Origin of the sequence: Parabacteroides sp. AM08-6 (assembly GCF_003473295.1) — a bacterium.
Taxonomy (GTDB): Bacteria; Bacteroidota; Bacteroidia; order Bacteroidales; family Tannerellaceae; genus Parabacteroides.
Map to the genome: position 1 here is coordinate 124,989 of NZ_QRMP01000004.1, position 57,671 is coordinate 182,659.

General features: G+C 43.4%; 45 protein-coding genes and 1 pseudogene (2 of these 46 cut by a window edge). 29 read left to right on the forward strand and 17 right to left on the reverse strand.

Features of this window, described 5'->3' with window-relative positions; all coding sequences use genetic code 11:
- Positions 1-373, forward strand: the 3' portion of a protein-coding gene (locus DW103_RS05200; RefSeq protein WP_122274610.1) for a nucleotide sugar dehydrogenase. 917 nt of this gene lie to the left of the window's left edge; only the last 373 of its 1,290 coding nucleotides appear in the window; its start codon lies beyond the left edge, outside the window; the stop codon is at positions 371-373.
- Between the two features lie 5 nt (positions 374-378).
- Positions 379-1,146 (forward strand): lipopolysaccharide kinase InaA family protein, encoded by a 768-nt coding sequence (locus DW103_RS05205; protein WP_122274611.1) that lies wholly within the window; start codon positions 379-381, stop codon positions 1,144-1,146.
- Here the strand turns inward: DW103_RS05205 and DW103_RS05210 are convergent.
- From DW103_RS05210 to DW103_RS18620, 6 genes are all read right to left on the reverse strand, one after another.
- Positions 1,124-2,107 (reverse strand): glycosyltransferase family 4 protein, encoded by a 984-nt coding sequence (locus tag DW103_RS05210; protein WP_122274612.1) that lies wholly within the window; start codon positions 2,105-2,107, stop codon positions 1,124-1,126. The two genes, DW103_RS05205 and DW103_RS05210, sit on opposite strands and share 23 nt — an antisense overlap.
- 19 nt (positions 2,108-2,126) lie before the next feature.
- On the reverse strand, positions 2,127-3,023 hold the full coding sequence (locus DW103_RS05215) for a glycosyltransferase family 2 protein (protein WP_122274613.1): 897 nt from the start codon (positions 3,021-3,023) through the stop codon (positions 2,127-2,129).
- Positions 3,024-3,121: 98 nt separating this feature from the next.
- Complete coding sequence (locus DW103_RS05220) at positions 3,122-3,400, reverse strand: Txe/YoeB family addiction module toxin (protein ID WP_122274614.1); 279 nt, start codon at positions 3,398-3,400, stop codon at positions 3,122-3,124.
- A complete protein-coding gene (locus DW103_RS18390) occupies positions 3,400-3,672 on the reverse strand; it encodes a prevent-host-death protein (RefSeq protein WP_233545612.1) in 273 nt (90 codons plus the stop codon). Before DW103_RS18390 ends, DW103_RS05220 begins: the two co-directional genes overlap by 1 nt.
- Before the next feature lie 195 nt (positions 3,673-3,867).
- Positions 3,868-4,506 (reverse strand): viroplasmin family protein, encoded by a 639-nt coding sequence (locus tag DW103_RS05230; protein ID WP_122274615.1) that lies wholly within the window; start codon positions 4,504-4,506, stop codon positions 3,868-3,870.
- Positions 4,507-4,594: 88 nt separating this feature from the next.
- Entirely contained in the window at positions 4,595-4,792 is a 198-nt protein-coding gene (locus DW103_RS18620) for a hypothetical protein (protein ID WP_370453460.1), read from the reverse strand.
- A gap of 1,807 nt (positions 4,793-6,599) precedes the next feature.
- Between DW103_RS18620 and DW103_RS05240 the strand changes: the two genes are divergently transcribed.
- The 12 genes and pseudogenes from DW103_RS05240 to DW103_RS05295 all read left to right on the forward strand — a co-directional run bounded on the left by DW103_RS05240 (position 6,600) and on the right by DW103_RS05295 (position 19,658).
- Positions 6,600-6,989: a hypothetical protein gene (locus DW103_RS05240; RefSeq protein WP_122274617.1), complete on the forward strand. Its 390-nt coding sequence runs from the start codon at positions 6,600-6,602 to the stop codon at positions 6,987-6,989.
- A 184-nt stretch (positions 6,990-7,173) separates the two neighbouring features.
- Positions 7,174-8,298 carry a 6-bladed beta-propeller gene (locus tag DW103_RS05245; RefSeq protein WP_158576672.1) on the forward strand — a complete coding sequence of 375 codons (1,125 nt, stop codon included), beginning with the start codon at positions 7,174-7,176 and terminating at the stop codon, positions 8,296-8,298.
- A gap of 4 nt (positions 8,299-8,302) precedes the next feature.
- Entirely contained in the window at positions 8,303-9,214 is a 912-nt protein-coding gene (locus tag DW103_RS05250) for a DUF1573 domain-containing protein (protein ID WP_122274619.1), read from the forward strand.
- Positions 9,215-9,407: 193 nt separating this feature from the next.
- Positions 9,408-9,929: a shikimate kinase gene (locus DW103_RS05255; protein WP_122274620.1), complete on the forward strand. Its 522-nt coding sequence runs from the start codon at positions 9,408-9,410 to the stop codon at positions 9,927-9,929.
- A 56-nt stretch (positions 9,930-9,985) separates the two neighbouring features.
- Complete coding sequence (locus tag DW103_RS05260) at positions 9,986-11,197, forward strand: alanine dehydrogenase (protein ID WP_122274621.1); 1,212 nt, start codon at positions 9,986-9,988, stop codon at positions 11,195-11,197.
- Positions 11,198-11,283: 86 nt separating this feature from the next.
- A complete protein-coding gene (locus DW103_RS05265; RefSeq protein WP_122274622.1) occupies positions 11,284-13,140 on the forward strand; it encodes a 2-oxoacid:acceptor oxidoreductase subunit alpha in 1,857 nt (618 codons plus the stop codon).
- Between the two features lie 2 nt (positions 13,141-13,142).
- Entirely contained in the window at positions 13,143-14,159 is a 1,017-nt protein-coding gene (locus DW103_RS05270) for a 2-oxoacid:ferredoxin oxidoreductase subunit beta (RefSeq protein ID WP_122274623.1), read from the forward strand.
- A gap of 109 nt (positions 14,160-14,268) precedes the next feature.
- Complete coding sequence (locus tag DW103_RS05275) at positions 14,269-14,562, forward strand: nucleotidyltransferase family protein (protein ID WP_199652970.1); 294 nt, start codon at positions 14,269-14,271, stop codon at positions 14,560-14,562.
- Between the two features lie 235 nt (positions 14,563-14,797).
- Positions 14,798-14,959 (forward strand): annotated as a pseudogene (locus DW103_RS18395) (HepT-like ribonuclease domain-containing protein); the annotation flags it as partial.
- 235 nt (positions 14,960-15,194) lie between these two features.
- Entirely contained in the window at positions 15,195-16,802 is a 1,608-nt protein-coding gene (gene pckA, locus DW103_RS05285) for a phosphoenolpyruvate carboxykinase (ATP) (RefSeq protein ID WP_122274625.1), read from the forward strand.
- Between the two features lie 147 nt (positions 16,803-16,949).
- Complete coding sequence (locus DW103_RS05290; protein WP_122274626.1) at positions 16,950-18,059, forward strand: TlpA disulfide reductase family protein; 1,110 nt, start codon at positions 16,950-16,952, stop codon at positions 18,057-18,059.
- 60 nt (positions 18,060-18,119) lie between these two features.
- Entirely contained in the window at positions 18,120-19,658 is a 1,539-nt protein-coding gene (locus DW103_RS05295; RefSeq protein ID WP_122274627.1) for a YifB family Mg chelatase-like AAA ATPase, read from the forward strand.
- Positions 19,659-19,731: 73 nt separating this feature from the next.
- Here the strand turns inward: DW103_RS05295 and DW103_RS05300 are convergent, their stop codons facing one another.
- From DW103_RS05300 to DW103_RS05310, 3 genes are all read right to left on the reverse strand, one after another.
- Positions 19,732-20,529, reverse strand: a complete 798-nt coding sequence (locus tag DW103_RS05300; protein WP_122274628.1) for a phosphatase PAP2 family protein — start codon at positions 20,527-20,529, stop codon at positions 19,732-19,734.
- The gene (locus DW103_RS05305) at positions 20,526-22,397 is read right to left on the reverse strand and encodes a GH116 family glycosyl hydrolase (protein WP_122274629.1); all 1,872 of its coding nucleotides are present in this window, start codon (positions 22,395-22,397) and stop codon (positions 20,526-20,528) included. The genes DW103_RS05300 and DW103_RS05305 overlap by 4 nt, the downstream gene beginning before the upstream one ends.
- 89 nt (positions 22,398-22,486) lie before the next feature.
- Complete coding sequence (locus DW103_RS05310; RefSeq protein WP_122274630.1) at positions 22,487-24,295, reverse strand: alpha-1,3-galactosidase B; 1,809 nt, start codon at positions 24,293-24,295, stop codon at positions 22,487-22,489.
- A gap of 169 nt (positions 24,296-24,464) precedes the next feature.
- Here DW103_RS05310 and cysS point away from each other — a divergent pair, with 169 nt between their 5' ends.
- Together cysS and DW103_RS05320 are read left to right on the forward strand one after the other, a co-directional pair.
- Complete coding sequence (cysS, locus tag DW103_RS05315) at positions 24,465-25,943, forward strand: cysteine--tRNA ligase (protein ID WP_122274631.1); 1,479 nt, start codon at positions 24,465-24,467, stop codon at positions 25,941-25,943.
- A gap of 1 nt (position 25,944) precedes the next feature.
- Positions 25,945-26,352, forward strand: a complete 408-nt coding sequence (locus tag DW103_RS05320; RefSeq protein WP_122274632.1) for a PaaI family thioesterase — start codon at positions 25,945-25,947, stop codon at positions 26,350-26,352.
- A 284-nt stretch (positions 26,353-26,636) separates the two neighbouring features.
- Here DW103_RS05320 and DW103_RS05325 read toward each other — a convergent pair whose 3' ends face one another.
- From DW103_RS05325 to DW103_RS05335, 3 genes are all read right to left on the reverse strand, one after another.
- Positions 26,637-27,521, reverse strand: coding sequence for a DUF3108 domain-containing protein (locus tag DW103_RS05325; protein WP_122274633.1), 885 nt, complete (start codon positions 27,519-27,521; stop codon positions 26,637-26,639).
- A complete protein-coding gene (locus DW103_RS05330) occupies positions 27,463-29,382 on the reverse strand; it encodes an Ig-like domain-containing protein (protein WP_122274634.1) in 1,920 nt (639 codons plus the stop codon). Before DW103_RS05330 ends, DW103_RS05325 begins: the two co-directional genes overlap by 59 nt.
- Positions 29,383-29,539: 157 nt before the next feature.
- On the reverse strand, positions 29,540-30,817 hold the full coding sequence (locus DW103_RS05335; protein WP_122274635.1) for a DUF2851 family protein: 1,278 nt from the start codon (positions 30,815-30,817) through the stop codon (positions 29,540-29,542).
- A 109-nt stretch (positions 30,818-30,926) separates the two neighbouring features.
- Here DW103_RS05335 and dapB point away from each other — a divergent pair, with 109 nt between their 5' ends.
- The 4 genes from dapB to DW103_RS05355 are packed head-to-tail and all read left to right on the forward strand — an operon-like array spanning position 30,927 to position 34,591.
- Positions 30,927-31,643, forward strand: coding sequence for a 4-hydroxy-tetrahydrodipicolinate reductase (gene dapB / locus DW103_RS05340; RefSeq protein WP_122274636.1), 717 nt, complete (start codon positions 30,927-30,929; stop codon positions 31,641-31,643).
- Between the two features lie 23 nt (positions 31,644-31,666).
- Positions 31,667-33,064 (forward strand): signal peptidase I, encoded by a 1,398-nt coding sequence (gene lepB / locus DW103_RS05345; protein ID WP_122274637.1) that lies wholly within the window; start codon positions 31,667-31,669, stop codon positions 33,062-33,064.
- An 8-nt stretch (positions 33,065-33,072) separates the two neighbouring features.
- Complete coding sequence (gene lepB, locus DW103_RS05350) at positions 33,073-33,963, forward strand: signal peptidase I (protein WP_122274638.1); 891 nt, start codon at positions 33,073-33,075, stop codon at positions 33,961-33,963.
- A gap of 1 nt (position 33,964) precedes the next feature.
- Positions 33,965-34,591: a WbqC family protein gene (locus DW103_RS05355; protein WP_122274639.1), complete on the forward strand. Its 627-nt coding sequence runs from the start codon at positions 33,965-33,967 to the stop codon at positions 34,589-34,591.
- A 19-nt stretch (positions 34,592-34,610) separates the two neighbouring features.
- Here the strand turns inward: DW103_RS05355 and DW103_RS05360 are convergent, their stop codons facing one another.
- Positions 34,611-36,866: an inorganic phosphate transporter gene (locus DW103_RS05360; RefSeq protein ID WP_122274640.1), complete on the reverse strand. Its 2,256-nt coding sequence runs from the start codon at positions 36,864-36,866 to the stop codon at positions 34,611-34,613.
- Between the two features lie 206 nt (positions 36,867-37,072).
- Here DW103_RS05360 and DW103_RS05365 point away from each other — a divergent pair, with 206 nt between their 5' ends.
- Positions 37,073-38,929 carry a glycoside hydrolase family 127 protein gene (locus DW103_RS05365; protein WP_122274641.1) on the forward strand — a complete coding sequence of 619 codons (1,857 nt, stop codon included), beginning with the start codon at positions 37,073-37,075 and terminating at the stop codon, positions 38,927-38,929.
- Here DW103_RS05365 and DW103_RS05370 read toward each other — a convergent pair.
- The gene (locus DW103_RS05370) at positions 38,917-40,884 is read right to left on the reverse strand and encodes a family 20 glycosylhydrolase (RefSeq protein ID WP_122274642.1); all 1,968 of its coding nucleotides are present in this window, start codon (positions 40,882-40,884) and stop codon (positions 38,917-38,919) included. The genes DW103_RS05365 and DW103_RS05370 overlap by 13 nt on opposite strands.
- Positions 40,885-41,038: 154 nt before the next feature.
- Between DW103_RS05370 and DW103_RS05375 the strand changes: the two genes are divergently transcribed.
- The 7 genes from DW103_RS05375 to DW103_RS05400 all read left to right on the forward strand — a co-directional run bounded on the left by DW103_RS05375 (position 41,039) and on the right by DW103_RS05400 (position 46,141).
- A complete protein-coding gene (locus tag DW103_RS05375) occupies positions 41,039-41,764 on the forward strand; it encodes a ThiF family adenylyltransferase (protein WP_122274643.1) in 726 nt (241 codons plus the stop codon).
- A 1-nt stretch (position 41,765) separates the two neighbouring features.
- A complete protein-coding gene (locus tag DW103_RS05380; protein ID WP_122274644.1) occupies positions 41,766-42,419 on the forward strand; it encodes an ABC transporter ATP-binding protein in 654 nt (217 codons plus the stop codon).
- A gap of 50 nt (positions 42,420-42,469) precedes the next feature.
- On the forward strand, positions 42,470-43,840 hold the full coding sequence (locus tag DW103_RS05385; protein WP_122274645.1) for a sodium-dependent transporter: 1,371 nt from the start codon (positions 42,470-42,472) through the stop codon (positions 43,838-43,840).
- An 85-nt stretch (positions 43,841-43,925) separates the two neighbouring features.
- Positions 43,926-44,093, forward strand: a complete 168-nt coding sequence (locus tag DW103_RS18095) for a hypothetical protein (RefSeq protein WP_158576673.1) — start codon at positions 43,926-43,928, stop codon at positions 44,091-44,093.
- The gene (locus DW103_RS05390; protein ID WP_122274646.1) at positions 44,066-44,401 is read left to right on the forward strand and encodes a type II toxin-antitoxin system RelE/ParE family toxin; all 336 of its coding nucleotides are present in this window, start codon (positions 44,066-44,068) and stop codon (positions 44,399-44,401) included. The genes DW103_RS18095 and DW103_RS05390 overlap by 28 nt, the downstream gene beginning before the upstream one ends.
- A gap of 17 nt (positions 44,402-44,418) precedes the next feature.
- Positions 44,419-45,168: a helix-hairpin-helix domain-containing protein gene (locus DW103_RS05395; RefSeq protein ID WP_122274647.1), complete on the forward strand. Its 750-nt coding sequence runs from the start codon at positions 44,419-44,421 to the stop codon at positions 45,166-45,168.
- A 208-nt stretch (positions 45,169-45,376) separates the two neighbouring features.
- Entirely contained in the window at positions 45,377-46,141 is a 765-nt protein-coding gene (locus tag DW103_RS05400; RefSeq protein ID WP_122274648.1) for an AAA family ATPase, read from the forward strand.
- Positions 46,142-46,153: 12 nt separating this feature from the next.
- Here DW103_RS05400 and DW103_RS05405 read toward each other — a convergent pair whose 3' ends face one another.
- On the reverse strand, positions 46,154-46,660 hold the full coding sequence (locus tag DW103_RS05405; protein ID WP_122274649.1) for a flavin reductase family protein: 507 nt from the start codon (positions 46,658-46,660) through the stop codon (positions 46,154-46,156).
- Positions 46,661-46,840: 180 nt separating this feature from the next.
- Between DW103_RS05405 and DW103_RS05410 the strand changes: the two genes are divergently transcribed.
- A complete protein-coding gene (locus DW103_RS05410; RefSeq protein WP_122274650.1) occupies positions 46,841-48,238 on the forward strand; it encodes a sodium:alanine symporter family protein in 1,398 nt (465 codons plus the stop codon).
- Between the two features lie 76 nt (positions 48,239-48,314).
- Here the strand turns inward: DW103_RS05410 and DW103_RS05415 are convergent, their stop codons facing one another.
- Positions 48,315-49,115, reverse strand: a complete 801-nt coding sequence (locus DW103_RS05415; RefSeq protein WP_122274651.1) for a hypothetical protein — start codon at positions 49,113-49,115, stop codon at positions 48,315-48,317.
- Positions 49,116-49,133: 18 nt separating this feature from the next.
- Positions 49,134-57,671, reverse strand: partial view of a LamG-like jellyroll fold domain-containing protein gene (locus DW103_RS05420; protein WP_233545614.1) — the 3' portion only. It continues 1,161 nt past the right edge of the window; only the last 8,538 of its 9,699 coding nucleotides appear in the window; its start codon lies beyond the right edge, outside the window; it ends in the stop codon at positions 49,134-49,136.

Below are 57,671 nucleotides of genomic sequence, written 5' to 3' on the forward strand. Positions count from 1 at the left end.
CCGGGTCGTTAAATGTATGATAAAGAAAGACATTCCGGTACGCAATGCCAAAGTCTTAGTCATGGGCTTTACTTTCAAGGAGAATTGCCCGGACGTACGGAACACCAAAGTCTACAATGTAGTAACAGCTTTGGAGGATTACGGTATCCAAGTGACAATTTATGACCCTTGGGCTAAACCGGAAGATGTCCGGAAAGAATATGGCCTGGAACTGACCCATGAATGTCCGGAAGAAACGTTCGATTCAATCATTCTGGCTGTCGCCCACCAAGAATTTGCGAAATTCGACATTCGTTCCCTGGCAAAGGAAAAACATGTTATTTATGATGTGAAAGGTTGTCTAAACCCGGCTTGGGTAGATGCCCGCCTGTAAAATATATGCAGTACAAGATTACCTCCAAATATCTGTATCTGAAAGATTATCTTTTATCCCTTCCCGACCGTTTTGACCGGGAAGGTAAAGTGATTTATTCCGGCCGCAATACCCTGAAGGTTTTTGAACACGAAGGGTTGCAGTTTTGTGTAAAATCATTTAAGGTGCCTCATCCGGTAAATAAGATTGCTTACACCTATTTCCGCAAATCAAAAGCCGAACGCTCCTTTCTTTACGCAACCCGTTTTATGGAGCTGGGAATCGGCACTCCCGAACCGGTAGCATATATCGTATTTTGCGACAAAATCGGCGTGACCCGCAGTTATTATATTTCCTTATGGCAAACCTGCGACTTTACTTTCCGGGGAATTGCCACTTTGCCGGAAGTCGAACAAGACGATGTTTACAGAGCCTTTACCCGTTTCACATACGATTTTCATCGGAAAAATGTCTATTTCACAGACCATTCTCCCGGTAATACCTTGTTGAGAAAAGAAAAAGACGGCCATTGGAATTTCTGGTTAGTCGACTTAAACCGGACTGAGTTCAAACCCGTTTCACCGGACAAAGGCTTGAGAAACCTATGTATGCTGGAGCTTCCTGATGAAAAACTAAAAGTAATCGCTACCGAATATGCCCGGTTAACCAATCGCAATCCGGAACAAATGACCCGTACATTAACAAAACTCACCTGCAAGCATAATGAACTTGTAAAACGGAAAAGCTGGATACGTAATACCCGCCGGGCTATCAAGCGCCGGTTGTTTCATTAAAATGAACCAGTATCTTTCTCGCCAAATTATGCCAATCAAACTGTTCGACATGTCTGCGAGCATTGCGGCCTAAGCGTTCCCGCAAAGCTTCATCCTCAATCATACGTTTGATTTTCCGGCGGAACAGGAATGTGAAACGACGAGTCAACAAGCCCGTTTCTTCATCTATCAATAAATCTTTTGTTCCGGCTCGGGTTGCAATTACGGGCAAGGCACACGACATAGCCTCACATACCGTATTCGACCAACCGGCATGCCGTTCGGCTGCAACAAACAAATCCGCCCGGTTAAACAGTTCGCTATTCTTGTCAAACGGATGATTCTGTACAAAATCGAATGGCACGATTGTCGCAAAATTGTCTATCAGACTCTGAGCCTTCTCATTGACAGCCGTATCAAAAAGCAGCAGACGAATATTATATCCCTTTTTATATAGCTTTTCGCAAGCACGGATTACATATTTGGTTCCTTTTACCCGTTCAACCAAACGACCGTAAGCCATCACAACAAAAGGACGGTCTTTTACAAGATAGTCTGTTTTAGGCTGATAATTAGCAGTATTTACACCTCCCAATGCTTTAAAAGCTTCAATGCCATATTTCTTTTTATCGTGCAGATAAATATTGGTAGAACAAGCGAATATTTCAATATTTTTGTGTTTCAGGAAAGGACGCAGGTTTTCTGTAATGCGCACATGGTAAAGTATCCGGCGTTTTGCATTGGCATTCACCAATTCATCAATAAACTTTGTTTCGGTAGTGAATAAAGCGTCTGTCTCATCCTCTTTCAGTTTATCGAACGTTTTGGTTTCCCCTTTGAAATCAAACCAGTCCGGCGCAATTCCTTCTACAGTATATACAGTAAAACGATGCCCCAGCTCAATAAAAACATTCCCCAATTCGAGGAAACGCTTTACGCCCCCGTATAACTTGGTATGAGGTAAAATAACTCCTAAATTCATAATCTCCGATTTTATTGATTTATTCCCATAGCATTTTAGCCTGCCCGCTCTTTTTAAACATCGAAAGCATTTTTTTCAGGCGGCTACGGGTGATATCCTTTTGCAACGCCAATTCGTGCACTTTTTCTATTTCATCTTCCCGGAAAGGTTCCCCTCTTTTCAACACATTACGCATGAAAGAGGCGGAAGTAATACCCCATTTCATCAAAAATTGAAGACTACCGTTATTCTTCTTCACCCGACCGGTCGATACCGACTCAAAATGATATACTCTGCTATCCGAAAGGCCTTTAAACAAACGAATACCAACCATCCATAATTTGGCGGAAAAATCCGGATCACTATACATTCCCGGTGAAAATTCGAGACTGTATCCCCCCACCAAATCCCATATTTCCTTGTGTACGACATTGGGTGGCCAAGTAGACCCGAACCAATCGTAGTGAGGCAATGAGCGGTAGTTCTCCAGCAAATCCTGCTCTCTGAACGATTCCACACTTTCTCCGAAGTTGGCAGGAGCAATCACACTTTTGCAAAAAAACGGACGAGGTTGTATCAGGGTAGCAGACAAGAAAAACTTATTATCCGGCAATCGCTGTATCTCTTCCCACAGCACTTTGTCCCATTCCGGGCAAACATACATATCGTCATTCATGTACAAGATATAGTCGGTCGTCACCTTTGTACGCAACGCATTCAAGGCCTGGCATACACCGACATTCTCTTTATTGCTGATATACTCGTATCCCTGTTCCTCCAGCCACTCAGCCGTCCCGTCCGAACTTTCATTCACATAAACAAGCACCTGATGATTGAACGTTGAATTTTTACGAATACTTTTCAGACATAATTTCAGATAATCCAAATTGTTCCAAGTAGGAATAAGGATAGAGAATATTTGTTTGTCCTGCACCATCTGATTATTTTATTTAGGAGCAAAGATAAGGATAAAAATGAGAATGAGAGCAAGTGGTCATAAACAAAGGGTTTAACAAATCTGCAACCAGAAAGTGCCTATCTATCGTCATAGTGCGCATATGTCCTTAGAATTATAACTTTTATGGTATCTTCGTGAATTTCGTAAATTAGACGATGTTTGTCCGTTATCCTACGTGACCACTTGCCGGAGAGATTACCCCGCAGCTGTTCGGGTTTTCCTGTTCCGGTGGTAGGATGTTCTTCCAATTCGGAAAGCAAAGAGTTCAATTTCTTTAACGCCTGTAATTCTCCCGCTTTCTTTAGCTGTTTGATGCCTTTTAACGCATCTTCAGTCAGCTCAATTTTGTACTTCATTACTTTTCAAACAGTTCTTTGCGCAGGTCGGCAGTTAGTTTCACCGTTTGTCCATTTTGAGCTTGTTCGCTTGCTTTTATAATATCCTCAATATTGCGGGGATCGTCAAAATAGACATCATTTGAGGGGCTTACACTTTCGGGGATAAATTCACCTCTCGGCACAAGTTCCAAAAATTGATTTTTGCGCTTGATGATAACCCTTTGCACTTCAGCAAGGTCAAAGAACTTCTTTTGGTTCTCCCTAAATTCTCTTGTTGTAATCACTATCATATAATCGCATTTTTGTGTACACAATTATGTACCATTTTACACACACAAAGGTAAAGCATACTTTCGTGATTTCCAAAAGCAAGAATATTATTTAACACGCAATCGAAACTCACTCATGAAATCATATTGAAAATCATACTATATAAAAACATTCGATTTTTATATAGTATGTTCTACACCTGTCGCATCCGCTCTTTATTTCCTTCCGAAATCGGCTGGTATTTCTCCCCACTCCGATGTTTCCCATTTTAGGATAGTAGTCGTATAAGTATTGGTGTTCAGCCATTTTTCAGCCCGTTCAATCAGGTCGAAAATCGGCTCATTTTCGGGGAGTCGTTCCAGCAAAGTCTTGCATTTCTTCTTCTTCACCCAGCCAATAGCATTCCGGCTGTCCGAATAAATCGGCAAGTTACTTCCTTTCTGCTTAAGCAAAGCCAAACCATGCACTAAAGCCAGAAATTCCCCCACATTGTTGGTCCCTTTTTTCAACGGTCCGATATGAAAAATCTCCTGACCGGTAGCCGTATAAACCCCCCGGTATTCCATATCCCCCGGATTTCCGCTACAAGCAGCATCCACAGCCAGACTCTCGTTAAGAGGCTTCCCTACCGGTATTTTCGGCGTAGTAAGAGTGGAAGCCGCTTTTGCAGAAGATGCCGATTTCAAATATTGCGCATATCCCTTATCAAAAGCCTCAACCGCCTCTTCACGGGTTTCGAAGGATTTGTATTTCGCACCATCCTGCCCTTCCACCTGCATCTTACACTCGGCCCAATTATCGTAAATACCTGGGTTCAAGCCTTTCCAAACTACGTAATATTTATTTTTAGCCATTCAATATCTTTTCTGTTGCAGGAGCAAAGATAACGAACTCTCCCGATTCCACATCAAAAAAACTTTATTCGCATTATTTATCCTGATTTCAGATAGGACTTTTTCCCCATGATGAAGGAGCAGGTCCGAGCTTAACCATTCTGCAAGGGGTACACACACCGGGAAAAACATTCCCGTCTCCTTCAGTTCCGATATACGGGTCTACATATTGTGCATACTCGTTTTCAACTCCGTAACAACTATGTATTACTACAGGGAGAATCGTTAAAAAAATGACATTATATATTTTTTCACCCGAACAGGCATTAAATTCAAGAAATCACATTAGCCTAAACCTCAATATGGACAATGAAAACATCTCTTATCCATATACAAATATAAACATACTCTAAATAAGAACTTTCCGATAACACGTTTTTTGAGGTTCTATTTATTTTTTACATCAAAAAAAACCTTTGTAAAGATATACATAAAAATTGGGGGCTGTTATTTTTTTACAATTATCAAAATGTCACTACTACAGCGACTAAATGGGATTAGTATGGCGGGTAAAATAAATTACCCGCACATGTAACCCTTTTTAACGTATCAAACAGATTGCAAAATACAAAAACAATGAGCATTTTGTCATTTACTCTTGAAGCATAAAAATAGGAAAAACAAGACATCCCTTCTTTTATCAAAGTACCAAAAGCCAATAAAGTATAAAAATATAGCAAAAAAGTATTTTGCACAAAAACATTTATTATGTTTGTAAAAAATAGACAAAACTAAATCTACGTTATGAGAAACCTCTCTCTTAAATATACATATTATAATAGTACATATATAGCACTATTTCTCATAGTACTTTTAACAGTCCTAATTTATTCTCCTATACTATCGAACGATTTTTTATACTATTGGGATGATCAATGGCAGGTCTTCAACCAGTATACAGAAGGGGGCATCAATATTAAAAACCTACACAACATTTTAACTCAATCATACGGAGGCCAGTATTCACCGGTCAATGAAATAATGTACTTATTACTATATAGCATAAACAAATACGACCCCTTCTATTTTCATCTGGCATCTTTAATTATACATAGTTTGAATGTTCTGCTCGTATATTTAGTCTTTTCGAAATTATTCGATTCTCCCAAATTTAAGATGAAATACTCACCTAAGTATATTATATTACTAATAACCCTTATATACGCTATTCATCCTCTAAATGTAGAAACTGTTGCATGGATTAGTGCTTCAAAAGTAGTATTGTATACCTTTTTCTATTTATTAGCAAGCTATACATATTGCATCTTTCTATCAACACAGCACTGGAAATACTACATTTACTCAATCATATTATTCATTTTATCATTTGGTTCCAAAGAACAAGCTATCACTTTTCCAATATGGATATTATTCATCACCTGGCTCCTAGGATACGATATCAAAAAGGAGAAAAAAGAATACTTAAAAGTTATCCCCATAATACTTATATCTATAATATTCTTCTATATAACAGTAAATGTACAAAACACGGCAGAAGGTGATAATTACTTCGACAGAGAGTTCTATCCATTATGGCAACGCATTGTTTTTTGTTGTTACTCCATAATTGAGTACCTATCTAAATTCATACTTCCGTACAATCTAAATTATTTATACCCATTTCCGGTTAAAACAGGTGAATCATTACCATACTGGTTACTCTTGTATCCTTTATTCACCTCTATCATCATTGTTTCATTATGGAAATATATCATTCGTTGGCCTATTTTAGTCGGATTACTTATATTTCTTATACATATTAGTACAGTAGCACATATTGTTCCAATAGCCAGGCATGCAATAGTTGCAGACCGGTATATGTACATACCCATTTTAGGCTTTTGTTTTATTTTTGCTTTCTATTTTTGCAAATCATACTTTACCTCTAATATGAGCAAAAAATATCTAATATCAATATTAGCTATTATAATCGTCTTGTTATCAGCAAGTAGTTATTCAAGATGCAAAGCATGGAAGAATTCCGAAAAAATACGGTCCGAACATATATCATTATAACATTTTCCAAATATTTATCAATTAATAAAAAAAACAACATGAAAAATTCAAAACTTACATTAGTAGGTATTTTTACCCTACTATTAACAATGGGACTAAACTTTAATCATTCTCTAAATGATTATAGTATTAAAGCGACCAAGCTGTTTGCAGCAGGAACATCCTCATCTACTACATCTACAACAGCAACTAACATTAACATTAAACAATGCAGGCCTAATGTCCTGTGTAATGGCGTATGGAAAGGCACAGCAAACCTTGAAGGGTGTATAGAAATTTTTCATAATTTTAAAAAGTGTGGTTTTGCAATTAAAGGAGATATAACCTATCAATATGTCGGGATTAAAGAACATTGTACAGGTGGAAATACATGGCATGACTGTGAAGCATGTCAGTCTGATTGTGTTCCTACAGAAACTTCTAACTAATCATGACAAGGATGTGTCAAAAGATTACACATATAGTTTTATTAACCAAGTAACTATTTAACTTTTGACACATCTTATCTCATAATAATATCTAATACAATCTTTAATAACAATAATCATGAAATTATATATATATATTCTTATACCAATATTATTCGCCATTACATCTTGTAACAAAGCATATATGAAAGAGGACATAATACTTTCTGAAGATAAGATTGTTACAATAACACCAATTTATGAAGGGGACTCTATATATTCACCTTTTTCATTAAATGAATATATAGATTCCATAAAATACATAAAATTAGATTTATCAGACGAATCATTAATCGGAGAAATTGCAGAAATAGATATCCATAAAGATCATATATATATAATGGACATTCAAACTTCATCTATATTCATTTACACATTAAATGGAGAATTTGTATCAAAAATACATAGTATAGGAAATGGTCCTCAAGAATATATACAATTAGACTACTTTTCTATAGACAAAAACAGCGATCAGTTAATTGCAACAGATTTAACAGGTTATTGGGTATTACGTTATGACTTAGAGGGTAATTTCATAAAAAAACAAAAAATACCTTTTTGGATAGATGGCCTATACCCTACAGAGGAAAAAGGTTATGCATTGTTTGCTAATAAAAGAAATAATAAACAATATTTCAATCAAGAGTTTTCTTTATACATAGTAGATTCATTAATGAAAGTAAAAAAACAATATTTCCCATATAATTCCGAAAATTACGGAAATTTACAAGTTCCAGCACCTGGTAACGGAGGGTTCTATACCGCAAACAGTAAAAGTCATTATTATAGTATGTACACAGATACAGTATATAAAATTGATACCGATGTGCTAAAGAAAAAATACATATTTGACTTGGGGAAATTTGCTTTTAATACTGCTTTAGAAAAACAAAGTAAAGAAGAATTTCAAGAATATTTTAAGAAAAAAGCATATGCAGGAGTTCACAATGTTTTAGAAAATGATAATTTCATATATTTCCAAACTTATTTTTTCAATGATATTTTTGGATGGTTTGGATTTTACGACAAAAAAAGCGGGAATATATTAAATAGAATCACATACTATTTGGATAATAATTTATTTTTCTTAAGTTGCCCTAACACTTATGATGATTTTTTCATTACAGCTATTCCAAATGATGTATTTTCCGATTATCAATTACCATCTGGAAAAATCAATAGTAGACAAGAACAAGTAAAAAAAATCTTAGAAAATTATACAGAAGAGGACAATCCTATCATTGCACTTTACAAACTGAAAAACTTTTAAAGACATGAAAAAAACACCTGTATTTATTATACTATTTGCAGTTGCTATTACAATAGTATTTATAATACTAAACAAAGATATGAAAACAAGAAATATCAATACTGATAAAATGTTTTCTATCAGGAGAAATATTGAATTTATTTACAAGAATAACTCTACACATATTGATACATCAAGCATTCAAAAATATAGAGACTCCACATACAATTCCCTTTCAGAACGTATAAAGTCAAATACGCAATTTGTTTTCTATGTTCCAGAAAATTATTGTAATGATTGTTTTATACAAGAGTATAATAAGCTAATGAAAATGCCTACAAAAATGCAAAGAAACACTATAATCCTCACTTCTTTTGAGAAAAATAGAGATGTAAGACTATGGGTTAAAGATAAAGAGATAAAGTATCCTATTTATAATTGTTCGGATAAGAGCTTTTTGCAAGAGATTGCATCAAGAGGAAAAATATCTTTTTTCACAGTAGATACAACCTATACATTGAAACACCTTTATATTCCAATTATATTTATACCTGAACAATCAGAAGAGTATTACAACTTTATCAAAAACAATATTTTTAATATCAACATAGAAGAATTATCTATTAATAACACGAAAGCTGATATAGTAAAAAAGAAACATGATTTCGGGAATATTTCATTGGGAGATACGGTCTTCACGGAATTCTCTATCAAAAATATAGGGGACGAACCTCTTGTTATAAAAAGAGTAGATTCCTCTTGTGATTGTACGATTACAGAATGGGAAAGAAAACCGGTAGCTCCCAATACGGAAACAATCATCAAAGTCAAATATGCAGCCTATAAAATCGGTTCCTTTTCGAAAAGAATAAGTGTATCGACTAACACAGAGAATGGTATAATACAATTTACCATCTATGGGAATGTTACAAACTGAACATTGTACAACAGAACACATGATTGACATGATTGTGCTGCACCCAATTCGATTATATTTATTCCAAAACTGAATTCGAAGGATGAATCCTAAGTTTTCACCGGATACAATCGCCTCTTTTTACTTTTTTCTAACAGATTACAGATGTTGTTGACAGAAAAAGTATACTTTTGCAGGAAACAATCATATTGATATGAAGCGTATATTTCTGATTGGTTACATGGGAGCAGGAAAAACCACTGTGGGAAAATATTTATCGAAACAGTTGGGTCTCTCATTCATAGATTTGGACCATTATATCGAAGGTCGCTACCATAAAACCGTCGGTCAGCTTTTTGCCGAAAAAGGAGAGGATGCCTTTCGCGATATGGAGCGTAGAATGCTTCGGGAAGTGGCAATGTTTGAGGATGTGCTTGTTTCCACAGGAGGAGGCGCACCTTGCTTTTTTGACAATATGGAATTTATGAATGAGACCGGGACTACCGTTTACCTGAAAGTATCAGTTGACGAACTATCCAAACGATTGGAAATATGCAAAACTACGCGTCCGGTACTGCAAGGCCGTTCCGGTGAAGAATTAAAAGCTTTTATTGCGGAAAATCTGAAAAAAAGAGAACCTTTCTACAACAAAGCTTCAATCATCTTCGACTCGGAAGTTATGCTGACCGAACAGGATGTACATCAAATATCAAATGCATTAGCAAAGCTGTTATAACACGGTTAAGGGCAATTCTTGTAATTGCCTGTCATCATATACATTATATATATGTTATGGAAGCAACAGGAGGCAAACAAATTCAGGGAGCTTACATCCCGCAGGAATTATTAAAAGAACTCAGTAAAGTAAATAATCGTCTACTGATAGGTATTCCCTGTGAGCGGGTTGAAGGAGAGCGCCGTTTGGCACTGACCCCCGAAGCTGTCGATATGCTGACCGACCGCGGGCATCATGTCCTTGTTGAAAGTGGAGCCGGATTGGGTATCAACTATTCCGACAATCATTATTCGGAAGCGGGAGCCGAAATTGTTGAAACTCCGGCCGAAGTATTCCAAGCGGATATTATATTGAAGATATTACCGCCATTGGTAACCGAAGTGGCTTTGATGAAATCGCGTTCCACTGTTTTTTCGACCGTACAATTCAACCTCTTTTCCCAAAACGCATTCGAATTGATGGTAGCCAAGCGCATAACGGCCTTTGCCTATGAGTTGCTGGCAGATGATATGCACCGCTGTCCGGTGTTGAATGTCATTTCAGAAATAGAAGGGACCGCATCCATTACAATCGCATCCGAAATGTTGAGTAATACACAAGGAGGAAAAGGTATCCTGCTGGGAGGTATTCCGGGCGTATCACCGACGGAAGTCGTGATTATCGGAGCCGGAAACGCAGGAACTGTAGCCGCACGGGCAGCTATGGCACTGGGAGCATCCGTGAAAGTATTCGATGACGACATCAATAAGTTGCGGACTATCCAACAGGTGCTCGGACAAGGCTTATTCACTTCCACCTTCCACCCGAATGTTCTTCAGAACGCTTTCCGTAGCGCCGATGTAGTAATCGGGGCCATGCGATATATCAACACTCGCCGGCGTTATGTCATAGCCGAAGACATGATTCGCATCATGAAACGTGGTGCGCTGGTTATCGATTTGAGAATCAATCAAGGAGGATGCTTCGAAACGACCTGTTGCCTCAAACCGGCCGATCCGGCTATTTTCGAACAATACGGCGTATTGCATTATTGCCGGCAAAACATCAGTAATTATGTAGCCCGAACAACATCGATGGCCTTAAGTAATATTTTCGTACCGATGCTTTTCCAGTTGGGAGATGCCGGGTCCGTACCGGGGATGCTGAAAAGTGATTCCGGTTTTCGAAGCGGGGTATATATGTATTGTGGGAAACCGGTTAACAGCTACGTTTCCAATCAATTCAACCTATCATCCAATAATCTGGATTTATACCTTTCTGCGTTTTAAGCGTTAAAAGTTTTGAACTCGCAAAGTTTATGTGTTACTTTGCGAAAATCTTAAAATAAATAAGCGATTCGCTAACAAATTATATTATGGCAGAACAAACAAAAGTAACAACTCTGGAAAAGGTTGTCATCCGTTTCTCCGGTGATTCCGGTGATGGTATGCAGTTGACCGGAACAATCTTTTCAAATCTGTCGGCTATCTTCGGGAATGAAATTTCGACGTTTCCCGACTATCCGGCAGAAGTACGTGCTCCTCAAGGAACACTTAGTGGTGTATCAGGTTTTCAGGTTCATCTGGGTTCTCGTAAGATTTTTACACCCGGTGACAAGGCTGACGTATTGGTAGCAATGAACCCGGCCGCATTGAAAGTAAATGTAAAACACCTGAAACCCAACGCAATTGTAGTTATCGATACTGATTCGTTCCAGAAAAGTGATTTGGATAAGGCCCTGTTTACAACAGACGACCCATTTAAAGAATTGGGACTGGGCAGTGTACAAGTTGTTGCCGCACCTATTTCAAGCATGGTAAAAGACGGGTTGACAGAGTTTGGACTGGACAATAAGTCAGCCCTGCGCTGCAAGAATATGTTTGCACTGGGTCTGGTTTGCTGGTTGTTTGAACGGCCTCTCGAAGAAGCCATGCACATGCTTCAGAATAAGTTTGCAAAAAAACCGGCTATCGCACAAGCTAATATCAAGGCGCTGACAGACGGATACAACTACGGGAACAACATTCACGCTTCCGTTTCCACTTACCGCATTGAAAGCAAGAAAGCAGAACCGGGTTATTATACGGACGTAAACGGGAATAAGGCCACTTCATACGGCTTGATTGCTGCTGCTGAAAAAGCAGGCTTACAGTTATTCCTGGGCAGCTATCCTATCACTCCGGCTACAGATATTTTACATGAATTATCAAAACGCAAAGATTTAGGTGTAATCACCGTTCAGGCGGAAGATGAAATAGCCGGTATTTGTACCTCTATCGGTGCAAGTTTTGCCGGTTGTCTAGCTGCCACTTCCACTTCCGGACCGGGTCTGGCCCTGAAAAGTGAAGCTATCGGCTTGGCTGTTATTGCAGAATTGCCACTGGTTATTATAGATGTACAGCGTGGTGGCCCCTCTACCGGTATGCCGACCAAAAGTGAACAAACCGACCTGATGCAGGCTCTTTACGGACGTAACGGAGAAAGCCCGCTGGTTGTGATTGCCGCTTCCACGCCGACCGACTGTTTCGATGCTGCTTACTGGGCCGGCAAACTGTCTGTTGAGCACATGACTCCGGTCATCTTGCTGACAGATGCATTTATCGCAAACGGTTCGTCTGCTTGGAAATTGCCGGACTTAGACAAATATCCGGAAATCGTCCCCAATTACGTATCCAACTATCAAGATACTGAAAAGGTATGGAAAGCTTATCGTCGCGATAAAGAAAGCCTGGTTCGCTACTGGGCAATTCCCGGTACGGAAGGTTTCACCCACCGGTTGGGTGGTCTGGAAAAAGACTATGAGACAAGTGCAATTTCAACCGATCCGGTCAATCACCAGAAAATGGTTTCTACCCGTCAGGCCAAAATTGACAAAATCGCGGACTATATCCCTGAACTGGAAGTCATCGGAGACAAAGATGCCGACTTGCTGATTGTCGGATGGGGCGGTACTTACGGCCATCTTTACGAAGCAATGGAAACTATGCAGGAACAGGGAAAGAAAGTAGCTTTGGCTCATTTCAAGTTCATTAATCCGCTTCCGAAAAATACAGCCGAAGTGCTGGGTAAATATAAGAAAGTAGTCGTTGCCGAACAGAATAACGGTCAATTTGCAAACTACCTGCGCGGTAAAGTGTCCGGATTCAATCCGTACCGTTTCAATCGAGTAAAGGGTCAACCTTTTGTTGTGGCAAGATTAGTTGAGGAATTCACTAAAATAATGGAGGCTTAAAAATGGCAACTGAAGAAATAAAATTTCAACCGAAAGATTATAAAAGCGATCAATATGTACGTTGGTGTCCGGGATGTGGAGACCATGCCGTTTTGAACTGTTTACATAAAGCAATGGCCGAAGTAGGGGTGGCTCCTCATGACATGGCCGTGATTTCCGGTATCGGGTGTTCTTCCCGTTTACCTTATTATATGAATACGTACGGTTTCCATACTATTCACGGACGTGGTGCTGCTATCGCCACAGGAGTGAAAACTGCCCGTCCCGACCTGAGTGTATGGCTGATTACCGGTGACGGTGACTGTCTGGCAATTGGCGGTAACCATTTCATCCATGCTGTTCGCCGCAACATAGACCTGAATATCGTACTGTTCAACAATAAGATTTATGGTCTGACAAAAGGTCAATATTCACCGACATCCGACCGTGGATTCGTCTCTAAAAGTTCACCTTACGGAACCGTGGAAGACCCGTTCATTCCGGCAGAATTAACTTTAGGCTCACGCGGTAATTTCTTTGCCCGTGCCATTGATGTGGATTTGAAGAATACAACTGAAATATTGACTGCTTCGGCCCGCCATAAAGGGGCGTCTGTAACGGAAGTATTAGTAAACTGTGTTATCTTCAACGATGGGATTCACAAAAAAATCGTGGACAAGGAGTTCCGTGCCGACAAAACCATCTTCCTCCGTCATGGAGAAAAAATGCTATTCGGTAAAAACAACGAAAAAGGCATCGTTTTGGAAGGGCTGAAACTGAAAGCCGTAACAATCGGAGAAGACGGTTACACGCTGGATGACATACTTGTACACGACGCCCACGAGAAAGACAATACGCTGCATATGATGCTTGCCATGATGGGCGAAGATATGCCGGTAGCCTTAGGAATCATCCGCGATGTGGAAGGAGTAACCTATGATGAGGCAGTCCACCAGCAGATTGAAGAGGTTCAGGCGAAAAACCCGACCCGCAAACTGAAAGACCTACTGATGCAAGGGGAAATCTGGGAGGTAAAGTAACCCCCTGTCAGGATATGATATATGGAGCTGCAAACGGCGGAAAATAATCCGGCTGTTTGCAGCTTTTTTGTATAAAATACATATCTTTGTGAAACAAAAGGATATAATGATGAAAACGACAGCTGAAATCATTGAAATATTGCGTGACTATAAAGCTCGTTCCGCAGAGAAGTACGGAATAGAGACGCTTGGCCTTTTTGGCAGTGTTGCTCGTGGTGAACAGAATGAGCAAAGCGATATCGATGTGTTTGTAAAGTTGCATCGAACCAGCTATTATACATTATTGGACATAAAAGAAGATTTGGAGCAATTGTTTAAAAGAAAAGTCGATTTAATAACGCTGCATGGAACAATGCGTGCTTTGTTTCGGCATAATATAGAGCAAGATGCAATCTATTTCTAAAAGTCGCATACTTGATAAATTACTCTTTGTTATTCAAAGAGTCGAATTGACGATAGAACGGACAATGACCGTTAATGACTTGGGAAATCTCTTGCTTTCCCCTGACGGCGTGGATTTGTTTGATGCAACCTGCATGAGAGTACAAACAATTGGTGAGACTCTAAAACAAATAGATGTTGAAACAAAAAATAGACTATTGATATATTACACAGACATTCCTTAGCGTAAAGTTTTTGCAATGCGCAATCTGATTTCCCATGAGTATTTGCTCCTTGATCCGGAAATAATTACGGATATAGTCAAACATAATCTATCCCCTTTATTAACTGTGTTGTATCGTATTGCTGACAATCTAAATGCAGGTAAACATGATGCTATTTTCCAAGAAAACACCTGATTTGTAAACTATAGATTGCAAAATGACGGGGTTTAATGTTAACAGCATGGAAAAGTGTAATTATTACTGAAAAATTTCCTTAATTCGAATTGTGCTATGAAAATTTATATTACTTTTGTACCCGGTTAACAAGGTAAGGTAACAGCAAGTATATAAAAAAACAAATTACCTTGTGGTTTTATATAGAAGAGAGAGAAAAAGTTATATAAAGTCAATCAATTAAATTAATTACAAGATGGCTACATTAGATTTAAGCAAGTACGGAATTAAAGACGTAAAAGAAATCGTTCACAATCCGTCTTATGATGTTCTGTTCGCAGAAGAAACAAAACCAGGTTTGGAAGGCTTTGAAAAAGGTCAGGTAACTGAACTGGGTGCTGTAAACGTAATGACAGGTGTTTATACAGGTCGTTCTCCTAAAGATAAATTTTTCGTAAAGAACGAAGCTAGCGAAGATTCAGTATGGTGGACTTCTGAAGAATATAAAAATGACAATAAACCTTGTACTGAAGAAGCTTGGGCTGATTTGAAAGCTAAAGCAGTAAAAGAATTGTCAGGCAAACGTTTGTTTGTTGTCGATACTTTCTGTGGTGCTAACGAAGCTACTCGTCTGAAAGTACGTTTCATCATGGAAGTAGCATGGCAAGCACACTTCGTAACGAATATGTTTATTCGTCCGACAGCTGAAGAACTAGCAAACTACGGAGAACCTGATTTCGTTTCTTTCAACGCTGCTAAGGCAAAAGTCGACAACTATAAAGAACTGGGCCTGAACTCTGAAACTGCCACAGTATTCAACCTGAAGACTAAAGAACAGGTTATCCTGAACACTTGGTACGGTGGTGAAATGAAAAAAGGTATTTTCTCTATCATGAACTACCTGAACCCGCTTCGCGGTATCGCTTCTATGCACTGTTCTGCCAACACAAACATGGAAGGTACAAGCTCTGCTATCTTCTTCGGTTTGTCCGGTACAGGTAAGACTACTTTGTCTACAGACCCGAAACGTAAGTTGATCGGTGATGACGAACACGGATGGGATGACGAAGGTGTATTCAACTACGAAGGTGGTTGCTACGCTAAAGTTATCAACTTGGATAAAGAAAGCGAACCGGATATCTACGCTGCTATCAAACGTGATGCTCTTTTGGAAAATGTAACAGTTGCTGCTGACGGCAAAATCGACTTCGCAGACAAGAGCGTAACAGAAAACACGCGTGTTTCTTATCCTATCTATCACATTGAAAATATCGTTAAACCGATTTCCAAGGGTCCGCACGCACAACAGGTTATCTTCCTGTCTGCCGATGCATTTGGCGTATTGCCTCCGGTATCTATCCTGAACGCAGAACAGGCTCAATACTACTTCTTGTCCGGTTTCACAGCTAAATTGGCTGGTACAGAACGCGGTATTACTGAACCGACTCCTACATTCTCAGCTTGTTTCGGTGCTGCTTTCTTGTCATTGCACCCGACAAAATATGCTGAAGAACTGGTTAAGAAGATGGAAAAGACCGGTGCTAAGGCTTATTTGGTTAACACTGGTTGGAATGGTTCTGGCAAACGTATCTCTATCCGCGATACCCGTGGTATCATCGATGCTATCCTGGACGGTTCTATCGACAAAGCTCCGACAAAAGTTATCCCGTACTTCGATTTCGTTGTACCGACAGAATTGCCGGGTGTTGATCCGAAAATCCTTGATCCGCGTGATACTTATGCTGACGCTGCTCAATGGGACGAAAAAGCTAAAGATTTGGCTGGCCGTTTCATCAAGAACTTTGCTAAGTTCACTGGTAACGAAGCTGGTAAGAAGCTGGTTGTTGCAGGTCCGAAATTGTAATCAATACATCATTTATAGAAAGTGCAGAGCGAAAGCCCTGCACTTTTTTTGTATATATACATTAATTTTAGCACAATTGTTAGGATGTTTTAAAATCTATTCCTATCTTTACCCCAAATTATCTTTTAATGTGGGATGTAAGGTATAATGATTAAACGTTTATTACTGATCTGTGGGATTATAGTGTCTTTGTCGTCGTGTGGCGGAGATATTGCATACCGGATAGAAGGCAAACTGAAAAATCTGGAGGATCAGACTATATATGCAGTTTTTGAAAACGATGAAATAAAAATCGTCGATACAATTACCTGTGAAAAACCCGGGCAGTTCCTTATCGAACGTAGGCTTGGGGATTTCAAAGATGCAACGCTATTTTTTGAAAACAAAGAACGCTGGGTCAATGTATTTTTGGAAAAAGGCAAAAAGATTACAATCAGCGGAGACGTAACCTATCCGGCTCTTTTGCAAGTGAAAGGAGGGAAAATTAACGATCGGCTTACCGCAATCAAGAAAGAGTTAGCTCCTTTATTGAAAGAACAGGCAGATTTGATAAGCATTCTGAGAAAAGAACATAAAGACAAACAAAATCAAACAATTGAAGACACGGATGTAGCATCCCGTTTGGCAAATGTCAATCATTTGGTGAGCGAAGAGGTCGCAGTATTGATTAAAAAATATCCGGAAGAGGAAGCTTCAGCTGTGCTGATAGAACGTTATTTTGCAAATCCTGATGACACCCGTAAAATGGATGAACTACTGGCTGTTTTGAGTCCAAAACTGAAAGACTCTTATCTGGTACGTAATCTGGAAGAATACAGTGCCAGAGCTAAACAGACGGCTTTAGGGGCCGAAGCTCCCAATTTTAATGTTAGGAATGTATACGGGGAACCGGTTAGCTTAGACTCTTTTCCTAAAAAATATTTACTGCTCACTTTCACTGCACCATGGTGTGATATGTGCCAGACGGAAAATTTATATCTGGACGAAATTGCAACCAAATATCCAAAAGATAAACTGGACATGCTTTTAATCAGTTTGGATGACAACACTGTCGGAGTTCGTAAAATACTGGAAAAAGACAGCATTAACTGGAATCTGGTAGCAGACTCAGCCGGGCAGTCTACATCGCTGCTTAACTTATATAATGTAAGTGCTTTACCCCGCTGTTTCCTGATTGATGAAAAAGGAATAATCATCCTGAAAACAGATAACGGTATCGAAATAAAACAAACACTGGAAAATCTTTTAGAAGACTGAAGATAGAAAATCAGCTATGAATGAATAAATAAACATATAAATCGACTAAAAAACTTAACTATGCTTGTAAAATCTTATGCTGCCGCTGTGCAAGGCATTACTGCAACGATTGTAACAATTGAAGTGAATTGTACCAAAGGTATTCAATTTTTTTTAGTAGGCTTGCCTGATAATGCTGTACGCGAAAGCCACGAACGCATTGTTTCCGCTCTTCAGGTATCCGGTTATAAATTTCCACGCAATCGTATTATCATTAATATGGCCCCCGCAGATATCCGGAAAGAAGGCTCTTCATACGACCTCCCTATGGCCATCGGGATACTGGCGGCAGCTGAAGAACTGGATGCATCAAGGCTAAGTCAATTTATAATGATGGGAGAACTGTCGCTCGATGGAAGTCTGAAACCGGTTAAAGGAGCACTCCCTATCGCCATACAAGCACGGGAAGAAGGATTTAAAGGACTTATCGTACCTCAACAGAATGCTAAGGAAGCAGCTGTTGTCAATAATCTGGAGGTATACGGAGTCGCTAATATAAAGGAAGTGATTGAATTTATTAGCGGAAAACGGAATTTACAACCGACAGTCGTGAATACTCAAGAAGAGTTTTATTCCCGTCAACATTTATTTGAAGCTGACTTCTCAGACGTTCGCGGACAAGAGAATGTAAAACGAGCGATGGAGGTTGCTGCAGCCGGTAGCCACAACCTTATATTAATAGGTCCTCCCGGAAGCGGAAAATCGATGCTTGCCAAACGCCTCCCATCCATCCTGCCCCCCTTTACTTTACAAGAGTCGCTCGAAACAACCAAAATCCATTCCGTCGCCGGAAAGATTGGTATTGATACATCTTTAGTAATTCAACGGCCTTTCCGTTCCCCACATCACACCATATCGAATGTGGCCATGGTAGGTGGCGGAACTTTTCCACAACCGGGTGAAATAAGCTTGGCTCACAATGGAGTCCTTTTTCTGGATGAATTGCCGGAATTCAACCGGAATGTATTGGAAGTAATGCGCCAACCTTTAGAAGATAGAATAATTACGATATCACGTGCTCGTTTTTCGGTAGATTATCCGGCCAACTTTATGTTGGTTGCTTCTATGAACCCCTGTCCATGCGGCTATTATAATCATCCCGAACGTCCTTGTCTTTGTACGCCGGGAGCCGTTCAAAAATATATGAACCGCGTATCCGGACCGTTATTGGACCGTATCGATATACAAATCGAGGTAATACCTGTTCCTTTCGAAAAGATTTCCAATCAAGAACCCTCAGAGTCCAGTGCCTCTATCCGTGAACGTGTAGTAAAAGCTCGCACGATACAACAGAAGCGTTTTGCAGCCTACGAAGGTATCTACAGTAATTCCCAAATGAGTACTAAATTACTGCACAAATTTGCAGTCCCCGATACAGCTGGTCTTGCCCTCCTGAAAACAGCCATGCAACGACTGAGCTTATCGGCCCGTGCTTATGACCGTATCCTTAAAGTTGCTCGCACCATTGCTGATTTGGATGCCTCTCCTAATATTGAAGCTAAACATCTGGCCGAAGCAATTAATTATAGGAATCTGGATAGGGAAAACTGGGGGATATAACATCGTCTACAAACAACGGATAAGCCTTATGCTATTAATCATCAAAAAATTAAAGACCGAAGAAACTCAGAGATTAAAAACTCAACGAGAAGTAAACTCCTCCCCCTTGTTGATTGAAAGTAGGAGCAACCATCAGGCGATAATTGTCTCCCTGATTGCTTCCCCCATTAACTTTCCTATTATTTCTCCTATTAATTTTCTGCGCAATAGCATTACGTATCGGAAAATAAGCCAGATAAGATAATTCGGCAGAAAGAATACCGAACCCCGCTCCAGCCACAACATCCGCTACCCAATGTCGATTATTATAGACCCTCGAACCCGCAACAAACAAAGCCAGTGCATAACCGGAATAAGCCAGTACCGGGCTACTGTCCTTAAACTCTTTATAGGCAATATGCGCTCCCAAAAAAGCATTTGAAGTATGCCCGGAAGGAAATGAATGGCGCCCTCCATCCGGACGAGGCTCATCCACAGCATACTTCACGGCACGCGTCATACCAGCATTGAAAACTTCGGCCAACGCAACCAGACAAAGTTGATCCGCCCAATTATGCTTCTCCTTCCCCATCAGGTCACAGACGAAGACCCAACCCAGCATTCCCCATTCCATATAATTGTCGACATGGATTTTCTTAACCGACTCTTTCCGGTTGAGGAGATGGAAATCATTCAAGCCGTCAACTGCTGTTCCTACAGTCCCCACAGCAATCAGCGAAGCCGGCAATATCAGACTTGTCGGTTTAAACCGATAGGGAACAATAGGCATCTTTTGCCGCAAAGTATCAGATACAACTATCGTTTCTTGTGCCCGTAAGGGAAAAGTCGTTAATTGCAGGATAGCAAGCAGGATATAAATCAAATATTTCATTTATCCCTTTTATATGTTCCATTCACACCCACCTTTTTACTATTATCCGGTAGTATCCCCGGATGAACAAGTCCAAACCAAACCAATCCGAACAAGCCCGCATTCCAACCCTGTAATTGGAAACCTAGGTTTTCGCCTGTCAAACTATTTATATGCTCGTTGGGCGACCAATCACCGGAATCAACCAAATCAGCATGTGCCACCCGTTTTATTAAATCAATTGCCTCCGCACTACGTCCCATCCGAATGCGCGACCAGCAATCCATAAAACTCACCCAAGGCCAGACAGCCCCATTGTGATACGTGGCCGGTGCATAACCGAAACTAGCCGGATAATAAGGAGAAGTCTCGCAGATACCATATTTCGTCAGACTCTTCTTGTTCAGAGCTTCAATTATTTTCTCCGCCCGGTCTTCCGGTACGACATCAAAAAGAATACCGATAGTCTGGTCTTGCAAAAGTTTATCGTTTACCGTTCCGTCCCGCCATATCTGGCAATAATATTCACCGTTCCACAAGCCACCTTTCCCGGTAGGTTTATTTACGGAATCATATCCTTTCCGATAAGCAGTCTCATATTTCCGAAGGCTTTCCGAGTCTTCGCACTCTTTACTCAAATAAATCATTTGCCGAAGGGCAGCTAAGTAAATCAAACAAGAAAAAGGAGAATATTTACGTCCCTCCACCCCTTTGACATCTTTCCAATCGCCCCAGAAAGAAATCTGCGCCGGCAAACCGCTATTCGTATCGTCCCGGCCGATAAGCCAATCCATCGCTTTCCTCAAAGCTGGCCACCAAGCATCAAGTCCGTCACGATTATGATAATATTGATAAAAACGAGTGGCGCGAAGAATAAAGAAGGCATTGATGTCAAGATCATCATTACGCTCAATCAGAGGCAGAATAGTAGTCGGTATCTTGCCGGAAGGTTGTTGATAATGAATACTTTCTTCTATCATCTGTTGCTCGGTATCTTTGAAGAGAACAAGGTGCAGCCATGAAGTCCAATAACTGTCGCGCTGGTTCAATTCACAATACCCCATCGTCAGGACATCTCCCTTCCGGGTTCGTTTCGTCAGAGATATACCGGGTATCATATACCAGCGGAGATAGGTATCGAGTTCCTCATCGCCCATTACCGGAATAGCCTCTTCAAAACAAATAGTTTTATCTTTTAGAACGGACCAGGTACAGAAACCGTAAACAGACAACTCATCGACATTGCGGAACTGATTGGCTGTCGCCCATTCCGAATCGTAGAAAGCAAGCAGAATACGGAGTTGCTTCTTCTCTCCGGCTTTCAATGAGACAGGAATCTGCCAGTTACCATCCACCCAACGAGTTTCTACATCAGCATCAATCCGACAAAGCCCCTTTCGGCAGTTTTCGGTCAACACTTCATCCGGATGGGCGGTCAGTGTAAATGTTTCATCGGCCGAGGTCGAGTTTGTACAGGTAACTTCAAGCATCAAAAGAGGCAGCGAAGAAGTCTCCGGGTCGTTAATGCCCAGCGGACAGAAGGTTTCTACCACAAGAGTTGAATTTATTGATGGGGAAGCACTGTAAGTATTCTTCACAAAAGGAAATCGACGTTGTACAGTCTTTTTCCCAAATCCGGAAAGAAGATGATTCCGTCCATCCTTCTCTACTCCAAAAAGAATGTTTCCACGGCCGGACAACCAATCGCCCAATTTCCCCGGATTTTGCATGATATCCCCATACAAGTCACCTGTAGCGGAGGCGTTAACTGTCAGAGCAAAATTAGCAACAGGATAACCGTCCGGTATCTTTTTTTCACCAGGTACACCAGCCTGGCATTCTATCTTCATTAAAAGACAAAAGGTAATTAATAAGAAGATTCTCATCATATTTACATCTTAATTAATACTACTCGCTATCACAATACCACCCGCCATTATTCATTTTGTCTTGTTGAACAAATCATACAGGTCAACCTTTATTCTTCAATTCTCATATCTACACTCTCATCAAAACCTCCTTCAAATTGATTATCCTCAACCTTTATATCTACCACCCGCTGGAAAAACAAACGATATTTGTTCCAATGGAAAGCCGGATAATCGTGGTTTTGCCGAATAATATTATTCCGAAACACCAGACCGTCTACCGACTTGGCATACACGATTGGTCTGTCGAAAGTGTCGAATTCGTTATTCTCAATCACAATACCACTATGGAAATATTTTTTCTGGTCTTTCAAATCGGGTATTTCGGGATAAATGGAAATGACAGCATTTGTGAATTGAAACATATTGGTAAGGGAATTGATAAACTTGTTATCGCGTATCAGCACATCACGGCAAGCACCGGTCTCGAACCAACCGTTGCAATCACCACACAGCAGAATAGCCGTACCCGAAGTATGGTCAAATATATTCTTTTCGACTACTGTCTTTTTCGGTGTACTGAACAAGGAACCACGAGCACGGTTATTGCGGACGATATTATCAGCGAAATAAACTTCAGGTGTCCATTCGAGGTTCTCGATACCAAAAGTGCCGGTTTCGCTAATAACAGGGTCCACGGGCTTTTCGAAAGTAATTCTGAATAGTTTGGCTCCATGAGGGCTTGGACAGTCAACAGCCTGAATGGAAGCGATACGGTTAGGCGTACCTATCAGCTCCATTGTCCTAGAATCGATATATTGGACACTATCGCCGGAATACCCCCAATCGAAACCGTATGCTTGCGGATGCATATATTCACCTATCAAGGTCTTATCATCTACCCGTTCCTTTACTTTCAGATAAGTACCATGTACATTAATGGCATCGTCCATCATACCTTCATACAGTCCGTTCACTGAAATAATCTTCCCTTTGCAACCGGAGAAATGAGTAGCATCCGCCTGCGTAGTAAAATAGCGGGGGTCCTCCTTACCACGAAGGCAAACAGAGAATTTATCCAAAGTGATATTTTCACTCATTTGTGCCAGCAATCCCATACCTTCGGCATAATGCACCCGGATATTTTCCAATCGGGTATTTTTATCGTGAGAAACAAAAATACCCGGAGTAGGACGTCCGTACCCACGCATGGCAACTACTGTTCCAGGAATTAGTTTTTTATTCATCCAAGGAGCTTTAATCTTACGGGGCGATAATTCAGTCACGTTACGGCTCCCGACAGCTATATCGCTAGTTGTATACACCAATCGTTTGGTATCTCCCTCGAAAGCAATACCGAAGCCGGAGACATGTTCCCAGCCCTCACCTTTTGCCACAAAGGCACTGTCGCGAATTTCATACTGTACCCAAGGGGCGACTTCGTATGTTATCATACCATTCACCGTATCGTTTTCCAAGACTTTCACCTGGCTGATATGCGGATTCTCAAAGTCAATACTAAAATTCCTCAAGGTGCAATTTTCTGAATGAACCAAAGAAACAGGGAGCATTCGTCCGTGAAATATCAGTTCAGAACCCTGCCCGTCGAATATTACATTCTTCATCGACTCGAAAGGCAACCCTACATATTTAGGATTATCCTGATCATGATTGGATATAAAATATTCGCGCTCAGATGCACCTTCCGGATAAAAATCATAACGTCCTTTCGGCAAAACAATTACAATGGAGTTCGATTTATCAGAAGCAACGATGTCCTGCAAAGCTTTCGCTATTAAAGGGGAAGCATTTTCTTTTGTATCCGGCTTCAAGCCATAATCCGCCAAATTATAAGATTGTTCAGTACAAGCGGAGAATAGAACAGTTAACAAAAATGAGAAGAAGATGTTTATTTTCATACAATATACGTTTTACTGATTATTACATCAATTAGCCTACAAAGTAACAAAAAACAAACATAAATTACTATTTTAAAATCGACAGAAACGAAACAATACCTGACAAACAGGTTGGCTAAGGCAGAGATTATTCATATATTTGCCACTCTAAAAGAAACAAAAACAAATTATGGAACATCCATTAAGTATTTACAACACACTCACAAGAAAGAAGGAACAGTTCATCCCGCTGCACGAACCGCACGTGGGTATGTATGTTTGTGGCCCTACTGTCTATGGAGATGCTCATTTGGGACATGCCCGCCCGGCCATTACATTCGACTTGCTGTTCCGTTATCTTACGCATATAGGATACAAAGTACGTTACGTACGCAATATAACCGATGTCGGCCATCTGGAACACGATGCGGACGATGGCGAAGACAAGATTGCCAAGAAAGCCCGCCTCGAACAGCTCGAACCGATGGAAGTGGTCCAGTATTACCTGAACCGTTACCACCATGCCATGGAAGCACTCAATGTACTTCCACCCAGCATCGAGCCACATGCTTCGGGCCATATCATCGAACAAATCGAACTGGTCAGGAAGATATTGGACAACGGCTTTGCTTATGAGAGCGAAGGTTCCGTTTATTTCGATGTGGAAAAATACAACAAAGCGCACAATTACGGTGTACTTTCCGGCCGTAACATTGAAGATATGCTGAATACGACCCGCGCATTAGACGGTCAGGATGAAAAGCATAATACCATCGATTTCGCACTTTGGAAAAAGGCACAGCCGGAACATATCATGCGCTGGCCATCTCCCTGGAGCGATGGCTTTCCCGGTTGGCATTGCGAATGTACGGCAATGGGTAAAAAGTATCTGGGTGAACATTTCGATATTCACGGTGGTGGCATGGACCTGATTTTCCCTCATCATGAATGCGAGATAGCCCAAGCCGTCGCTTCACAGGGCGACGACATGGTTCATTACTGGATGCATAACAATATGATTACCATCAACGGGCAGAAGATGGGGAAATCGTTAGGCAATTTCATCACACTGGAAGAATTCTTTTCCGGCAGCAACAAGATATTGCATCAGGCTTATTCACCTATGACTATCCGCTTCTTTATCCTCCAAGCACATTATCGCAGCACAGTGGATTTCAGTAATGAAGCGCTACAAGCCGCCGAAAAAGGACTGGAACGCTTGATGGATGCTTACAATCATCTGACGAAACTGAAAGCTTCAGATGTTTCGACGGTCGACGTCAAAAATTTGCGTAATAAATGCTATGATGCCATGAATGACGACCTGAATTCACCAATTGTCATCGCGCATCTGTTTGATGCTACCCGCGCCATCAACTCGGTAAAAGACGGGAAAGAAACTATTTCGGCCGAAGACTTGAAAGAGTTGCAAGACGTATTCCACACGTTCGTTTTCGATATCCTCGGAATGAAAGACGAAGCAGCCTCTGCCGGCGGCAACAACTACGAGGCATTCGGCAAAGCCGTAGACCTGCTGCTTACTCTTCGCCAGCAAGCGAAAGTAAACAAGGACTGGGCTACTTCGGACAAGATACGTAACGAACTGACCGCCATGGGCTTCGAAATCAAAGACACGAAAGAAGGTGCCGAATGGAAACTGAATAAATAAAATGACAATACACGAATTTCTTCAAGGCGACAAGTTCGCCTTATTAGCCGGTGTTGAGCTGTTGGAAACCGGCAACGGATATGCGAAAGCTCGTATGGAAATAAAGCCGGAACACCTCAACGGGGGTGGGGTCTGTCAGGGAGGTGCTATCTTTACCTTGGCAGATTTAGCCTTTGCTGCGGCAACAAACAGCCACGCTCGTCTGACTCTATCCATTACCTCCAATATAAACTTCTTCAAAGCGGAAAGTAAAGGTTATTTGTATGCCGAAGCCCGTGAAGCATTCAGCCACAAAAGACTGTCAAACTGTGAAGTACGAATCACAAACGAAGCAGGTGATTTGATTGCCACATTCAACGGAACAGGCTATCGGAAAGAAACGGAACTACCGTTCGCTCCCATAGAATAAATCTTATCTATTTCGTCGAACGTCCGCATACAGCATATCTGATACCGGCCGACGTTCCGGATGGCCTTCCCAGCAGGAACGGGTTCGTCAGTTGGCAGAATCGCTTGCGGACAATGAAATGATTGTTATGACACTGGAATAAGGTCTCAAAAAGTCTTAAGGATTTCGGGAGAAAGACTTACGTTTTTCCCCGAAAAGCCTTACGGCTTTAAGAAGAATAGTCACCACTCCGCACAGCTAAGGCCATACCGAAAAGAGAAAAACGACCGGCAGAATAAAAATAATTAAGGACGGGGAATGACGAAACGCGAACTAAGCGGATAACGCAACCCTTTAGATGATTTATAATAAACCTCCACAGCCCCAATCTTAAGTTTGGCACGTATCTTGACCGGAATATGATTTTCATCATCACCTATCCATATCTCGGCAGCTTCCTTACTCTGAGTAAAGGCATCGTCAAAGATGTCTATGTAGAAATGGCGGGTGCGATACTTGAGCGTTTCACTACGTTCCACAATCTGCTGGCCGGTATAGCGAAAGCTGACATTAATCCGGTCACGACCGATAGCTACCTGAAAAGGAAATTCGTCGCCATAATTCATCTCGTCCCAATCCAGCGAACGAAGATATAAAGTGGCTCCTAACATATCGAACATATACTGCGCGGAAGAGACGAGAGTCGTATCGATTTTGGTACGAGTCGGAGTATAACGGTGGGAATGTGCAACGATATTTTCTTCATCATACGAAAACTTAATATCATCTATCAGATAATAGTCATTTTCGTTTACACGCTTTTCACTCCGAAGCAGTAGCATGTCCGGAGTAAAATAACAGTCTAACGTATCACGCATCCGATACACCTTTTCGAACAAACCCGTGGTATTGAAAAGCAAACAGTAATGATAGGCCGGTTCGTTCTCATATTCCACCTCTTTGATAGACAAACTGGCTTGTCCTGCACGCGGCATCAGCAAACCCCACTTGAAGTATAGTTCATACCGTACTTCCTCTCCGGATTTGATACGTTCCTCAACAGGTATATTCTGCGCTCCCGTCACACCGACCAGCAACAACAACAGGAGTGTCAACCAAAAACGGTCGAACTTAGAACGGCAAAGCCATATTGCCGACTCCGGAACTTTTTGAAGATTGCTGTCCTTCATCTTTATAGTTTCTCTTCTTTTTAGTTACTTCCTTAGGTTTATTTTTTGTTATCTCAAGCGGTTTCTGCTTATATAACGGTATCGAACGGTAGTTCCATGGGATTGTTTCGTCCACATCCCAGTTCTGCGTTATTTCATATACCTTAGGCGAATAGAATACCTCTTCCGGTTGCCGCTTCTCGGCATAATTCCCAGGATCCCATTGCCCATTATTATTTAAGTCGACAACTATGCGAACATAATATTTAGCAGGCTTAAGGTCCATAAAAAGAGCTCCGCCATCTTTCACAGGGACTTTCCGGACAGGGGCATCACTGGTTGAAAGTAGTTCGGCATAGGCCGTCGTATCCACGCCTTCTATAGTGACATACAAGTTCCCGTACTCATCCTTATTCTTTATCTTAAATTCACCGGAATATTTATCATTCCACTTCCCATATAAACTGGTAATAACAGTGGAATCTACTCTCAAACGATACTCTTCGCCGTACTTCCAAGGTCGAAGAATAAAGAAATTCAGGCTATTAGTTGTATCAGGGAAGAAATCGAAATCGATTTCATTCCAGATTGTATCCGTCTTCTGATCAAGAGAGAACATCTCCTTGTTTATGTCAAGAACCGGCTCATCGAAAGTGATAGAGACCGTATCAAAAATATCCATCGAACTGGGAGCATCCACCAGCATACCAAGGAAGACAATCGGTTCGGGCTCATCATCCTTCTTCTTTTTCTTCTTTTCAACCGGACGTTTACGCATTACAAGCGTCAAGGTATCCGTTTGCGGACGGAGAATATTTAAAGAGTCGCTCTTGGGATAGGTCACTTGCATTTGTAATGTATCTTGCTTCCATACCATCGAGTCGGTCAACCAATAGTTGACACTTGCACCTCCATCAGTACGTTGTACAAAATACCAACTGCTATCCTCTGGAGCAAAATTGAGCGGGACAGGTACGGGAATCGTATCCAGTTCGGTATTGAAACGCAATGTAAAATACCTTTCATCCAAACGTTCAGGTTTCACCATATACTGACGTACAAACTTTTCCTTAAAAAGCCGCAATACGACATCCTCAGGCAGAAAGCGCGTGAACTCGACAGTACGGATGGTATCGATAGTCAGACTGTCTTTCCAAGTTGTATCCTGCCGGGTTGCCAACTCGAAAGTAGGGACAATAACGGAGTCCAGAAAAGCAATATCTTCACCGGGCTGGTCAAACTTATAATCACGGTTCACATCATTCAAGGCGAACAAGCGATAAGTTCCCGGCGCAATGTTACGGATAGTAAAATGCCCTCTATCGTTGGTTCGTGAAGTACGTACAAACGGGATATTCACAAATGCGGAGTCTGCCAGGTTACTGTGCAGACCAATCGTTATACCTGGCATCGGTTCCAAGTTCTCGGCATTAAGCAAAACTCCCGATATCTCAAGCGAGTCTATTACGTCACCGGTAGAAAAGGCAAAAGAGAAGTTCTCAAATACATTCTTTTCATTGTTATCAGCAATCGAATTGGTGAAGTCGATTGTATATGTAGTATTCTCCTTCAATGTATCTTTCAGCTCGACGACTACCTTTCTTCCTGCCGAACGGATAACAGGCATCTCTATTTGGGGGGGCGTAATGATTACATTTTCCGAAGGTTTATCTATCTGTATCAGCTCATCAAATATAATTTCAATCTTTTTCCCTTTGTAGTTGGTCTGGTTAGGAGACGGCAAGCTACCGATAAACCTGGGCGGTGTTTCATCATACGGTCCTCCGTTCGGGCTACCTATATTGGCACACGAATAGATGAAAATCAGGAGAACTGTTCCATACAACAGCCGCAATGAATTACGTATATATCTATTATCCATTCAATCTCTATTTAAAGTGAGTCTGACAAACACGCGCAAAAATAGGGAAAAATCCGGTGAATATTAGTGATATATAAGGTTATTAATCAATCTTTGCATTTCATGTGTCTATCTGCCTGTTAGCCGGATTAGCACGCTATATGTTTCAATATAATACTTACACGGGATATATCCCGCTTTTCAACATCCGAAAGCCAATCCGGCAATACAAACATTTCTTCTTCTCACAATATTCGCGTTTTAACTGGATAAGGGCTTGAGTATCGCATGCATTACTGACAGAAATACCGGCATTACAAAAGGTTGAAACGATAGTATTCTTTTCAGGCGGAATAGTTTCCAACAGGCGAGTGGCACGGTCGCAATACTCCGGTAACTTATTGTGAAGCCCGTAAGCAAAAAACATCGGAACCACCGTATTGATAAGGAGAATGTTCAATGTATTCTCTCCAATAAGCTTTGGTTTAGGAGCCGAAGCACAACGGAAATGGTAATGTGTTGTCCAATAGTCTGAAGGAGTGATACGAAAATACTCTTTAATTCCGCCTATACTTCCGGCATGAAGAATTGACGAAAACAACGTATCATGTTGTACCCAAAGAGCCGCCAACTGTGCCACTTTCAAATAAGGGAAGTTCACCGGACGAATACGAAGGTTCTTAAAAACAGAAGCATCCAAAGGGATAAGAGAAAATTTGTAAGCCAAGAACTGATACTCGCGCTGCAAGAGGCGATAATAAGGGTCATCGTTTTCCTCCGTAAGCATTCCGGCCTGTCCGAACAGCATCGCTTCCACCTGCGAAGAACTGCCTCGCTGTTTTTGTACGCAACGTAAAGGAAGGCTTTTGGCAAGACGTTCGAAAGCATCATTATTGACCCCAAAACCAAAGTTACGGGTTAAAATAATATAAAAGACTTCATTCCAATCGTCCTTATACTGCTCCAGCAAAGTCAGGATATCATGTGTTTTCCGTTCAAGGCGTTCACTCAGCAGGACAGCCAGCCAAGAAGAGATATGCATTGAATCAATCTGAGGGATATAATTGAGGCAAGGTAAAGAAGCTTCCCGATAAAGAAGCCAGTCAATACTACGCGAAACTGTCTCCGGAACAGTCAGGACCAGTTGCGGGACGAGCTCTCCTGTCGTACGTGTCACTTCCATATCATTCAACCCTGTAACATGAAGGACTACGGTATCATAAGCTCTGTTCTTGTCATGACCATGCAGTAACCAGTCTGAAGCCTTATCATGTATTTCCACACTTCCGGCCCAGAGTGTTCCGTCTATTTTTATTTTTGCATTGAAGAAATCGGGACCCGCATCCGTGTTCTGTATGCCGGGGTCGATGACTTGGAGCAGACGTCCGTCGGTGGTAGTCAATGGGGTGGCTACATAAAGTTTGTATTTCCAAACATAGTGTAATAAACGTTCCATCTTCTTTCAGAGTTAAGATTTATGGTCCAAATCTAATCATTATTCTTTATATTTGCACTCTAAAGGCTAAAGTATTAGCTATATTATTCATTTTATATTGGATTAAGATATGAAAATTGCACTTATCGGTTACGGGAAGATGGGCAAAACCATTGAACAAATAGCTTTAAGCAGAGGACACCAAATCGTTTCTATCGTTGACATCAACAACCCTGAAGAATTCAATTCCGACAATTTCAAGAGCGCAGATGTAGCCATCGAGTTTACAACTCCGGCCACAGCTTTCAACAATTATATGAAATGTTTCGCAGCCAACGTTCCGGTTGTCTCCGGCACTACCGGATGGCTGGACCGAATCGAAGAAGTAAAGACCATGTGCGAAAAAGAAGGTAAAACCTTTTTCTATGCATCCAACTTCAGTATCGGCGTCAACATCTTCTTTGCCCTCAACAAATATTTGGCGAAGATTATGAATAACTTTCCGACTTACGACGTAAAAATGACGGAAACCCACCATATCCATAAGCTGGACGCACCGAGTGGCACTGCCATCACATTGGCCGAAGGTATCCTTGAAAACATCGACCGCAAAGACCGCTGGACACTAGATGCAGCCGAACAACCTGCCGACCTTCCCATCCACGCCATCCGCGAAGGTGAAGTGCCGGGTATCCACGAAATCACTTACGAGTCCGATGTTGACTATATCAGTATCAAGCACGATGCCAAAAGCCGTGCAGGTTTCGCTCTGGGAGCCGTTGTGGCAGCCGAATTTACGGCCGGAAAGAAAGGCTTCTTAGGAATGAATGATATGCTAAAGTTTTAATTATCCCTTAGACTACAAATACAATGAAGAAGTTTTCTAAAAAACAATGGATTAAATTTAGTATCGCCGCCATCCTATATGCCTTGTTCGTACTCTGGATGCAAAACGGTTGGTTGCTTCTCGGTTTGATTGTACTGGTCGATATCTTCCTGACACAATATATCCCCTGGGGAGCTTGGAAAAAGTCGAAGAACCCGCAGGTCAGGAACGTATTGGAATGGGTGGACGACATCCTGTTTGCACTGATTGCCGTCTACTTTATCAACATATTCATCTTCCAAAACTATCAGATACCCAGTTCGTCATTGGAAAAGTCTTTGTTGGTTGGCGATTACCTGTTTGTCAGTAAACTGAGCTATGGACCGCGCGTACCGAATACGCCGATTGCTTTCCCGCTGGTACAAAATACATTACCGTTCTTCAATTGCAAATCCTATCTGGACTGGCCGGAATGGGGATACAAACGTGTGAAAGGCCTCGGAAATGTGAAACGCAACGATATCGTAGTATTCAACTTCCCTGCCGGCGACACGGTTGCCCTGAAAGTACAGAACCCGGATTATTATAACCTAATAGAAGATTATGGCCGTGAAACAGTCCTGCTTGACAAACAGAATTTCGGTGACATCATCTATCGCCCGGTCGATAAACGTGAGAATTATGTAAAACGTTGTATCGGGATGCCCGGCGACACAATTGAAATACGCGATAACCAAGTCTATATAGACGGTGTGGCGGCTAAGAACCCGGAAAACATGCAGTTCAATTATTACGTCGAGACAGATGGTTCGATGTTGAGCGAAGAGCAATTCCGCCTACTCGACATCAGCAAAATCGACCGCATATTAGTGTCAGACGGCAAATCGAACACCAAGACGCTCTCATTCCTAGGCTTCAAAGCGGACGAAAACGGACAGTTTAAACCCACTTACCGTCTGCCTTTAACTCAAAAGGCATTGGAAAAAGCAAAGAAGCTGCCGATTGTAAAGGAAATTATTATCGAGCCTGACGCTTGGGCCGGTTCTACCTATCCCATAGGTTACGAAACGGGGTGGAGCCGCGACAACTTCGGCCCGTTATGGATACCGAAGAAGGGTGCGACCATACAGTTGAACGAACGTAATCTGGCCCTCTACAGCCGTTGCATCAGAAACTATGAAGGCAATAAGCTGGAAGTGAAAGACGGGAAAGTCTACATCAACGGAAAACCGGAAACTACTTATACATTCAAATACGATTATTACTGGATGATGGGGGATAACCGTCATAACAGTGCCGATAGCCGCTCATGGGGCTTCGTACCGGAAGACCATATCGTAGGGAAACCTATTATGATTTGGTTATCCCTGGATAAGGACCGTAGTTTGTTCAATGGAGGTATCCGCTGGAATCGCATGTTCCGTTGGGTACATCCTGATTAATCTATTTTATGCAAAAGGAAGAGACTGACAACGGATATAAAACGGGCGGCCATAAAGGTCGTCCCTATATGGGATGGGTGATAACTTTAGTTATTGCCTTTCTCTTTGTCATGTCCATCCGTCAATATTGTACCGGCTCCTACCAAGTATCGACCGGAGCGATGGAAGAAGCTCTTCATAAAGGAGATTATATATTGGTGAACAAGTTACCACTAAAAGGAAATCCCGGCCGTAACCGGGTGGTGCTCTTCACCAGTCCGTTGCGGAAAGATACATTGAACAGTCCTCTTTTCCTGGGCCGTTGCATCGGGATGCCCGGCGATACGATAGAGGTTAGCGACGAAGGATACAGGGTGAACGGACAGCTTTTGCCCCGCTCTCCCCGCTCACTAAACACTTATCTGGTGGCAAACAGCGGAGCCGCGGACTTTCTGAAAGCCCTTCACAAGTTGAATATTCCTCTTCGTAACAAGAAAAGCGAAGCCGAAGGCTTCTTCCTTTCCCTCACCTCTTTCGAAGAATATCAGTTGCGTGAGGAACTGGACGCAGACACAAACCTCCGTTTCCTGAAAAGCCCGACCGAGAGCTACACGCTCATCGTCCCCCGCAAAGACCGTGCCCACCGGCTGGATGCGGCTGCCCTCACCGCTTGTAAAGAAGCGATACAACGTGAAGCCGGCGAACTGGCTGATTTCCGTGACGGCAAACTATATCTGGATGGACGCGAGACGACTTTCTTCTTTTTCAATCAAGATTATTACTGGATACTGGCGGATAATACAGATGAGTCCGTCGATTCCCGCCATCTCGGCTTCGTACCTCGCGACCACATTACCGGCAACGCCTGGTTCTGCTGGTACAGCCACGATAAGCAACACCTATTTAAACCCGTACACTGACATGTTACCTGTTTATCTTTCCACGGCCTATCTCGGTCCCGTACAACAATACTGTAAAATGCTTCAATACCCCGAAGTCCGCATCGAAGCGGCAGAAAACTACCTGAAGCAAACCTACCGCAACCGTTGTACCATCGCGGCAGCCAACGGTCCGCTCTCACTATCCGTTCCCATTATCAAGCCGGATACACTGAAATGCCTGACGAAAGATATTCGTATCTCCGACCACGGAAACTGGCGACACCTGCACTGGAACGCCCTTGTTTCGGCGTACAACATGAGTCCTTTCTTCGAATATTACGAAGAAGACTTTGCTCCCTTTTATCAGAAGAAGTATGATTTCTTGTTCGATTTCAACGAGGAACTGCGCCGTACGGTCTGCCACTTGCTCGACCTGCAACCGAACCTTGTCTATACGCAGGAGTATATTCCTGAAGTTGCAAACGATTATCGCGAAATAATCCGCCCCAAACACGAAGGGGAAGACCCCGCTTTTCGCCCGAAACCTTATTATCAAGTATTTCGTGACAAATACGGATTCCTCCCCAACCTGAGCATCGTTGATTTGCTTTTCAACATGGGCCCCGAAGGGCTGCTCATCTTACGCGATTCTATAGCATCTCTTTAATCATTTATTAAAGCCTTGCCTATTCTTTCTGGAACTTCCTACTGACCTTCAACAAATTGGTCGTGAAAGAAACTATATTTTGCGCCTCTTGTACCATATTCAGATAAACCATGCTGACCTTCGTACTACCGGTCTGTCCCTGAATACGTTTCAATTCGCTTTTCTTCAGAGCAACAAGTTGGTTCATCAGCTCTGCAGATGTAGCGATTAAGTCATTCAAACGGTGATAATCATTGCTTTCTATCATCTCAGCACTTTGGTTCAGGAAAGTGACGATATTGTCGGTTACATAGCCGAAATCCGTTTTCTGTATCTCACTCAGCGGACTGAAATGGTTATCCACATGCTCCTTTTCTGGCTCTGTCAAACGGCGAATGCTGAATATAATTTCACTGGCGAAATCGTTCCCTTGGTAATAATACAAACCTTTGTCGATTGCAATATCACGCTCCAACTGGGTAACCCCGAGTGTCCCCACGCGTTTTATCTGTTTGAGATAGCTTCTTTTCTCTTCTACCCCGGCCATCACTTTACGCAATTCGCGGAGGTTTTCATCCATAAAACCATGAACAGAACGGTAGAAAGCTTCGGAGGTAAAATTAAGAACATTACAAAGTTCCTCGCGGCTATGTTCGCGGAAAAGGGAAAGCGCCTCACGCTTGTCGGTTGTCTCACGCAATTTATGAACAGTAGTATTCACGGCCTCCTGCATCGCTTCCTTCTTCATCTTCTTCTTATAAAAGAGCTGATTACGTATCAAGATATAAACGGCAAGTCCCACCATCGCCACCATCGCGGCAATTCCTCCTACATGTATCAATAAAGCGACAAAGAAACAGATGGTAAAAGCCGCTATCGCTGTAATAAACCAACCACCGATGACAGAAAGTACGCCCGTAATCCGATAAACAGCACTCTCACGTCCCCAAGCACGGTCAGCCAACGAACTACCCATAGCCACCATAAAAGCGACGTAAGTAGTAGACAACGGCAGTTTCAACGAAGTACCAGCAGCAATCAATAGACCTGCCAATACCACATTCACCGAAGCGCGTACCAAGTCAAAACTGGCCTTCTCTTCCAGTATAATTTCACTATGATTAAAACGGCTGTCTATCCAGTCCTTGACACGAGGAGGAACAACACTTAAAATAACGCTCCCTGCATTGTTGCACGTACGAACCAGAACACGGGCAACCGGAGATGTACCAAAGGTTTCATTCCCTTCCGATTGTCTCGCCAAATCGAGGGAAGTCTTTACCACATTATGGGCTTTTTTAGAAGTAGCAAGGGCTATTACCATCACCAATCCGGAACCTACCAAGAAATACCATGGAGTTTTAGCCGGTTCAAGCAGAGAATTCATCAAGAAAGTATCCGTAGTTGTTGTTCCTCCTTGTGCCATTAAATCCATATAAGAAGAATAGCCCGCCAACGGAACTCCGATGAAGTTCACCAAGTCGTTTCCAGCAAAAGCCAACGCGAGTGCAAACGTCCCCATCAAAATAATGACTTTAAACACATTGACCTTCAACCAGTAAAGTACCTGCATCAGGATAGTGAAAAAGATAAAAGCGCCCCATACGATTTCATTCGTATGCCCGTAAATGACCTCTTTCAACTCGCCTTCCATGAAAGCACTTTGCTTCAGTCCCTTTATCAACATAAAATAAAGGATAGAAGTTGCTGCCAAGCCGGCAAACAAGCCGACAAAGTATTTTGCATGCTTTTTATAATTGAATGTAAATATCAAACGGGATATATATTGCACGATTGCCCCGAAAAAGAAAGCAATTGCCACCGACAAGAAGATACCCAAAATAACAGTAAAAGCCTTATCTGTATTCAGTAAATCACTAAACTGAAGGGCTCCGTCTGAATTTGCAATCTTTACCAACGAAAGTGCAACCGTACCTCCCAACAACTCGAATACTAGCGAAACGGTTGTAGAAGTGGGCATGCCAAGTGAATTAAAAATATCCAGCAACACCACATCCGTCAGCATCACTGCCAGTAGAATGCACATAATTTCGGAAAAGAAAAAATGTTGCGGTTGATAAATACCGTGCCGGGCAATGTCCATCATCCCATTGGAAAGGGAAGCTCCTATGAAGATACCGACTGCGGCTATCACCATAATGACCTTGAACGAAGCGGCTTTTGCGCCAATAGCCGAATTGAGAAAATTCACTGCATCATTGCTGACACCGACCGAGAGGTCGAATACAGCCAGAACAAAAAGGAAAATAATAAGAAAGAGATAAAACGTCTCCATAATAAATTGTTAGATATTTGGTTGCAAAAGTCAGAAACAAATATTTCAGCCGAATGACATAGATATTACAAATCTGTTACAAGTCTTTATCATAACAGATTGATGCAATCCGAAAAGAAAACAGCCAATCATTCTCCAACAATTTATTATCTTTACGCGCAAAGAAAAGATGAAATATTGACAGCTAACTATAATTCCCGGGAAAAATGAAACAACATTTACTCTTATCTCTCGCATGCCTCTCATTGTGGGGATGCGGTCAGGAACAATCACAGAAAGAGACGCAACTCAAGATGATTGAGCAAGTGGACTTCTCACACGTAAAGATACAAGATAGCTTCTGGTCGCCCCGGCTACTGAAACATATCACGACCACTCTCCCCGTCTGTATCGACCAGATAGAAAACCAGACAGGCCGTATCCGCAACTTCGAAAATGCAGCAAAAGGAGAAGGGGAACATTCGGGTATCTTCTTCGACGACTCGGATGTTTACAAGGCATTGGAAGGGATGGCCTACGCCCTGATTAACAATCCAGACCCGGCATTGGAAAAGAAAGCGGACGAATGGATAGACAAGTTTGCCGCCGCTCAACAGCCGGATGGTTATATCAATACGTTCTATACGCTGACAGGCCTGGATAAACGCTGGAGCAATATGGACAAACACGAAATGTATTGCGCCGGCCACATGATTGAAGCCGGAGTGGCTTACTATAAAGCAACCGGCAAACGAAAACTGTTGGATGTCTGCATCCGTATGGCAGACCACATGATGGACGTATTCGGTCCGGGCAAACGCCATTGGGTGCCGGGACATGAGGAAATCGAGCTTGCCTTAGTCAAATTATACCAGGTAACGCAGCAAAAGAAATATCTTGACTTTGCTTACTGGCTGATTGAAGAGCGCGGCCACGGTCACGGCAGCAAGGGAGACGAAGGGGAATGGAGTCCGGCTTACTATCAGGATGACATGCCGGTACGCGAGATGACGGATATCGGCGGACATGCCGTACGTTGTATGTATTTGTATTGTGGAATGGCCGATGTAGCGGCTTTCAAGAAAGACTCCGGATATATTGCGGCCCTGAATCGTTTATGGGACGATGTCGTATTACGGAACATGTATGTGACCGGAGGTATCGGTTCTTCCCACCACAACGAAGGTTTCACGGAAGATTACGACTTGCCGAACCTCGATGCTTATTGCGAAACTTGCGCCTCTGTCGGCATGGTGCTCTGGAATCAACGGATGAACCAGTTTACAGGCGACTCCAAATATGTGGATGTTTTGGAACGTTCGATGTATAATGGTGCTCTGGCAGGTATTTCTTTGCCGGGCGACCGGTTCTTTTATGTGAACCCGCTGGAGTCCAAAGGCGACCACCACAGACAAGCCTGGTACGGTTGTGCTTGCTGTCCGAGCCAGATATCCCGCTTTCTTCCGTCCATCGGTAGCTATATTTACGGGACTTCCGACGATGCGCTTTGGGTAAATCTCTATATCGGCAACCAGACAGAAATTCCGATGGACAAATCGGCTGTTACGGTAAAGCAGGAAACCCGGTACCCGTGGGACGGCTCTGTCCGGTTGACCCTCAGTTCCCCACAGCCTCTGAAAAAGGAAATACGCATGCGTATCCCCGGCTGGTGTAAGGAATATACACTTTCCGTAAACGGCAAAGAGACCACAGCACCCGTAGAAAAAGGGTACGCTGTCCTGAAAGGTGAATGGAAATCCGGCGATGAAATCAACTTAAACATGGACATGCCTGTCGAACTGGTTGAAGCAGACCCGAGAGTAAAGCAGGACATCGGCAAACGCGCCATCCAGCGCGGCCCGTTAGTGTACTGCTTGGAAGAAGTCGACAACCGGAAGGATTTCGACAAGCTGGCTGTTTCACCCCAAACAACATTCCACAATCACTTCAAGGCTGATTTACTGGACGGAGTGGAAACCATCGAAGCCGTGAACGGAAACGAAAAGATAAACCTTATCCCCTATTATGCCTGGGACAACCGGGAAGCGGGGAAAATGAAGGTTTGGATTGATTACTTACAGTAATTCAATACCTCCACACCCGTCACCGTACTTTTGAAATTCCCTGTCTTTTGCAGAGGAAAGACCAGTGTACGGACATAATTCATCGAGTCCTTGCCGCCGTTGAAGAAGCGCTTCTGAATATTGAGTTCTTCTTTCAACTGCCCATCGACATACAGACGAGTGGATTTCTCATCTCCGGAGATGGAAACAGAGACCTGTTCACCCGGCAAGAACTGATAATTGAATGTATTCAGATACCCATCGCGGGCAAAGCCCAGCTTACCGCTTATCGGGTCGGACAGGTAAAAGACGGCATCCGGAGAGCGGAACAATTCGGTTCCGGGAGCTTCGGGAACGGCTTGTATATTGAAAGAAACCGTATATTGGTAGCCGATTTCCTTCAGGCCGGTTTCCATATTGGGTTTCAGAGTTTCAATATTATAGACGGCACGTGGTTTGTTCCCGATACGTCCGGCAACGTTTACGCCCGGAGCTTCGCTCAATTCCTTGCGGCGGACATCAAAGTCCTCGAATGCCACTTTGTTGTTCTTTCCGGTCCACATCTTGACAGCCAATGTCTGCATAGCAGGGAAGACACGGTAATGAATATCCTTCGTGCTGATACCATTGCCGGCATGGTCGTTCCACACAGCAAACATACCGCCGGATATTTGTTTATGCTTTTCAGGAAATACCTCTTCGCCGATATGGGCAGGAGTCCAGTTTTGGTAAAGCCATCCGGTATCCAGGTAATCGTGATAATACCCGGCTGCAGGAACGATATAGACTGCACCGTCGGGAATACTTATCAGGTTGTAGCCCTGCTTTATCATCTCTTTCGGGTCAGCATAACCATTGTACCAGGCATTCATTATCACGTCTTTGGACTTTACCGGGGTCTGTCCGTTCGCATGCGTCAACGCTCCCCATACACAGGCTTGCTTGCCGAAACTTTCCACAAGACGGATATAATGGTCGGTGAAGGCACGGAACTTTTCGACTACTTCCGGGTCTTTATTGGAATATTCATCTGTTCCGATATGAACACGTTTACCGGCAAATACAGGATTGCTGCCTTGCAAATACTCACGGAAAAGACTATCTACAAACTCATACGTCTCCGGTTTAAGAAGGTCGAGATGGTCCATACCATATTCCTTACTGCCTATTTCAGGCCGGTATTGGGTAAAAGCCAGCGAATGGGCCGGAACATCTATTTCGGGAATGATTTCAACCCCCAAACTGTCGGCAAGCTGCTGGAGGGCGACAAACTCTTTCTTCGTATAAAAGCCGTCGCGGGCGGTCAAACCGGGGAAAGTCTCCGATTCCAAGCGGAAGGCAGAGTAAGTCTTATTCCAATCATGTTCGTAATATTGCGGGAAAGCATTATCGTTCAAGTGTATCTGGAATGTATTCATCTTATAGTATGCCATCATCTTCACATAGTCACGCAGGAAAGACATGGGGATAAACTTGCGTCCGCAGTCCAGCATAAAACCACGCATGGCATAATCGGGATAGTCGCGGGCGGAACCCTTTGGCAAAGCTTGGTCGCTCTGCTGTTCTGTCATCTGAAGCAGGGTACGCGTTCCCCAGAACAGCCCGCGGCTTCCGGGAGCGGAGATAGTCACACGGTCGGTAATGCGTAAGGAATAGCCCTCCTGCCCCAAACGATTGTCCGGCGAAAGGGTCAGGACGAAATCGCCAGCGGCGGCACGTCCCTGAACGACCATCATCCGACGTCCGAACATCGTTTCGTAATCATCCGCAAGCTGACCGGCGATACGGGCCACTTCCGGGTCTTTACTGTTATACACAATGCGGGATGTCGACTGAGGAGTGAACATACCCTCACTTCCCACCCATTCCCTTAATTCGGGAATCACAAAAGGCTTATTATTCTTCGCCGCCTCCATCTGTACGGCAGGTAGCAAAACAAGGACTGCCAACAGCAACCGGTAGAGTTGTTTCTTCATAGATATTTTATTTATTAATGCGTTTGATAGAACACTGCAATATTACAACTTTTTGTCCATCCATGCAACCGGAACCGCCTTATTGGTTAAAAGATGAATACAAAGAAAGGGGGTTTACGTTTGATTTATTACTTTTGTAGTCAAATTTATATGAATGAGTTACAACTGGAACACACGGACAGAGCTTCTATTAGGTGCTGACCGGATGGAACAACTGGCACACAGCCATGTGCTGGTAGTAGGATTGGGCGGTGTTGGTGCTTATGCTGCCGAGCAGATATGCCGGGCAGGTGTAGGACACATGACGATTGTAGATGCCGATACGGTAAACGAAAGCAATATCAACCGGCAACTTCCGGCCTTGCATTCCACTTTGGGAATGCCCAAAGCGGAAGTGATGGCTCTCCGTCTGTTGGACATCAACCCACGTCTGAAGCTGACAGTTGTCAACGAATTCTTGCGTGACGAACGGACGGAAGAGATACTGTCGGCTACCCGATACGATTTTGTTGTCGACGCTATCGACTCCCTCAGCCCGAAGGTCTTCCTGCTCTACCATGCGCTGCAAAAGGGCATCCCCGTTGTTTCCTCTATGGGAGCCGGGGCTAAGACAGACCCTTCGCAGGTGAAGATTGCAGATATTTCGAAGACCTGCAATTGCGCCTTGGCCAAAGCGGTACGCAAACGTCTCCGCGGACTAGGCGTCAACAAGGGAATTCCGGTAGTATTCTCCACCGAAATGGCTAATCCTGATGCCGTCATCGAAGTGGACAACGAGCAATGCAAAAGGACTACCACCGGAACCGTATCCTATATGCCGGCTCTTTTCGGATGCTATCTGGCTTCGTACGTAATTAATCATTTGACAACGGACAACTGACATGATACAAACAGAAAATATAACCAAGAGCTTCGGCTCCCTGCAAGTGCTGAAAGGTATCAACCTTACCGTCGAAGAAGGCGAAATCGTAGCCATTGTCGGCCCGAGCGGAGCAGGCAAGACAACCTTGCTGCAGATTATCGGCACATTGGATAAACCGGACAGCGGAAAGCTGTACATAAATGGGACAGAAACCGTAAGGCTTTCGGAAGAAAAGCTTGCGGCTTTTCGGAACAAACATATAGGCTTCGTTTTTCAGTTCCACCAGCTCTTACCGGAGTTCACGGCACTGGAGAATGTGATGATACCCGCCCTGATAGCCCGCGAAAAGCCTGTCGATGCCGAAAAGCGTGCCAAAGAGATACTGGACTTCCTGAAACTGACGGACCGTATGTCGCACAAACCCAATGAGCTTTCGGGTGGCGAGAAACAACGCGTCGCCGTAGCCCGCGCCCTGATAAACAGGCCATCCGTCATTCTGGCCGACGAACCGTCCGGTAGTCTGGATACCCGGAACAAGGAAGAGCTGCATGCCCTTTTCTTCGACCTCCGCAACCAGATGCACCAGACTTTCGTTATCGTCACACATGATGAGAAACTGGCAGCCAACACAGACCGGGTTATCCATATCAAAGACGGTATTGTCGAAAACTGACAGCCGTCGAGTATTCGTTTACAAGTCATAATTTCTAATCCACAATTCAAATGAATCATTCAAACAGAGCAACCTTTGGCAGCAAAATCGGAGTCATCCTGGCAACAGTGGGATGTGCCGTAGGCCTTGGCAATATCTGGCGTTTTCCTTATATGGTCGGAGCAAACGGAGGAGCGGCTTTCCTGCTTATTTATATCATTTGTATCCTGCTTTTGGGTTTACCCGTGATGATTACCGAGTTCTTTATCGGCCGTTATTCACGCCGGAACGCTGCCGGAGCCTTCAAGATGATGGCACCTGGCACGAGATGGAGCTTTATCGGATATAACGGCGTAGTGGCGGCTTTCCTGATATTGGGCTTCTATTCCGTAGTGGCTGGATGGACACTCGACTACATCGTACAAGCCTTCAGCGGAACGCTGAGCGGCAAAACGGCTGCCGACTTCAAACTGGATTTCGAACAATTCTCCTCCAGCATCGTCAGTCCTATAGGCTGGACCATTGCGTTCATCGCCCTGACACATATCATTATCATCTCCGGAGTAAAAAAAGGTATCGAACGAGCTTCGAAAGTGATGATGCCTTTGTTATTTTTTATCCTGATAGCTCTCTGCATCCGCTCCGTGACATTGCCGAATGCGGAGAAAGGACTTGTATTCCTGTTCCATCCGGATTTTGAGAAGATAACCTCGTCGGTCGTGCTCAGTGCCATGGGACAAGCATTCTTCTCGTTGAGTATCGGGATGGGCTGCCTGATTACCTACTCCTCCTACTTCAAGAAGGACACAAATCTCCAAAGCACAGCTTTGCAGGTTACGATACTGGACACACTGGTAGCGATATTGGCCGGTGTGATGATATTCCCGGCCGTATTCAGCTTCGGGATTGCTCCGACAGCCGGCCCCGAACTGGTATTTATCACATTACCGAACGTGTTCGAACAGTTGCCGCTTGGTTGGCTTTGGTCTGCCGTCTTCTTTGTGTTGCTGGCACTGGCGGCACTGACCTCGACGATTTCCTTGCACGAAGTTTCTACCGCGTACGTGCATGAAGAATATCATATTTCGAGAAAAAAGGCAGCTTGGTTTGTTTCGGGCGGTGTGCTGATATTAGGAATACTCAGCTCGCTCTCTTTCGGTGTATTAAAAGATTTCACCATCTGCGGCATGGTATTCTTTGATGCACTGGATTACCTGACAGCCAAAATCATGCTACCGCTCGGAGGTATGCTTATTTGTATCTTTGTCGGCACGCGCGTTGACCGGAAAATACTGAAAGCGGAGTTGACCAATGAGGGTTCCATCCCTTTCCATTTCTTCAACACCTATGCTTTCTTCATGAAATATATCGCACCGGTAGCCATCGGCCTCATCTTCCTCAACGAACTGGGTCTTATCAACAAGCTCATCAAGCTATTCTAAAATAAATCAGGAAGTTCCTTGCTTATCAGCGAGGAACTTCTATCTTTGCATACTAGTATTCATTTTCAATAAAAACATTCGCCTTATGGAAATCAAAACCAACCGAAAAAAGAAAGTATTACTTCCCGGTCTCAACATGACAAAAGAGGAGTTTATGTCGCGTGTTCACCAAGCAGAACAAGGACCATTCTACACGATTGACGAGTTCAAGCAGAAGATGCAAGAATGGAAGATGCAAAAATACGGCCTATAAGAATAGCAGACCTGTTCTATGAATCAATAAAAAATATATTTGAATATGGCGTAGAACAATTCGGCTTCCTTCAAGCCTTAAAATATGAAAGCCTTATCTATGAAGAAGTAGACAAACTCCCCCTTAGATATTTAGCTCATCCGGAATGTAGATACCTATCAACAAAAGACAGGAGATACCGTACGATTATACTCCCTGCACACTTTATTTTATATCGCATTACGGCTACTCAAATCGAAATCCTCGATATTGTATCTTATCGGGAAAGCATATCACACATTAAAAGAAGAAGAAATATCAAACTGTAATACTGTATTCATTAACTATGAACTGGCGCGACCTTCTCTACTTCTCCAAAGGCGAACGACGAGCCTTGACACTGCTCCTTTGCCTGATTACGGCCTCTTGGATTATCCTGTTGGTGACTGAAGACCCAGCTTCGCCTACTCCGGAATATTCCCCTACGCTCTCCCCTCCGGATTCATCCGGAAGAAAGAATATTTCCTCCCGAAAGAAAACAGAATTTCATCCGAAGGGAACTTCTGTTTCTTCCGAAGGAAACAAATCGACCTTTAAGGGTAAAAATTCTACCCTTAAAGGTAATTCCCGCTACCCTATAGGGAAGAAAGGCACACCCTATAAAGCATATCCAACGGTTGAAAAGTATCCCGAAGGAACCCTAATCGAGCTAAACACAGCCGATACCGCAAGCCTGAAGAAAGTTCCGGGCATCGGTAGTACTTTCGCCCGACGTATCGTGAAATACAGGAAATTGTTAGGTGGCTTCTACACTGTAGAACAACTGCAAGAGGTGTATGGTATCGATGAAACACGCTATCAGTCGCTCAAAAAGTGGTTCACGGTCGATACGGTCTATATGCAACAGCTTCCCGTCAACCGTTTGCCTGCCGATTCCCTCAACCGTCATCCCTACATCAGTTACCGGCAAGCCCGGGCTATCGAACAACTCCGCAAACAAAAAAGCAGGCTCTCCGGATGGGAGAACCTGCAACTAATAGAAGAATTTAACGACGGTGACAAAGAACGGCTACGCCCTTACCTGTCGTTCCGGTAATACGTCAAAAGCTTTACGCCTCATCACTGGGACATAAAGCTCAAACATGTAAATCAGTTATTAAAAAAAACGAAGCAGTGTGTATTAATTAACAGAATTTCATCATTTCATTGACAAAGGAACAAGCTTGGCATTACAACAAGATGACAGAGAAAAGACATTTATAATTATTTTATATCTATATTTGTTCGTAAACATACATCGTCCCATGATATATCTCAAGCAAATCAAGCTGAACAACCCGGAACTGGTAGAAGGACCGGTAGAGGAATTGAAGTATCCTTACCGTGCGGCAGCAGTCCGTCATCTCGAATCGATTGTATTCAACAAGCCCGTCACCTTTCTGGTAGGCGAAAACGGTATCGGGAAATCGACTCTGCTGGAAGCCGTCATGTTCAGATATGAAACGCATGATGAGGATGAACGGGGAATGCTGAACGACGGGCGGGAAGGACTCAAAATGTATGCGAACGTACTCCCCGACAATATTCATCTGAAAGAAGAACACAAACCGGACAATCATTTCTTCTTCCGCGCAGAATCCTTCTTCGACTTTGCCCGCGAACTGGACAATAAATCGATGAAAGATATTCTAAATTACGGACGGGATTACACGATGGGGCAGTATGGCGGACGACGACTGTTGGAACAATCGCACGGAGAGAGTTTTCTCAATACTTTCCTGCATTACGGCGGACGGAACATGCTGTATATATTGGATGAACCGGAAGCCGCCCTTTCCCCACAGCGGCAATTGGCATTGTTGGTCAGAATGAAGGAACTTGTGGACCGGCAATGTCAACTTATCATCTCCACTCATTCCCCCATCCTCATGGCCTATCCCGGAGCCGAAATCTATCTGATTGATGAAGAAGGTGCACGCATCACACCGTATGAGGAAACGGAGCATTACCAACTCACAAAATACTTCCTGACGCATACGGAGCAGATGTTGCGGGATTTGTTTGCCTAACCGCCCGAACTGCTATTTTATCCAAGCATTCACAATCTCGGCTACATACACATTGTGCAGGTTACCGGACTGTGCGTTGTACCATTTCTCGCATAAGTCAGGGTCGACAAAGCTCTCCTTTTCCATCTTCGTCGTATAAAGGGTTTTACACTCTAAGGTCAGACGCGACTCCTCAAAGCAGGGGTTACCGTCGGCGGTAAAATAGGGAGTCAGGCCTGTTGCAGCCACTTTATCGATATCGCGGCCGGACTTACTTCCACAGATTTTATGCGCCGTCTTATGTTCTTCCCCCAGGAAAGAAAGGGTGAAACTCCCCTTTGCATCCACAAATTCACGTGTATAACGTTCCGGGCGGATGAAGACGAATACAACCGGCTTGTTCCACAAATAGCCGACTCCTCCCCAGCTGGCTGTCATCATATTAAACTTGTCTTTGTCGCCGGCACTTACCAACATCCACTCTTTACTTATAATCTCGATGAAATTGTCTTTTATCAGACTTGGTTCGATTGCTTTCATATTCTTTCTGTCTTTATTGTTATTCAAAGATAAGGATTAATCTCATTTGCCACAACATCCGGACAAGAGATAAAATCCTCCGCAACAAAGTCAGGGCATAACGGAAAGATTTTGTCCGGAATCGCTATCTTTGTAAAGACAATCATACACAAATAATAATCAAAAGCATAAAAATATTTGATGGAAATACTGAACAACTGGATTAGTACGGCGAATGATGTTTTATGGTCGTACGTATTGATAATTATGCTACTTGGCTGTGCTGCCTGGTTTACACTGAAGACAAGGTTCGTACAGTTCCGGATGATAGGCGAAATGGTCCGGTTGCTCGGTGACTCCACGGGGAAACATGATGGAGAAAAACATATCTCCTCCTTCCAGGCTTTCGCCGTATCACTGGCCAGCCGCGTGGGAACAGGAAATCTGGCAGGAGTAGCCACAGCCATTGCGGTAGGCGGCCCGGGAGCTGTTTTCTGGATGTGGATAATTGCATTATTAGGTGCCTCAAGCGCATTTGTCGAGTCTACGTTAGCCCAGTTATACAAGACAAAGGGGAACGACTCTTTTGTCGGAGGTCCCGCCTATTATATGAAGAAGGGATTGGGGTTGGAATGGATGGGTATTTTGTTTGCCGTCCTGATATCGATAACATTCGGATTCGCATTCAATTCGGTACAAAGTAATACGATTTGTGCAGCATTGCAAGGGTCGTTTGGTGTCAGCCCGGCAGTAATGGGAACGATATTAATGGTATTGACACTGGCTATCATTTTCGGAGGCATCCAACGGATTGCAAAGGTGAGTAGTGTGATTGTCCCGATTATGGCGTTGGGATATATAGCGTTGGCATTGGGGATTGTGCTTTTTAATATCACGGAACTCCCCGGCGTTATCAAGCTGATTGTAAGCAGTGCTTTCGGTTGGGAACAGGCATTAGGCGGAACTGCCGGTGCAGCATTGATGCAAGGTATCAAGCGGGGACTGTTCAGCAACGAGGCCGGTATGGGCTCGGCTCCGAATGTAGCGGCAACAGCCTCGGTCTCTCATCCGGTGAAGCAAGGATTGATACAAACATTAGGTGTCTTTACCGATACCTTGGTGATTTGTACTTGTACGGCTTTTATCATCCTCTTCAGCGGCGCTCCGTTGGATGGCTCGGTGAATGGTGTACAACTGACGCAACATGCGCTGACAAACGAAATAGGAAACGCCGGAGGTATTTTTGTGGCAATCGCCATTCTTCTTTTTGCTTTCAGCAGTATCATCGGTAATTATTATTATGGAGAAGCAAACATACGTTACATCACAAGTAAGAAAAGCGTTCTTTACCTTTACCGCCTGCTGGTCGGAGGAATGGTCCTTTTTGGAGCGTTGGCTACTCTCGAACTGGCCTGGAGCCTGGCAGACATCATGATGGCATTGATGACCATTTGTAACCTGGTTGCTATTTCCCTACTCAGCAAACAAGCTTTCCTGCTCCTGAACGATTACCTGGCGCAGAAACGCAATGGCATCAAAAGCCCGGTATTTGACAAAGAACGCATCCCGCAGCTAAAAGGGAAAGCAGAATGTTGGTAAATAGCATCTATCCAAAAAAGGCCACAGATAATTCTTTATCCATGGCCTTCTTACAAAGATACTTAATATATCACACCTATTCTATTACCGGTTGCAGTGAGAGCATAAACGGTTCTCCTTCGTTTCCATTACTTCCATCTTTGCTAAAAGAGAAAGTCTCCGATGCCTTATAGATACCGCTCGTCTGGAAACTATAATACTGGAAATATACGGAAGACTTTTCCTCTTTCTTTCCCCGTATTTCAAACATATACACTTTCTTGCCTTCTACGACTTTTGCTTCTCCGACACCCCGGCATTCATCTCCTACAAATGCGGCCAGCAGGTCCTTATCCCGACTGTCGAACGGAAGCGGTTCCGTTAAAGCGACAACAGCAGTCATCACTTCCGGATACTTACCGGATTCTTCAAAAGGAGGGATAGCTGGTTCGGAAGCTTTCCCGTATGTCCCATTTTGAGTAAACTCCAATAAATCCCGGCAAACATAAGTTTTCTTATTCCTTACACTGTAATATTTCAGTGTCACCCGTTGTTTCTCCGGCGAATTACCACGGATATGAAGAAAATACAAACTCCTACCATTCGTATCTATTCCTTTTGTTATTCCCCGGCACTCGTCGCCAACAAAGGCGGATATTTCATCGCCGGCATCCGCATACGTCTCCAGAAAGTCGGATAAACGGATAATAGCCGTCATGCTGAACTGGTAAACACCGCTTGCAGGCGGTTCCCAAGAAGGCTGAGGTTCATTCTCGACCAGATTAAGTTCCCAAGTGGTCGGTTCCGGGACCACCTGAGGCCCCGGTTCTTCCGACTTACAGTTCCACAAAAGAGTGGAAACTGTTAGTAGTATTACATAATTGATAATCTTTCTCATTCTTTCGTACTGATTAAATTACTTCTTCCTTATTTTATACACATGTTTCTGTCCGTTGACCACCACTACAGCCATATAAACCGTATTGGCTGCATCCTCCGTACATTCCCAACGGTGGTTCAAATAACCACCGGCAGTTGCAACTTCCCCATGGCGGTAAACAAGGCGTCCAATCATATTATACAATAAGATTTCTACTTTGTCGCCCGGTTCCGTATTCAACATGAAGTTTAACTCATGTTCAAACGGATTGGGATAGATGGAAATCTGAAGGTCGTTCACAAAATCAAGAACTATGGGTTGTTCGATATTTCCCTGTATATGATTGGAACGATAATCCATCATCGGGGATGTCTCGGCAATAATTTCGCCATTACGTTCGAGGGCAAAGGATACAGACTCATTTCCTTCACCACCTATTGTAACGAAATACAGCGGTGTACCGTCATTCGGGTTCTCCGTTTGCAAAGCCGCCCCGCGTAACTCTCCGCCGACATACGCCAACAATTTGTCGCCAGGACGAACCGGAAGACTGTTGGCAACCGTTGCCACAACCGACATGTTTGCTTCAAAACGGGTATCCGTATAGACCGGAACTTCCAAAGTACTACCTGCACGTGTCACAAGTCCACTGCTCTTCGTTCCGTTTCCACCTTGCATACTCGGATAAACCAATGAAGTGGAATCTCCGTTATTCAATAACATATATCCTTTTCCCGGTTCCATATAGGTCAGGTTACCTAACCATCCAGTCTTCGTTCCATACATAGAGAATGCATTTTGCGATTTGACAATATCGCCTTCTTTAGCAGAATAACCGGACAATGCCTCTTCCAACGGTAAGTTGACAAGTGGTAAATAGCTGATATAATTCCACTTCTTAGCCACCGGGATTGTCATATCTGCTTTTTCTTTGATAGCAATACCTGATATGGAAAGCTTTTGTGCAACCGACGACTCAACCAGATACATGTGTTTGTTATCGAAGCTAATATCATTGCCTATCCATTTACCGGAAGCTCTATCGTAAGCGGCAAACGAACCGAATGCTTCGTCTTTCACCTGTTCGTCCCCTATCAACATCGAGTTTTTCATGACTGTCGCCAAATCCGGCGCATCGGGTTTGACACCGAATGAAACCCAGTTCCAGCCTTCCATCAGGTCGATGTTTTGTACCACCCGCTCTTCAGCATCAAAAATAATCGGAGAAGATGCAGTGCCTTTAATACCATTATCTTCGAAAAGAATATCCGGTTCACAGAATGCATTATATACAGTTCCGGTACTGGCATCCCATACACGGAATTCCAAAGGAGTTCCGGATATCAATTCATTGCCGTAGACTGTCAGGAATACATACCACATGTCATTCCTATCGGTGTACTGATTGTTTGCAACACCTACACAGCGACCACCATCGAATACGGCAATCATATCTTCGGCATCCGTTGAAAAGAGTTTGTTTACACGTAATTTCCCATAGATGTTCATGCTGTATCTGAAGTTAGCCGGGTCGACAGTCCAATCCGGTTGTTCATCGAATACTTTTAAAGTAACAGGTAATGCTTCCGATACATTATTGTCACCCTTCACATAAACAACTTCATCGTAGCGGCCGACGTTCGTACCCTCGTCCACAGTAAAGAGGATAGTTTGTCGTCCTAGCGGATCGATTGTTCCGTATTCCGGTTCTGCATGCAACCAAGCAGGAAGTCCTTCAATGGTGAAGTTCTTTTCCGTACCTCCTTGATTTTCGACATCGACCGTAAAGTTCATCGAAGCATATAGTTTCTTCTCTTTCAATACCGACGACTGACTCCACTTCAATTGGTTGCGATTGACATAAGCGCTCCAAGTCACCGGACTCTGCATCAAGTTTCCATTCAAATCACTTACATCTTTTACCGTAAAGTTGACAGTCGTTTTCTCCAAAGCCTCCGGTGTATCCATGAGATTGATAACCAAAGCATCTTTATTTACTACAAAAGTAAACGGAATAAACACTTCCGGTCCCTTGGCCCGTACAGGCGCTTTCTCTTCCGAAGCAAGTTCACTGCCCTTTACAACCAAAGTAGAGTCTGTCACTAAATCGTCTCCGCTAAAGACCATTTCCTGTACATTCGCACTATTTATGATGTACTTACTGAACGGCATATAAAGCATCAAGCCCATTTCCGTACCCTTCGGACACACATTATAATTCTTGTTGATGACGGTAGACGGCAATGCCATATTCCACAAACGAAGTTCATCAATCTGACCGTTCAGGTACATATCCGTATGTTCTACCGCCTGTGTTGCTTCCATCCAGTGACGTGCTCCCAAATAGAGTTGCGTTCCGGAGAATCCTCCCAGTTTGCCGGCATCAAAATAGGTATTCAACGCACCATCCATAAATATCTGTGCATTCCCTGCATTCCGGTTTACAGCGATGGCAAAATGATGCCAGTTATCATCGTTCCAGTTTCCGGACAGGATTTTCTCGTGGCTATTGTTGCGGAAAACCAACCGCCCTTCGTCATTGAAACCGACAAATACTTTGTTCGTATTTCCGTTACTTTCCGCCTCTACACCTTTCCCGTTGGAGACTAATGCCGCATTTTTCTGCCCACTCTTAGCCTTGAACCAGAATTCAAGGGTATAATCCTGCGCATCAGTCAGAGCCAATCTGGAAAAGTCGAGAGCCAAAGCATCCTCACCCTTAAAGGCAACAGACATTCCGGCAAGCGTACTCCATTCAGCTCCATAAATCCAAGCTGTGGCGCCCTGTGCTTTGTCGCTCACCCGGTCTCCTTTGCCATCGTTCATTGGGTAGTAGGCAAGCATGCCCGCTTCCTTTCCGGTATAAATAGTCAGTTTATTCGCCATTAAGTCCGATGAGCTTACAACAGCATTCCACACCCTTGCTTCGTGCATCTTTCCGGCAAAATACTGATTGCCCCGGATACTACGTCCGAACTGCATCGGTCCCATAGAGGTATTTGGTTTCGCAACTTGTACTCCGGTAATCACTTCCTGTCCGCCGAAGTAGGCAGATAGTTGGTTATTGGAAGCCTTATAGGTCATCGCCACATGAGCCCAATCGGTTGTTTTGAAATTCTGCGGTTTAGAGGCATACTCACTTCCGCCTATTCGTACTTTGACAGAATTGTCAGCACCGATAGCCAGTTCAAACATATCCGTTTCCGTACCATGACTGAACAAAGTCATTTCCTGTCCCAGAACGGCGGGCAATACCCACATTTCGACTGTTATATCCTTTTCCTTCAGATTGCGTTCAGCCTGGGTCGCCAGATAAGCAGATGCTCCGTTGAAGGTAAGCGATGTACTATGGTCGCCATTCGAACCATTACGTACTGCCGTAACCTGGAAGTTCTTTACATCCGTCATATAACCTTCAGCAATCTCTTCGTTGAAGTTCAGACGGATTTCGTCTTCAATACCCAATACCCCGTCAGCCGGCTGGATATTGCCAAACACGACAGGCCGTTTTGTATCCTTCACGCCGGAGATAATCGGAGATGATTTCGTCACAAAATCGTTCCCCACTTTACTGAACGTTACAGCTCGTATATCATACTTCTGGTCTTCGGCTCCATAGAAACGGGTATTGATAGTAGCCCCTTCAATCATTGCTTTTTCACCGGAAGCCGCTTTATACGGAACAGAGTCGTTGAAGAAACTACAGATGTTCGTCCAGTCTTTATCGGAACCGGAAGAAGGTTTGTATTGTATTTCGATATGGTCGAAACCGGTAAAATTCACATCAAACCCATCTATCGTCAACGGCATGTAATATTTGCCTGACACAGAGTCTAACGAAGCTTGTGTATTCAAAGTCCATTTGTCCGTCGGATTCTTAATACTGATGTCGCTGGATGACGGAATAAAATGAGCCGAGATATACACTGTATCTGCTATATCCGCCTGATAGTCGGTTGGATCCGACTGGCATTGCGATTTCAGTACCAACGCCAAGTCCTCATAGTCATACTCTGTACCGCGTCGCACTTCCAGGACCTTATTCAATACTTCCCCATAAGGAACTTCTATGCCACGACCTTCACCCAACGGAACCCCGTCGATGGAAAATTTCGCTCCTTTCTGATTAGCAGCATCTACTATGGCAATCGTGAAAATAGCTGTAGCCCCTGCCACTTTCGAGTCGTTCATCAGTTTCAGATTGAATACAGCCGCCTGATCGGAAGGGACATTCGTCACAACCGGTTTATCCACATCCAAGCTCGGACATTCAATCTGTAAAGTGGCATCATTCAGCAATTGCTGGTTACCATCCTGGTATTGCGTATATTCAGCCGGTTCGTACGGACAAGCAGTTGCACCTCCTCTTGTACGGAAGACAAAGTTACCATATTGTATTGCCTTCATCTTATCCGGAGCCACCTCCACATAGTCCTCATCTTTCAAATCATCATACATATTCTTCCATTTATTCTTGAAAGTCGTATCCACCGGAGCAGAGCGGAGTACATCCACACTGATGTAATCGAAATCCCCTTCATCCGCCAGCACAAATCCGGCAGCAGCCGTATTCTCTTCACCGGCATTCTGCTCAAAGTCGCCGGTTCCGCCGAACTGCTGGTCTATTTGTGTCTGGAAACCTGTACCATTCACTTGGAAACCGACTTGGACAGCCGCACCAGCTGTAGCCATAAAGGAATAAGTATATCCGGTTTCTTTTGCCACAGAATACTCTTCTGAATATTCGACCGGAGCAGAGGCGTGGAACGAACGGTTCCTGTCCACATAATCGGCGGCCTTAATAGCAGCCAACTTCTCGTCTTCGTTCTGCTTCAACACACGTATCCATTCCGCAATGGAACTATTATACATGTAAACAGAGTCGGGTGTACCATTCCTCACTTGAATTGTTTCCCCCCAAAGTGTCTCATCGACTACTTCCTCTTTTAATCCTCCGGCCGGAATAAATGCTTTATAACTATTGCCATTGGATGTTCCGTTGGTATTATTCGAACCGAAGTTTTCATCATCCTTATCGAGCATGGAAAGATAGATAACACGTCCTTGCGTATTAGCCATCGCCTGTGCCTGTGTTTCGCTGAACTCACTCTTAAGCAACAACAGATTATTACGTAACTCTTCCAATCCGGGAATCACTTTCTCTTCGATATGTACCTTCGGATAAGAGAACAATGTTGAAGCAGAAGTCGCCACACTCAGGTTCATACTTGAGCAAATATGATAAATCTTACCATCGACCTTAACCTCTTGATAGCTCTCCTTATTCTTATCTCCTAAACCATTATAAGCTGCATCATCCATTATACCAACGGACTTGACCGGACCATAGAATATATTATTGGAATAACCTATAAACACATCGGCAGCCGAACCAACGTTCAATGCATCATCGCTAGTCTGGTAATGTGAATTCATTGTCACAGTCATTGTCTTCGCTTCCGGATGATTAGTCGACTCTTCGTGATTGACAGAAGCTGTTACAGTATTCTGCGAATCTGATTCCAACAAGGTGAAAGCTCCCACACCGACTCCAGTCTTTACTTCCACACCGAACATGAAGACTTCAGCTTCCGAACCGGCATTTGTAAACCCACGACCGGATGTATTGGTGTAGGAATAAGTCTGTCCACTCTCCCACCAACTGTAACTGGCACTTCCGGGAGGGTCGCGCAAAATGTTCAACAGAGTAATCGGTCCGGCTGTAACAAAGTCGGTACCATCCCCATTGTCCGAACCAATCAGATAACCTTGTAGTTGTGGAGCGGTATAGGTCTGACCGTCAATCTTTACTGCAATATCCAGACTACCTAACATATTAGAAGCAAATATCGGTTTATCCATACCCACTTTAATATACAACTTTCCGTTACTATCGAGTTTAGCTTCTTGTGTAGCGGCTGTCGAATGGAAGCTGTTGGAAATGGAGACATCTCCACCCTGCGTCGGTACACGGTCTACCTTCGACTCCGCATCGGCAGCATTACCGTTGTAAGTATAATCTTCTGTGGCTTCAATATGCAAGCCCCAGGAACCGACACTAAAGATTGGCAAACCGTCGGGATGTTCCTCGTCTTGTCCGAACAGATATTTCTTTGTTGCCTTATCATAGAGTTTCAAGGTGTCAGGCCTACTGCCATCGAGATGAGGAATAAGATACGTCGGTAAGCCGAAATATTCAGTTGTCGCACCAAAAGCATTCCCCTGTTTGTAACTGATGGTCGGTTGAACACGTTTAATAAGCAAATACTTTTCGTTGTAGGAAAGGCGATACGTCTGTCCTTCCTTTTCGTCCGTATATTCCGATACCTGTTCGGTAAAAACATTCTCCAAATTCACAATAGGAGTTGCGTCTGGTAATAAACCATCCCAACCTGTGGCCATAGCCTGTGTCACCTTATATTTTACAGGATAAAGCCAAGCCTCGTATTCGCCGGTTTCGGCATCCGGGGTAATCACGATTCGTTGTTGTTGATAGCTAACACCATTTATATGCTTCTCGTTCCAATGCACTATCATGCTATCCAACTTTTCCGGAGCATTCTTATCTATCACACCGTCTTTATAAACGGCATCCTTGTCGTAGATTTCCGAAGAAGCATCTCCTTCCAGCTCCAGAACCAACGTGGGACTGTCGCCCAAATTGTTTTTCGAGAGAGAGAAGCCGAGAGGTTTGTCCTCCTCCACCGTACCCCCGGCCATACGTCCAATCAGCTTGACTTTCGTCTGATCCCAGAAGCGGACATCGGTCATATTGTCCTGATAATTCAGGTTAATACCTTTCGAGTCGAGCAAAAGACCATTGTTCTTGAACGTATGATTAGCTTTCACTACCCGTACTGTCTGTTGACCGACCGGTACGCTGAATGCAAATTTACCGTCGGCAGCACTCTTCACAAACTCGCCATTACTGACAACAGCCTGTCCATTCACTTCAAAAGTAGCTCCTACGACCGGAATACTACTATTTTCGAAAAAGACACATCCCTCGATTTTGACTGCTGTTTTATTCTCAAAGTTGATATTCGACATCGTAACAGCATCCGGACCAATTGTTACATTTTGCATGGTTGGCGAGAAAGAGAAAATCGGATGGGTAGGTGTCAATGTATAAGCTGTACCATTTCCTTGGTAAGGGATACCACTGACGGAATAATTACCCGAGGCATCGGTTACGCCACGCAGGGCCAACTGACCGGGTGTCGGGTAATCTTCAGAGCCGGTCTCCAACGTCGCATTATGTATTTTACCATGGTGGGCATTGTAGTCTGCCTTCGAATAGGAAATATCATAAAATTCATCCGTCACCAAGTCGTTCAAGCGCCAGTAAGCCATCAAGCCCGATTCGTTACCGGCTAGGAGACGGTTGTAGGTCTGCCCTACTTCTATATCAGAGAGACCTTTATTCCAGAGGCGTATTTCATCGATATAGCCGGCATAGCTTTTACCGATTGTTACTTTAGCCGGGCTGGGGGTATCGACCAAACTACTGGTCGCAGCATGAGATTTCTTCAGCTCGCCACCTACATATATATTGAAGCTGGTGCCATCGTACATGGCCGTCAGCTGGGTAAAACTGTTCGTCGAAAGGACCGTATCGGCTACTGTCCATTCAGCATTTCCTTTCGCTTTAAAGGCTGGTTTACCACCTTGAAGCCCCAGACTGTAGCAGCCTGCGCTGATAATTATGGCGTCCTGCTTTGCTTTCGTCGGCTTCACATAAGCCTGAACCGTAAAGTTGGCCGGCATATCCACGGTTTCATCCGTTTCAAGATAGCTGCTGGCATCACCGGTAAACAGTATACTTTGCCCGGCCAACAGGTCTTTGCTGGATAATATGACATCGACACCGGGTACGGCATCCCCATAGCTATAGGTGATGCGTCCGCTGACAATACCGGTCGGGCTGCGGAAACCGCGAACAATAGCTGAAGGTTTTTGTTTTACTTCGCCTGCACAATCCGTCAATGCCATAATACGGTATTCATATATATCACCCGGATTAGCCGTAGTTTCGGAGAATCTATAATCCCTTTGCCCTTCTACATTTTCCACAGTCCCAATCGATGCAAACTTTCCCGTATTGCCTACATCATACAAACGCCGTTCAACGGAGAAACGTGAAATCGGATTTCCATCCGTTGTCCAGGCTAAATCCACCCGATCCGGGAAATAACCTTTCGATACAACCAAGCTTTCCACTCCTCCAAATAAAACAGGTTTAATCGGTACCGAATTATAATCGGCTTCTATCTCTACCTGATTGTCATATTTCTTATTACCCGGTTTAACATAGGCAAAATACTTATACTCCATACAAGTAGCATAAATTTCCTTATCGATAATATAAGAATAGCCATCAGCATCTGTCTGAATCGACTTATCATTCTTATCCAACTCATACGTAAAAGTCGTCTGATTGTTTTGAGTTGCATTCACCTGCCGGATTACGATTTTCGCGCCATTGGTCCAAACAACATTCTTACCTAACTCATTCAACTTCCAAGCGACTTTCACTTTTATACCCTCTTCAAAAGAGGTCGTGACATCTTGCGC

Bases quoted from the DNA above. Each gene is read 5' to 3' on its own strand.
- lepB (WP_122274638.1), top strand. From the start codon at position 33,073: ATGCAAAAGGAAGAGACTGACAACGGATATAAAACGGGCGGCCATAAA.
- lepB (WP_122274637.1), top strand. From the start codon at position 31,667: ATGAAGAAGTTTTCTAAAAAACAATGGATTAAATTTAGTATCGCCGCC.
- DW103_RS05400 (WP_122274648.1), top strand. From the start codon at position 45,377: ATGATATATCTCAAGCAAATCAAGCTGAACAACCCGGAACTGGTAGAA.
- DW103_RS05240 (WP_122274617.1), top strand. From the start codon at position 6,600: ATGAAAAATTCAAAACTTACATTAGTAGGTATTTTTACCCTACTATTA.
- DW103_RS05270 (WP_122274623.1), top strand. From the start codon at position 13,143: ATGGCAACTGAAGAAATAAAATTTCAACCGAAAGATTATAAAAGCGAT.
- DW103_RS05325 (WP_122274633.1), bottom strand. From the start codon at position 27,521: ATGAAGGACAGCAATCTTCAAAAAGTTCCGGAGTCGGCAATATGGCTT.
- DW103_RS05405 (WP_122274649.1), bottom strand. From the start codon at position 46,660: ATGAAAGCAATCGAACCAAGTCTGATAAAAGACAATTTCATCGAGATT.
- DW103_RS05245 (WP_158576672.1), top strand. From the start codon at position 7,174: ATGAAAGAGGACATAATACTTTCTGAAGATAAGATTGTTACAATAACA.
- DW103_RS18390 (WP_233545612.1), bottom strand. From the start codon at position 3,672: ATGATAGTGATTACAACAAGAGAATTTAGGGAGAACCAAAAGAAGTTC.
- DW103_RS05330 (WP_122274634.1), bottom strand. From the start codon at position 29,382: ATGGATAATAGATATATACGTAATTCATTGCGGCTGTTGTATGGAACA.
- DW103_RS05305 (WP_122274629.1), bottom strand. From the start codon at position 22,397: ATGATGAGAATCTTCTTATTAATTACCTTTTGTCTTTTAATGAAGATA.
- DW103_RS05230 (WP_122274615.1), bottom strand. From the start codon at position 4,506: ATGGCTAAAAATAAATATTACGTAGTTTGGAAAGGCTTGAACCCAGGT.
- DW103_RS05265 (WP_122274622.1), top strand. From the start codon at position 11,284: ATGGCAGAACAAACAAAAGTAACAACTCTGGAAAAGGTTGTCATCCGT.
- DW103_RS05375 (WP_122274643.1), top strand. From the start codon at position 41,039: ATGAGTTACAACTGGAACACACGGACAGAGCTTCTATTAGGTGCTGAC.
- DW103_RS05220 (WP_122274614.1), bottom strand. From the start codon at position 3,400: ATGAAGTACAAAATTGAGCTGACTGAAGATGCGTTAAAAGGCATCAAA.
- DW103_RS05260 (WP_122274621.1), top strand. From the start codon at position 9,986: ATGGAAGCAACAGGAGGCAAACAAATTCAGGGAGCTTACATCCCGCAG.
- DW103_RS05355 (WP_122274639.1), top strand. From the start codon at position 33,965: ATGTTACCTGTTTATCTTTCCACGGCCTATCTCGGTCCCGTACAACAA.
- cysS (WP_122274631.1), top strand. From the start codon at position 24,465: ATGGAACATCCATTAAGTATTTACAACACACTCACAAGAAAGAAGGAA.
- DW103_RS05360 (WP_122274640.1), bottom strand. From the start codon at position 36,866: ATGGAGACGTTTTATCTCTTTCTTATTATTTTCCTTTTTGTTCTGGCT.
- DW103_RS05370 (WP_122274642.1), bottom strand. From the start codon at position 40,884: ATGAAGAAACAACTCTACCGGTTGCTGTTGGCAGTCCTTGTTTTGCTA.
- DW103_RS05255 (WP_122274620.1), top strand. From the start codon at position 9,408: ATGAAGCGTATATTTCTGATTGGTTACATGGGAGCAGGAAAAACCACT.
- DW103_RS05410 (WP_122274650.1), top strand. From the start codon at position 46,841: ATGGAAATACTGAACAACTGGATTAGTACGGCGAATGATGTTTTATGG.
- DW103_RS05275 (WP_199652970.1), top strand. From the start codon at position 14,269: ATGAAAACGACAGCTGAAATCATTGAAATATTGCGTGACTATAAAGCT.
- DW103_RS05210 (WP_122274612.1), bottom strand. From the start codon at position 2,107: ATGAATTTAGGAGTTATTTTACCTCATACCAAGTTATACGGGGGCGTA.
- dapB (WP_122274636.1), top strand. From the start codon at position 30,927: ATGAAAATTGCACTTATCGGTTACGGGAAGATGGGCAAAACCATTGAA.
- DW103_RS05395 (WP_122274647.1), top strand. From the start codon at position 44,419: ATGAACTGGCGCGACCTTCTCTACTTCTCCAAAGGCGAACGACGAGCC.
- DW103_RS05385 (WP_122274645.1), top strand. From the start codon at position 42,470: ATGAATCATTCAAACAGAGCAACCTTTGGCAGCAAAATCGGAGTCATC.
- DW103_RS05390 (WP_122274646.1), top strand. From the start codon at position 44,066: ATGGAAGATGCAAAAATACGGCCTATAAGAATAGCAGACCTGTTCTAT.
- DW103_RS05335 (WP_122274635.1), bottom strand. From the start codon at position 30,817: ATGGAACGTTTATTACACTATGTTTGGAAATACAAACTTTATGTAGCC.
- DW103_RS05300 (WP_122274628.1), bottom strand. From the start codon at position 20,529: ATGAAATATTTGATTTATATCCTGCTTGCTATCCTGCAATTAACGACT.
- DW103_RS05215 (WP_122274613.1), bottom strand. From the start codon at position 3,023: ATGGTGCAGGACAAACAAATATTCTCTATCCTTATTCCTACTTGGAAC.
- DW103_RS05295 (WP_122274627.1), top strand. From the start codon at position 18,120: ATGCTTGTAAAATCTTATGCTGCCGCTGTGCAAGGCATTACTGCAACG.
- DW103_RS05310 (WP_122274630.1), bottom strand. From the start codon at position 24,295: ATGAAAATAAACATCTTCTTCTCATTTTTGTTAACTGTTCTATTCTCC.
- pckA (WP_122274625.1), top strand. From the start codon at position 15,195: ATGGCTACATTAGATTTAAGCAAGTACGGAATTAAAGACGTAAAAGAA.
- DW103_RS05290 (WP_122274626.1), top strand. From the start codon at position 16,950: ATGATTAAACGTTTATTACTGATCTGTGGGATTATAGTGTCTTTGTCG.
- DW103_RS05380 (WP_122274644.1), top strand. From the start codon at position 41,766: ATGATACAAACAGAAAATATAACCAAGAGCTTCGGCTCCCTGCAAGTG.
- DW103_RS05365 (WP_122274641.1), top strand. From the start codon at position 37,073: ATGAAACAACATTTACTCTTATCTCTCGCATGCCTCTCATTGTGGGGA.
- DW103_RS18095 (WP_158576673.1), top strand. From the start codon at position 43,926: ATGGAAATCAAAACCAACCGAAAAAAGAAAGTATTACTTCCCGGTCTC.
- DW103_RS05250 (WP_122274619.1), top strand. From the start codon at position 8,303: ATGAAAAAAACACCTGTATTTATTATACTATTTGCAGTTGCTATTACA.
- DW103_RS05320 (WP_122274632.1), top strand. From the start codon at position 25,945: ATGACAATACACGAATTTCTTCAAGGCGACAAGTTCGCCTTATTAGCC.
- DW103_RS05205 (WP_122274611.1), top strand. From the start codon at position 379: ATGCAGTACAAGATTACCTCCAAATATCTGTATCTGAAAGATTATCTT.
- DW103_RS05415 (WP_122274651.1), bottom strand. From the start codon at position 49,115: ATGAGAAAGATTATCAATTATGTAATACTACTAACAGTTTCCACTCTT.